Origin of the sequence: Haemophilus haemolyticus, assembly GCF_003490595.1 — a bacterium.
GTDB lineage: Bacteria > Pseudomonadota > Gammaproteobacteria > Enterobacterales > Pasteurellaceae > Haemophilus > Haemophilus haemolyticus_L.
In genome coordinates, this window is sequence record NZ_QQGY01000003.1 from 1 (window position 1) to 57,671 (window position 57,671).

At 38.2% G+C, this 57,671-nt stretch carries 52 protein-coding genes, 4 tRNA genes, 1 pseudogene and 1 other annotated feature (1 of these 58 running past the window's edge); of the genes and pseudogenes, 28 read left to right on the top strand and 29 right to left on the bottom strand.

Translation table 11 applies throughout. The features are described 5' to 3' along the window. The 8 genes from DV415_RS02725 to hflC all read left to right on the top strand — a co-directional run. On the top strand, positions 1-3,082 hold a 3,082-nt coding region (locus DV415_RS02725; protein ID WP_192879077.1), incomplete at its 5' end, for a hemagglutinin repeat-containing protein. Between the two features lie 8 nt (positions 3,083-3,090). Beyond that, complete coding sequence (locus DV415_RS02730; protein WP_118790173.1) at positions 3,091-3,336, top strand: hypothetical protein; 246 nt, start codon at positions 3,091-3,093, stop codon at positions 3,334-3,336. A 301-nt stretch (positions 3,337-3,637) separates the two neighbouring features. Then, a complete protein-coding gene (locus tag DV415_RS02735; protein ID WP_239990903.1) occupies positions 3,638-3,868 on the top strand; it encodes an ErpY protein in 231 nt (76 codons plus the stop codon). Positions 3,869-3,970: 102 nt separating this feature from the next. Then, positions 3,971-4,135 carry a hypothetical protein gene (locus tag DV415_RS10180; RefSeq protein ID WP_192879078.1) on the top strand — a complete coding sequence of 55 codons (165 nt, stop codon included), beginning with the start codon at positions 3,971-3,973 and terminating at the stop codon, positions 4,133-4,135. A 387-nt stretch (positions 4,136-4,522) separates the two neighbouring features. After that, entirely contained in the window at positions 4,523-4,750 is a 228-nt protein-coding gene (locus DV415_RS02740) for a hypothetical protein (RefSeq protein ID WP_080351559.1), read from the top strand. A 1-nt stretch (position 4,751) separates the two neighbouring features. After that, positions 4,752-5,114, top strand: a complete 363-nt coding sequence (locus DV415_RS02745; protein WP_118790175.1) for a hypothetical protein — start codon at positions 4,752-4,754, stop codon at positions 5,112-5,114. Between the two features lie 477 nt (positions 5,115-5,591). Continuing rightward, a complete protein-coding gene (gene hflK / locus DV415_RS02750; protein ID WP_192879079.1) occupies positions 5,592-6,827 on the top strand; it encodes an FtsH protease activity modulator HflK in 1,236 nt (411 codons plus the stop codon). Continuing rightward, positions 6,827-7,714, top strand: coding sequence for a protease modulator HflC (gene hflC, locus DV415_RS02755; RefSeq protein WP_118790177.1), 888 nt, complete (start codon positions 6,827-6,829; stop codon positions 7,712-7,714). The genes hflK and hflC overlap by 1 nt, the downstream gene beginning before the upstream one ends. 41 nt (positions 7,715-7,755) lie before the next feature. Here hflC and DV415_RS02760 read toward each other — a convergent pair whose 3' ends face one another. The 5 genes from DV415_RS02760 to DV415_RS02780 form a co-directional block, all read right to left on the bottom strand. After that, on the bottom strand, positions 7,756-8,190 hold the full coding sequence (locus DV415_RS02760; protein WP_118790178.1) for a methyltransferase family protein: 435 nt from the start codon (positions 8,188-8,190) through the stop codon (positions 7,756-7,758). Between the two features lie 63 nt (positions 8,191-8,253). After that, positions 8,254-9,717: an N-acetylglucosamine-specific PTS transporter subunit IIBC gene (gene nagE / locus DV415_RS02765; RefSeq protein WP_118790179.1), complete on the bottom strand. Its 1,464-nt coding sequence runs from the start codon at positions 9,715-9,717 to the stop codon at positions 8,254-8,256. 89 nt (positions 9,718-9,806) lie between these two features. Beyond that, positions 9,807-10,934, bottom strand: a complete 1,128-nt coding sequence (locus tag DV415_RS02770) for an N-acetylneuraminate epimerase (RefSeq protein ID WP_192879080.1) — start codon at positions 10,932-10,934, stop codon at positions 9,807-9,809. 123 nt (positions 10,935-11,057) lie between these two features. Continuing rightward, a complete protein-coding gene (locus DV415_RS02775; protein WP_118791527.1) occupies positions 11,058-12,908 on the bottom strand; it encodes a TRAP transporter large permease subunit in 1,851 nt (616 codons plus the stop codon). Between the two features lie 70 nt (positions 12,909-12,978). Further along, entirely contained in the window at positions 12,979-13,965 is a 987-nt protein-coding gene (locus DV415_RS02780; RefSeq protein ID WP_118790182.1) for a sialic acid TRAP transporter substrate-binding protein SiaP, read from the bottom strand. Between the two features lie 358 nt (positions 13,966-14,323). Here DV415_RS02780 and DV415_RS02785 point away from each other — a divergent pair, with 358 nt between their 5' ends. The 7 genes from DV415_RS02785 (at position 14,324) to DV415_RS02815 (ending at position 20,778) form a co-directional block, all read left to right on the top strand. Further along, positions 14,324-15,010, top strand: a complete 687-nt coding sequence (locus DV415_RS02785; RefSeq protein WP_005646238.1) for a putative N-acetylmannosamine-6-phosphate 2-epimerase — start codon at positions 14,324-14,326, stop codon at positions 15,008-15,010. Between the two features lie 44 nt (positions 15,011-15,054). Next, positions 15,055-15,957 carry an N-acetylmannosamine kinase gene (locus DV415_RS02790; protein ID WP_118790183.1) on the top strand — a complete coding sequence of 301 codons (903 nt, stop codon included), beginning with the start codon at positions 15,055-15,057 and terminating at the stop codon, positions 15,955-15,957. Beyond that, positions 15,950-16,816 (top strand): MurR/RpiR family transcriptional regulator, encoded by an 867-nt coding sequence (locus DV415_RS02795; RefSeq protein ID WP_005625613.1) that lies wholly within the window; start codon positions 15,950-15,952, stop codon positions 16,814-16,816. Before DV415_RS02790 ends, DV415_RS02795 begins: the two co-directional genes overlap by 8 nt. A 10-nt stretch (positions 16,817-16,826) precedes the next feature. Next, positions 16,827-17,705 (top strand): N-acetylneuraminate lyase, encoded by an 879-nt coding sequence (nanA, locus tag DV415_RS02800; RefSeq protein WP_005631506.1) that lies wholly within the window; start codon positions 16,827-16,829, stop codon positions 17,703-17,705. Between the two features lie 178 nt (positions 17,706-17,883). Further along, the gene (gene nagB / locus DV415_RS02805; protein ID WP_118782203.1) at positions 17,884-18,687 is read left to right on the top strand and encodes a glucosamine-6-phosphate deaminase; all 804 of its coding nucleotides are present in this window, start codon (positions 17,884-17,886) and stop codon (positions 18,685-18,687) included. Between the two features lie 57 nt (positions 18,688-18,744). After that, complete coding sequence (gene nagA, locus DV415_RS02810; protein WP_118782202.1) at positions 18,745-19,890, top strand: N-acetylglucosamine-6-phosphate deacetylase; 1,146 nt, start codon at positions 18,745-18,747, stop codon at positions 19,888-19,890. A gap of 132 nt (positions 19,891-20,022) precedes the next feature. Further along, positions 20,023-20,778, top strand: a complete 756-nt coding sequence (locus DV415_RS02815; protein ID WP_118782201.1) for a class I SAM-dependent methyltransferase — start codon at positions 20,023-20,025, stop codon at positions 20,776-20,778. 76 nt (positions 20,779-20,854) lie between these two features. Here DV415_RS02815 and DV415_RS02820 read toward each other — a convergent pair whose 3' ends face one another. Beyond that, positions 20,855-21,556 carry a YggS family pyridoxal phosphate-dependent enzyme gene (locus DV415_RS02820; RefSeq protein ID WP_118782200.1) on the bottom strand — a complete coding sequence of 234 codons (702 nt, stop codon included), beginning with the start codon at positions 21,554-21,556 and terminating at the stop codon, positions 20,855-20,857. A gap of 170 nt (positions 21,557-21,726) precedes the next feature. Next, positions 21,727-21,845, top strand: a sequence feature (Thr leader region). Between the two features lie 35 nt (positions 21,846-21,880). On the opposite strand from DV415_RS02820, the gene thrA reads away from it, so the two are divergent. From thrA to thrC, 5 genes are read left to right on the top strand one after another with little or no spacing between them, the layout of a single operon-like run. Beyond that, positions 21,881-24,328 (top strand): bifunctional aspartate kinase/homoserine dehydrogenase I, encoded by a 2,448-nt coding sequence (gene thrA, locus DV415_RS02825; RefSeq protein WP_118782199.1) that lies wholly within the window; start codon positions 21,881-21,883, stop codon positions 24,326-24,328. Between the two features lie 12 nt (positions 24,329-24,340). Further along, positions 24,341-25,288, top strand: coding sequence for a homoserine kinase (gene thrB, locus DV415_RS02830; protein ID WP_118790184.1), 948 nt, complete (start codon positions 24,341-24,343; stop codon positions 25,286-25,288). Between the two features lie 19 nt (positions 25,289-25,307). Continuing rightward, the gene (locus DV415_RS02835; RefSeq protein ID WP_118790185.1) at positions 25,308-26,342 is read left to right on the top strand and encodes a DUF262 domain-containing protein; all 1,035 of its coding nucleotides are present in this window, start codon (positions 25,308-25,310) and stop codon (positions 26,340-26,342) included. Between the two features lies 1 nt (position 26,343). After that, a complete protein-coding gene (locus DV415_RS02840) occupies positions 26,344-26,970 on the top strand; it encodes a HEPN domain-containing protein (protein WP_118790186.1) in 627 nt (208 codons plus the stop codon). A gap of 8 nt (positions 26,971-26,978) precedes the next feature. After that, positions 26,979-28,253, top strand: coding sequence for a threonine synthase (gene thrC / locus DV415_RS02845; protein ID WP_118790187.1), 1,275 nt, complete (start codon positions 26,979-26,981; stop codon positions 28,251-28,253). 213 nt (positions 28,254-28,466) lie between these two features. Here the strand turns inward: thrC and DV415_RS02850 are convergent. The 4 genes from DV415_RS02850 to DV415_RS02865 form a co-directional block, all read right to left on the bottom strand. Next, positions 28,467-28,542 (bottom strand) — tRNA-Lys (locus DV415_RS02850). A gap of 50 nt (positions 28,543-28,592) precedes the next feature. Beyond that, positions 28,593-28,679, bottom strand: a tRNA-Leu gene (locus DV415_RS02855). A 27-nt stretch (positions 28,680-28,706) separates the two neighbouring features. Then, positions 28,707-28,780: transfer RNA gene (locus tag DV415_RS02860), tRNA-Cys, on the bottom strand. 6 nt (positions 28,781-28,786) lie between these two features. Next, positions 28,787-28,862 (bottom strand) — tRNA-Gly (locus DV415_RS02865). A 246-nt stretch (positions 28,863-29,108) separates the two neighbouring features. On the opposite strand from DV415_RS02865, the gene DV415_RS02870 reads away from it, so the two are divergent. The 3 genes from DV415_RS02870 (at position 29,109) to trxA (ending at position 31,669) form a co-directional block, all read left to right on the top strand. Beyond that, entirely contained in the window at positions 29,109-30,218 is a 1,110-nt protein-coding gene (locus tag DV415_RS02870) for a methionine biosynthesis PLP-dependent protein (RefSeq protein WP_192879081.1), read from the top strand. A 12-nt stretch (positions 30,219-30,230) separates the two neighbouring features. Next, positions 30,231-31,226, top strand: a complete 996-nt coding sequence (locus DV415_RS02875; RefSeq protein ID WP_118790188.1) for a 2-hydroxyacid dehydrogenase — start codon at positions 30,231-30,233, stop codon at positions 31,224-31,226. Between the two features lie 119 nt (positions 31,227-31,345). Continuing rightward, on the top strand, positions 31,346-31,669 hold the full coding sequence (trxA, locus tag DV415_RS02880) for a thioredoxin (RefSeq protein ID WP_005627940.1): 324 nt from the start codon (positions 31,346-31,348) through the stop codon (positions 31,667-31,669). Between the two features lie 94 nt (positions 31,670-31,763). On the opposite strand, the gene DV415_RS02885 is transcribed toward trxA, so the two are convergent. The 6 genes from DV415_RS02885 to DV415_RS02910 all read right to left on the bottom strand — a co-directional run bounded on the left by DV415_RS02885 (position 31,764) and on the right by DV415_RS02910 (position 36,855). Further along, entirely contained in the window at positions 31,764-32,228 is a 465-nt protein-coding gene (locus tag DV415_RS02885; RefSeq protein WP_118790189.1) for a peroxiredoxin, read from the bottom strand. Then, positions 32,221-33,390, bottom strand: a complete 1,170-nt coding sequence (locus tag DV415_RS02890) for a cobalamin-independent methionine synthase II family protein (protein ID WP_118790190.1) — start codon at positions 33,388-33,390, stop codon at positions 32,221-32,223. Before DV415_RS02890 ends, DV415_RS02885 begins: the two co-directional genes overlap by 8 nt. A 53-nt stretch (positions 33,391-33,443) precedes the next feature. Then, positions 33,444-34,250, bottom strand: coding sequence for a phosphate/phosphite/phosphonate ABC transporter substrate-binding protein (locus DV415_RS02895; protein WP_009766753.1), 807 nt, complete (start codon positions 34,248-34,250; stop codon positions 33,444-33,446). A 13-nt stretch (positions 34,251-34,263) separates the two neighbouring features. Beyond that, positions 34,264-35,391, bottom strand: a complete 1,128-nt coding sequence (locus tag DV415_RS02900; protein ID WP_118790191.1) for an acyl-CoA dehydrogenase family protein — start codon at positions 35,389-35,391, stop codon at positions 34,264-34,266. A gap of 111 nt (positions 35,392-35,502) precedes the next feature. Next, positions 35,503-36,291 (bottom strand): TatD family hydrolase, encoded by a 789-nt coding sequence (locus tag DV415_RS02905; RefSeq protein WP_118790192.1) that lies wholly within the window; start codon positions 36,289-36,291, stop codon positions 35,503-35,505. Between the two features lie 54 nt (positions 36,292-36,345). Next, a complete protein-coding gene (locus DV415_RS02910; protein WP_118790193.1) occupies positions 36,346-36,855 on the bottom strand; it encodes a peptidylprolyl isomerase in 510 nt (169 codons plus the stop codon). A 102-nt stretch (positions 36,856-36,957) separates the two neighbouring features. On the opposite strand from DV415_RS02910, the gene cysS reads away from it, so the two are divergent. Further along, complete coding sequence (gene cysS, locus DV415_RS02915) at positions 36,958-38,337, top strand: cysteine--tRNA ligase (RefSeq protein WP_118790194.1); 1,380 nt, start codon at positions 36,958-36,960, stop codon at positions 38,335-38,337. 74 nt (positions 38,338-38,411) lie between these two features. Here the strand turns inward: cysS and DV415_RS02920 are convergent, their stop codons facing one another. The 3 genes from DV415_RS02920 to nrdD all read right to left on the bottom strand — a co-directional run bounded on the left by DV415_RS02920 (position 38,412) and on the right by nrdD (position 42,391). Next, positions 38,412-39,278, bottom strand: a complete 867-nt coding sequence (locus tag DV415_RS02920) for a ferritin-like domain-containing protein (RefSeq protein ID WP_118790195.1) — start codon at positions 39,276-39,278, stop codon at positions 38,412-38,414. 10 nt (positions 39,279-39,288) lie between these two features. Continuing rightward, entirely contained in the window at positions 39,289-40,149 is an 861-nt protein-coding gene (gene tesB, locus DV415_RS02925; protein ID WP_118790196.1) for an acyl-CoA thioesterase II, read from the bottom strand. Between the two features lie 118 nt (positions 40,150-40,267). Continuing rightward, entirely contained in the window at positions 40,268-42,391 is a 2,124-nt protein-coding gene (nrdD, locus tag DV415_RS02930; RefSeq protein ID WP_118790197.1) for an anaerobic ribonucleoside-triphosphate reductase, read from the bottom strand. Positions 42,392-42,652: 261 nt separating this feature from the next. Here nrdD and DV415_RS02935 point away from each other — a divergent pair, with 261 nt between their 5' ends. Continuing rightward, the gene (locus tag DV415_RS02935) at positions 42,653-43,057 is read left to right on the top strand and encodes a PDDEXK nuclease domain-containing protein (protein ID WP_239989705.1); all 405 of its coding nucleotides are present in this window, start codon (positions 42,653-42,655) and stop codon (positions 43,055-43,057) included. Positions 43,058-43,214: 157 nt separating this feature from the next. Then, positions 43,215-43,361, top strand: a complete 147-nt coding sequence (locus DV415_RS02940; protein WP_420897153.1) for a cupin domain-containing protein — start codon at positions 43,215-43,217, stop codon at positions 43,359-43,361. Positions 43,362-43,494: 133 nt separating this feature from the next. Here the strand turns inward: DV415_RS02940 and DV415_RS02945 are convergent, their stop codons facing one another. The 7 genes and pseudogenes from DV415_RS02945 to grpE all read right to left on the bottom strand — a co-directional run bounded on the left by DV415_RS02945 (position 43,495) and on the right by grpE (position 49,547). Further along, on the bottom strand, positions 43,495-43,755 hold the full coding sequence (locus tag DV415_RS02945) for a hypothetical protein (protein ID WP_118790198.1): 261 nt from the start codon (positions 43,753-43,755) through the stop codon (positions 43,495-43,497). 12 nt (positions 43,756-43,767) lie between these two features. Next, positions 43,768-44,820 carry a WG repeat-containing protein gene (locus DV415_RS02950; protein WP_118790199.1) on the bottom strand — a complete coding sequence of 351 codons (1,053 nt, stop codon included), beginning with the start codon at positions 44,818-44,820 and terminating at the stop codon, positions 43,768-43,770. After that, positions 44,821-46,182 carry a hypothetical protein gene (locus DV415_RS02955; RefSeq protein WP_118790200.1) on the bottom strand — a complete coding sequence of 454 codons (1,362 nt, stop codon included), beginning with the start codon at positions 46,180-46,182 and terminating at the stop codon, positions 44,821-44,823. It lies immediately after the preceding gene. Continuing rightward, positions 46,182-47,327 (bottom strand): TRAFAC clade GTPase domain-containing protein, encoded by a 1,146-nt coding sequence (locus DV415_RS02960; protein WP_118791525.1) that lies wholly within the window; start codon positions 47,325-47,327, stop codon positions 46,182-46,184. The genes DV415_RS02955 and DV415_RS02960 overlap by 1 nt, the downstream gene beginning before the upstream one ends. 8 nt (positions 47,328-47,335) lie before the next feature. Further along, on the bottom strand, positions 47,336-48,382 hold the full coding sequence (locus DV415_RS02965) for a hypothetical protein (RefSeq protein WP_118790201.1): 1,047 nt from the start codon (positions 48,380-48,382) through the stop codon (positions 47,336-47,338). Positions 48,383-48,609: 227 nt separating this feature from the next. Beyond that, positions 48,610-48,759 (bottom strand): annotated as a pseudogene (locus tag DV415_RS02970) (DUF417 family protein); the annotation flags it as partial. A gap of 191 nt (positions 48,760-48,950) precedes the next feature. Further along, complete coding sequence (gene grpE / locus DV415_RS02975) at positions 48,951-49,547, bottom strand: nucleotide exchange factor GrpE (RefSeq protein ID WP_153063407.1); 597 nt, start codon at positions 49,545-49,547, stop codon at positions 48,951-48,953. A 99-nt stretch (positions 49,548-49,646) separates the two neighbouring features. Here grpE and DV415_RS02980 point away from each other — a divergent pair, with 99 nt between their 5' ends. Then, positions 49,647-50,537 carry an NAD(+) kinase gene (locus DV415_RS02980; protein WP_118791524.1) on the top strand — a complete coding sequence of 297 codons (891 nt, stop codon included), beginning with the start codon at positions 49,647-49,649 and terminating at the stop codon, positions 50,535-50,537. A gap of 112 nt (positions 50,538-50,649) precedes the next feature. Next, positions 50,650-52,326, top strand: a complete 1,677-nt coding sequence (gene recN / locus DV415_RS02985) for a DNA repair protein RecN (protein ID WP_118791523.1) — start codon at positions 50,650-50,652, stop codon at positions 52,324-52,326. 20 nt (positions 52,327-52,346) lie between these two features. Here recN and glnE read toward each other — a convergent pair whose 3' ends face one another. The 3 genes in view from glnE to mutL are tightly spaced (at most 7 nt apart) and all read right to left on the bottom strand, a layout consistent with a single transcriptional unit that may run on beyond the window. Continuing rightward, the gene (gene glnE, locus DV415_RS02990) at positions 52,347-55,292 is read right to left on the bottom strand and encodes a bifunctional [glutamate--ammonia ligase]-adenylyl-L-tyrosine phosphorylase/[glutamate--ammonia-ligase] adenylyltransferase (RefSeq protein WP_118791522.1); all 2,946 of its coding nucleotides are present in this window, start codon (positions 55,290-55,292) and stop codon (positions 52,347-52,349) included. A gap of 5 nt (positions 55,293-55,297) precedes the next feature. Continuing rightward, positions 55,298-56,233 carry a tRNA (adenosine(37)-N6)-dimethylallyltransferase MiaA gene (gene miaA / locus DV415_RS02995; protein ID WP_118791521.1) on the bottom strand — a complete coding sequence of 312 codons (936 nt, stop codon included), beginning with the start codon at positions 56,231-56,233 and terminating at the stop codon, positions 55,298-55,300. A gap of 7 nt (positions 56,234-56,240) precedes the next feature. Next, positions 56,241-57,671: the 3' portion of a DNA mismatch repair endonuclease MutL gene (gene mutL / locus DV415_RS03000; RefSeq protein ID WP_118791520.1), read on the bottom strand. The gene runs 459 nt beyond the window's last position; 1,431 of the gene's 1,890 nt are visible here — the last part of the coding sequence; the start codon falls outside the window, past its right edge; it ends in the stop codon at positions 56,241-56,243.

Sequence of the window (57,671 nt, forward strand, 5' to 3'; positions counted from 1 at the left end):
TGGTGTTGTGGGTGATGATAGCTTAACGGTGAAAGGTAAGAACATTAATATTCGCGAAGCTGAGAACCGAGTTTATTCTGATGATTTTTATAGCAAGAAAAAATCAGGCATGTTGGGAGGTGGTATTAGCGTAACCTTTGGTTCTCAAAAACAAACCACGGAAAGTGATCAGACTAAGCTTTATGCACAAGGTAGCCAAGTAGGTAGCTTGAACGGTAATACTACGATGATTGCGGAAAACACTTATACTCAAACCGCTAGTAAGGTGAGTGCAATCAAAGATGGCGATGTGAATATTCTGGCGAAAAAAGTCGATATTAAAGCTGCAGATGACAAATACGAAACCAATACCAAACAAACCTTTGAGCAAAAAGGGGTAACCCTTGCCGTTACTTCTCCGATACTGTCTGCTTTACAATCCGTGCAAGGGACGATGAAATCCGTTGAGCGCGTCGGTCAAAGCAAAAATGACCGAGTCAACGCCATGGCGGCGGCGAACTCGGCGATGGATGCCTATCGAGCCGGACAAGCGGTGGGACAGGCAGGAAAAGCGATGCAAGAGGCGATGGAAAATGGAAATATGGATTCCGTCGTGGGGGTACAAATCACTTACGGCCAACAAAAGAGCGAATCACGTATGCATACTGAAGGAAAAACCGCGGCCAAATCTCAAGTGAATGCCGGAGACAAAGTAAATATTGTTGCTACAGGGGCAGGCAAAGCATCCAACATCACCATTAACGGTTCGGATGTGTCTGGTAAACAAGGAACCTTCTTGGGGGCAGAGAACGACATCAACATCACGGCTGCCGAACAAACGCACAAAGAGCGCAGCACCAATAAATCGAGCGGCTTTAATGCAGGGGTGGCGATAAAAGTGAGTAATGGTGCGGCTGCTGGGGCTACTTTCGGCGGTAATTACGGAAAAGGTTACGGTAATGGTGATGAAACTACTTATGTTGTTAGTCATGTAGGAGATAGCCAAAGTAAAACCGTGATTAATGCAGGTGGTGATGCGAACCTAATCGGTAGCCAAGTGAAAGGCAAACGTGTAGAAATCAATGCCCAAAACCTCAACATCGAAAGCTTGCAAGACACCGCCACATACAAAGGCAACCAAATGAACGTAAGTGGGAGTGTGACTGTGGGTTATGGCGCCTCAGCAGGGGGAAGCTACAACAAGTCCAAAGTCAACGCCGACCATGCCAGCGTCAATGAGCAAGCCGGCATCTATGCAGGGGATGAAGGGTATGACATTGATGTCAACCATACGGATTTAAAAGGCGGTCTTATCACCTCGACACAAAAGGCGGAGGATGAGGGTAAAAATCGGTTTAGCACCGGCAGCCTGACTCATTCAGATATAGAAAACCATTCAAACTATAGCGGAAGTAGTTTTGGTGTGAGCGGCAGTGTGGCAGCGAATTTTGACACACCATTTGGTGAAAATGGTCAAGCACAAAGTGGCGTTCAGGCTAAAAATGCGGAAGGCCAGCCTTTGTATAGAGATGCGAACGGTAAAGAAACTACAGTAAAAACGGATAATCCAATTTTAGCAGCTGGATGGGATTCTGTAGAAACAACACATAGCGTTGGATTTGGTTATGACAAGGATAGCCAATCAAGCACAACAAAAAGTGGTATTAATACTAAGAATATTGAAATTCGTGATACAAGTACACAAGAGTCTCTCACCGGGAAAACGGTTAATGAAACTATTTCTGCTATAAAAACAGATATCACTCTCGATAGTGCTCAAAGTCAAAGTGGCAAATTAGAGAACCGTTTTAATAAAGATGAGGTTCAAAGAGAAATTGATTTACAAAGAAATGTGACTCAAGAATTTGACCGAACCCGCCAAGATATTAAGAAAGAACTGTATAATATCGCAGATAAGAAACGAGCTGAAGCCGTTGAAATCCGTAGAAATACTCGCGGAGAAGACGGTAAAACAGGCTATAACACAGATGAATCTCTGGCATTAGATAATAGTGCAAATAAACTTGAGAAAGTTGCTTTTTATGTAGATTTGGCACTTGGAGGTTTACAAGGTTGGGGCAATGCTGATGCAACAAAATACGTCGGAACAGCCGTTGCGACCGACCCGGTTGTTAGAGCGGCTACCGCGCCTGAACAAATTTGGTTAACAACTTGTAAGCGAGACTCGTTATATTGTTCGAATGTAAATCGAGATGGTTCAAAACGCCCGACAGAAAATGGTAGAGCAGAAATAGGAGATAAACGTCAAATTTTTGATATTTCCGAATTAAAGCCGAGTGATTTGAATAATGTTATTACCATTTCTAATAACGGTATTATGAATCCGTTAGATGACGCATTAAAAAATGCGATAAAACAGAACAAATGGGCAACCAATAAAGAGGGTGTTGCAGTGGTTTATAACCGACCTACAAGTAACCCGCTTTCGGAATTGCTTTATGCTGCTTACGATAAAACTAATGATTTATTGGGAGGCAGATTACCGTTAACGACAGCAGAAAAAGCGAATGTGAAACTTTACCAATATGCTAAAGACAACAAGTATCAAATTGATTTGAGTAATCACAGCCGAGGCGGTCTAACAGCAAGTGTGGCGTTACAATATGCCAATAGAAACGGTTTAACCAATATTACGATTCGGGAATCCCGTTTTTACGGCACGGCGACGAATGTGCAGGATTACGCCAATCAACTTGCACATGTTAACGGAAGCTATCGCTATTTAGATAAAAATAACCAAGAGAAAACAAGTAACGGCACAGTAAAATCTGCAGTGCATTACACCGACTTTGTGGGAAGAACACCATTAATTGGTTTGCGTAGTAAATATATTGTAGGCGGTAATGAACCGACAGGCGGAGTGGAAAATACTTGGTTTACTTATTCGCATAGTAGTTATTTTGCGGAAGTTCCTAATCCACACTTAATAAATGAACAAGGTCAGTATATCAATGATAAGGGAATAGTCGTTTCTGAAGATAATAAAGCTACCAATAAATATAGTGCAGAATTTAATAAGAAATGGGTTCCTATAAACGAAAATGATAATCCATCACTACCCCAAATAGTTAAGCCTAAATAGGAGGATAAATGCATAAAATATTTTATGTTATTTTTATTTTACCTTTAATATTTTATTTATCTGGCTGTGGAGTGTTATTTGATGACCCCATTGAAAGATTTTGGAATAACGGAGTAATGCCATCTCAAAATGAAATGGAGGCATATAGTCTATGTATACGTAAATCTGAAGAAATGTATCCTCAATCAATAGATCCTGATGGCTCGAAAAGAGTTCCATATACAAGAGCCTGCATGGAACAAGAAGGATACTAGTAGTATAGATGATGTTTCAAGAAATATGCTAAAAAATTAAATTCCCCAATGATAGCGCCAGCGTCCACGCTGGTGCTGTTTAATAAAAACATTGCGAATTTTACCCATAAATGTTGGGAGAACCAATGTTCAAAATCCTTTGGATTTTGTGACCGCACTTTTAGTTGATAGGCACAAGCGAGGACGCTTGCGCCATCGTGGGGGAAGAGTTTAAGGAAAAGTGGCAACCAACAAAAAATAATCCAAATCCGTCTTTACCAATTGAAGTTAAGCCTCAAGCAATAAAATAATGAGTAAGAAAATGAAAAAAATATTAATACCTTTATTTATATTACTGACTTCTTGTATTTCAGATGTCAATGATCCCATGGTTAGGTTTTGGAATGATGGTATTCGTCCTTCCGAATCTAAGATGAGTGCAATTAAAAAATGTCTTGATAAGGCTTATGAAATATATCCTAACGAAAAAGAAGAAGGATACTATGATCGTATGGAATATGTAGATAGCTGTATGAAAGAAAAAAGGTATTAATAATGATTTCTTTTATGAAAAAACTTACACTCTCTATTATATATATTCTTACTTTATCCGGTTGCGGCTTAGAGCAAGATTCTTATCTTGTCAGATGGTGGAATGGCAACATTCCAACTAAATTATCTGATGAAGAAAAAAATACGGGATATTTGTTATGAAGAAACAAAATATTTACCGGAAAATACTGAAGAGGAAAGAGAAAAATCGAACCTGGAATTAATCAAATGCTTAAGAAAAAAGGAAAAGGAATTTGGGGTTAGATAGTAAAGTCGAGTGGGAGGAAAAAAACACTTATGTTTTTGTTTGCGAATAGCGTGCAAAACATAAACATTAAGCGTCGTCAAAGTGCGGTAAGATTTTGCAGTGTTTTATCAAATGCGTAAAAATTGAACCGCACTTTTTATTATCCCCTATGATGACGCTCGCCAGCGCGGTGCTTGCCTTACAGGGTTATCAGGCAATTAATGACCTTAGCACCGGCACGATAGCTCGAGTTGAGGTCGGCGGTATTAAACATGCTCACGCAGACTATCCACGGCAGATGTAACAAGAGCGGATGGCTATTTAAGTCAATTGCAAACGGGTAAAGAAAGAACCACTTCAGATGGTTCAATTCGGATTGAGAATCATGCTAGTGACCCAGTAGGTAGTATGCCGATTTTATTGGGAGGAAACCCTGCAACAACATCTGAAAATAATCTGAATAAAAGCTGGTTACAGCGAACAGCAGATATGTTTAGTGATGAACGTTTATCCGTACATAATTGCCATGGCTTAGGGCAACGACAATGTATTACTGACGGATATAGAACTGGAGGAGATCTTAAAATGGGTAATGAAAGAACTATTTTTGAATTAAATAAAGCGAAGGAGAAATAAAATGAAAATAAGATTTTTATTCTTAATACCCTCAATCTTATTGCTTACAAGCTGTAGTGGATGGTTTCAACCACTTCCACCACATGATCATTGGCAGCTACATAATGAGACAGCATTATTTCCGAACTCAGATCCTGATGTTTTAACTAAATATCTTGCTAGAAGAAAAAAAGATATGAAGGATTGCGGTATGGATTTTGTTACCGGTGAAAGTGATGATCCGGAGGTGAATCTTTGTTTAGAGAAAAAAGGCTGGTATTTAAAAGGCGGACCAATCTGTGAAGAAAGAACAATGTGGAATAGGCCAATATGTATCCAATGGCGAAAAAAACATAGCAAACCTGATGCTAAGCCTTGGCAGTAATTAACAAAGGTGCTTAAAAGTGCGGTCAATATTCAGTGAATTTTAAAATCTCTTGAATATTGACCGCACTTTGATCTGCACCCAAAAAATTGACCGCACTTTTTGTATTTTCAATTATGCTTGTGTTAAGTAAACCTTATAACTTTACATCCAATCTAGCGTAAGCACACCCAATTTTCTACGGAAATATCACGAGAGAGCAAGACCTCTAAGCTGCGATGAGAATTAACATTGCTTTTTCTGAAAATATGCGTATTGCTATTAAAGGTAATCTTAATTTAAAAATCTGTTAAGGCTGTAACTGCTACGATAGCAAACAGTAAAAGCTATCTAACGCTAACGGAAAAAATCTCCGCTCCTAAGGGGGATAACTTGAAAGTGCGGCGAAATTAATGGTTATCCTCTCTTGCATTTTCATAGACGCGCCCCATTTATTTAGCTAAACTCTTAACAATTTTTTGACAAATGGAGAATGAAATGTCACAGAACGGTTCAGATCGCGATCCTTGGAGTAAACCAGGGCAAAGCAACGACCAACAGCCGGGAAATTCATCCAATAATAATGGATGGAATAACAATCAAAATCGTGAGAATCAAGAACAATCTCCGCCAGATATTGAGGAGATTTTTAATAACCTTCTCAGAAAATTAGGTGGTGGAAATAAAAAGAGCGGTCAAAATAATGGTAGTACTCAAAATAGTACGCCATTTAATTTTGGAAAAGTGGTGCCGCTTGCTGTTGCCATTGGTGCGATTATTTGGGGGGTAAGTGGTTTCTACACCATTAAAGAGGCTGAGCGTGGTGTGGTGCTTCGTTTTGGTGAGTTGCATTCTATTGTTCAACCAGGTTTGAACTGGAAACCAACATTTGTAGATAAAGTATTGCCGGTGAATGTTGAGCAGGTTAAAGAACTTCGCACGCAAGGTTCAATGCTGACTAAAGATGAAAATATGGTTCGTGTAGAAATGACCGTGCAATATCGCGTACAAGATCCTGCTAAATATCGTTTTAGCGTGACGAATGCTGATGACAGTTTAGGTCAAGCGACTGACAGTGCATTGCGTTATGTGATCGGCCATATGTCAATGAATGATATTTTAACAACAGGCCGTGCGGTTGTTCGTGAAGATACGTGGAAAGCGTTAAATGACATTATTAAATCCTATGATATGGGACTTGAGGTTATTGATGTGAACTTCCAATCTGCGCGCCCACCTGAAGAAGTAAAAGATGCTTTTGATGATGCGATTAAAGCGCAGGAAGATGAACAACGTTTCATTCGTGAAGCGGAGGCCTATGCCCGTGAGAAAGAGCCGATTGCACGTGGTGATGCACAACGTATTATTGAAGAAGCGACAGCTTATAAAGATCGTATTGTGTTAGATGCACGAGGCGAAGTGGAACGTTTGCAGCGTTTGTTGCCTGAATTTAAAGCTGCGCCAGATTTACTGCGTGAGCGTTTATATATTCAAACCATGGAAAAAGTCATGGCAAATACCCCAAAAGTGATACTTGATGGCAATAATGGTAACAATTTAACTGTATTACCGTTAGAACAAATCATGGGTAAAAAAGTATCAGCTAAAGCGCCAGCCGTAACAGAAAGAGCGGTAGAATCTGCGCCTGTTTTATCACAGCCAGAGCGTATTAATCATTCTTCAAGCCAACTACCAAGCACTGTTGAGCCGATTCGCCAAGGGAGATTTAACTAATGCGTAAATTTTTATTACCAGCCATTTTTGTCATTGTGGCAGTGGTGTATTCCAGTGTCGTAGTCGTGACGGAAGGTACTCGCGGTATTATGTTGCGATTCAACAAAGTACAACGTGATGCAGATAACAAAGTGGTTGTCTATGAACCAGGCTTGCATTTTAAAGTGCCTTTGATTGATAGCATTAAAGTTTTAGATGCGCGTATTCGTACTTTAGATGGTTCGGCAACACGTTTTGTTACTGTTGAGAAAAAAGACTTGCTAGTAGATTCTTATGTGAAATGGAAAATCAGTGATTTCGGTCGATTCTATACATCTACTGGTGGTGGCGATTATACCCAAGCTTCAAGCTTGTTAAGTCGTAAAGTAAACGACCGTTTGCGTTCTGAAATTGGTACAAGAACCATTAAAGATATCGTTTCTGGTACACGCGGTGAATTAATGGAAGGGGCAAAAAAAGCTTTAAATTCAGGGCAAGATAGTACGGCAGAATTGGGTATTGAAGTGATTGATGTGCGTGTAAAACAAATTAATTTACCGGACGAAGTATCTTCTTCAATTTACCAACGTATGCGTGCAGAACGTGATGCAGTTGCGCGTGAACACCGTTCTCAAGGTAAAGAAAAAGCTGCATTTATCCAAGCAGATGTAGATCGTAAAGTGACGTTAATTCTTGCTAATGCAAATAAAACTGCACAAGAATTACGAGGTTCAGGCGATGCTGCGGCTGCAAAATTATATTCAGATGCTTTTGCTCAAGAACCACAATTCTTTACTTTTGTGCGTAGCTTAAAAGCCTATGAAGCGAGTTTTGCAAATTCTGATAATATGATGATTTTAAAACCAGATAGTGATTTCTTCCGCTTTATGCAGGCACCGAAGAAATAGATTTTAAGTTGATAAAAACACCTTCCTTGTGAAGGTGTTTTTTATAGCCAGCGTCTTACTTTTTGTTTGTAACGACGATATTCATCGCCAAATTTACTTTCCAAATAGGCTTCTTCTCGGGCTATTTGAAAGCGATTCATCACTAGTATAAAGACAATCACGCCTAACCAAGCCAAACTATTACCTAACCAAAGAGCCCACGCAATTAACATTAACAGCAAACTTAAATACATTGGATTACGGCTAAATCGAAATATGCCTGTAGAAACTAATTGTGTTGTATGTTTAAAGTCATGAGGATTGATGGTCGTTTTGCGGATAAAAAATTGAACCACACTGCCTCCAGCAATCAAAAATGAAAAAGTAATGACAAAGGCAATAACTGCAAAATGGACAGAATAACTCGCTACTTTTGGCAAAAAATACATTGCTGTGCCAATTAATAAACAGAGTAGTGGTGGTGGAATAAATAACATCGCTAAATCTCATTAATAAAAATGCCGCCTAGTGATAGACGGCATGTAAAGCGCGGTCAAAATTTATTTTAATTTTGCTTTAATCGCTTCTGCTACAAGTTCAGCTTCAGGCCCTAAAATGACTTGTAATCCATCATTACCTAATTTTACATTACCTTTTGAACCAAGCGCTTTAAGTTGATCTTCATTAATATTGTGATGGTCAACTAAAGTTAAGCGTAAACGAGTGATACAAGCATCCACAGTTTTGAAGTTTTCTGAACCACCTAAAGCAGCGATAAATTTCACCGCTTTTTCTTCTCGAGATTGGTTGTTTTGTGTTGGGGCTGCAGCTGTTTCTGCTTTATCTTCACGTCCTAGCGTTTTGAGATTAAAGGCATTAATTGCAAAACGGAACACAAAATAATAGATAGCAAAGAATACAATACCTTGTATAAGTAACATATACCAGCTAACGGCAAGTGGGTTGCGGCTAGAAAGTACCATATCCACTAAACCAGCACTAAAGCCGAATCCTGCGATCCAGTGCATTGTGGCTGCAATGAATACAGAAATACCCGTTAATAATGCATGCAATACATAAAGTACAGGCGCAACGAACATAAATGAGAATTCAAGCGGTTCAGTGATCCCTGTAAAGAAAGAGGCTAATGCACCCGCAAGCATAATTGAGGCCACTTGTACTTTTTGATTTGGTTTTGCGCAGTGATAAATTGCAAGAGCCGCACCTGGTAAACCAAACATCATCACTGGGAAGAAACCAGCTTGATACATACCCGTTACACCCACAGTTGCAGTACCTTCGGCAATGGATTTAGCACCGCCCAAGAAGTTTGGAATATCGTTGATACCTGCTACGTCAAACCAGAATACAGAGTTTAAGGCATGGTGTAAGCCAACAGGAATTAATAAACGGTTGAAGAAACCGTAGATCCCCGCACCGACTGCACCTAAATCTTTGATGGATTCACCAAATGAAACGAGCGCATTAAAAATATGAGGCCAAATATAGAGTAAGGCAAATGATACGGCGATCATGACGAAAGAAACCAAAATTGGGACGAGGCGTTTTCCGCTAAAGAACGAAAGTGCCTTTGGTAATTCAACTTGATAGAACCGGTTGTAAAGTTCAGCTGAAATTACACCAATTAAAATCCCGATAAATTGGTTATTGATTTTTTTGAATGCTGCAGGCACTTCACTAATATCAATGTGTTGTAATTGTGCTACACCAGCAGGGGAAAGTAGAGTGGTTACTACATAGAAACCCACAAGACCTGAAAGTGCGGCGGAACCGTGTTTGTCTTTTGCAAGCCCAAAAGCGACACCCACAGCGAAGAGTAAGCCCATGTTGTCAATAATTGCTGCACCAGATTTAATTAATAATGCCGCTAATTGACTGTTTGCCCCCCAACCATCTGGGTCGATCCAATAGCCAATCCCCATTAATAATGCCGCAGCAGGTAAGGCTGCCACAGGCACCATTAAGGCTTGACCGATTTTTTGTGCGTAACTAAGTACACTCATATAATCTCCTTAATTTTTTATATTTTGATGAAATCAAAAGGCTTGAGCCCATTCTTTGCCTCAAGCCTTATACATTATTCTATGCCAAATTATTCAACGGTCAATTTTTTACCATCGTAGCTAATGGCTTTAACGCTGGTTAACGCTTTACCACCGTCAGTTTCACCACCGATGAGCAATACTTTATTGTTGTAAGACACAGAGAAACCATAGCCAATATTCATTGGTAATTCACCAACGATACTCCATTTACCATTATTTAAAGTATAAACTTCGTTATGCCATGTTTTGGTTAAACCTTTATGTGCATGAAGTTTGCCTTCTTTGAATTGTTTAATTGAACCAGGGAAGTTGGCTCCACCCGTGACTAAATAATGGCCATGGCTATAGCCTGCGAGAGCACCGGCTAAACCATCTTGTGATTTACCTTTTGGTGCAGGTAAGTCAGGTAAGTTTTTCCATTGCACACCTTTATCAGTGAATTTACCTTGATGCGTTTCTGCGGTACGAAGGCCTGGTTTCACTTCACCATTGACCACCACTAAGTCATTACCTTGGATGGTGAATGCCGCACCCGCACGACCAGAGAATGGAATACGACCTTCATTGCGCCATTTATTGGTTGATGGTTCATAGCTCAATAATTCTGTTGTGAAGAAATAATCTTCTGGACGTTGATCGAAATAAGCGGCTGCGATTTCATCTTTTTTCGCTTTATCTTCACCTGCTGCCACGGTGTCTTGGAAGAAACCATTAAATATAGAGAGGTTAGAACCACCTAAAATATAAACTTTATCGCCGTGAGATGCGCTACTTGAGCCCACTAAACCACGCGGAGAGCGAGTAGGAAGTTTCACCCAAGTATTATCAGCTGGATTGTAGCTGTAAGCATCATTAACAAGTTGGAGTTCGCCCTTTTCATTTTTTTGCAACCCACCGAATACATAAAGTTTTCCATCTACGGCTGCTGCAACAGGTTGATTACGTTCACCACCAGGGAATGCGGCAATTTCTTTCCATTGTGCAGCAGGATCTTTTAAGTCTAAAGAATAGAATTTATTGCCACCTGAGCCTAAGCCTACATATACGGTATCGCCGATGAGTGCGCCCGTTCCGCTTTTAATTCCTACTGGTAAATCTGGATAGGCTTGTGCGCTAGCTGAAAATGCAACAGTTGCAAAAAGTGCGGCGCATAATGCTGTTTTTGTCAATTTCATAATAAACCTCATTTATTAAGTTATGTTTATGGGTTGCTATTCATAAAACCGCATTGAATAGGATTTATTTCATAAAAAAAGTGCGGTTATAAAAGCCTTGCTTTTTTTAACCGCACTTTAGTGTTAAGACATCAATAGATTTGGTACAAAAGTAATGATTTGTGGGAAAATCGTAATTAATACTAATGTTAAGAATATCGGTATTAAGAACGGCAATACACCTTTAGTCACAGTGGATACTGACATATTACCCACACGCGCCACCACAAAGAGAGCCATACCCATTGGCGGTGTTAAGATACCGATCATCATATTCAAAGTAGTCATTACACCAAAGAATACTAAGTCGATATTAAATTGCATTGCGATTGGAATTAACATTGGTAACACTAAGAATTGCAATGCTAATGCATCAATGAACATACCCAAGAAGAGCAAGAGCGCATTGATCATCACCAATACCATCAATGGAGAATCAGCTACGGTAACGAATACATCTGCAATACGCATTGCAACTTGTTCACGCGCGATCATATCTCCGAAGAAGGTCACAGTCATAATCATTAATGCAACCACACCAGTAATTGCCATTGCTTCAACACAGCTATTAAAGAGCATTTTCATGGTTAATTCTTTATAAACGAATTTACCAATGATGACGGAATAAGTCGCAGCAACAACGGCAGATTCTGTTGGGCTAAATAAGCCAGAGAAGATACCACCGATGATGAGTAATGGGGTTAAAATTGCCCAAAACGCTTTTTTGAATGATGTGCAAAGTTCTTCACGAGTTGCTTTTGGTGTTCTTGGATAACCACGTTTTTTAGAGATATAGTAGTTCATGAACATCAAGGCAATCGTAACGAGTACGCCTGGTACAAAACCTGCAACGAAGAGTTTCGCAATGGATTCGTTGGCGATTACACCGTAAATAATCATGGCGATACTTGGTGGAACTAATGGACCGATGATACAAGATGCTGCAGTGATCCCGCCACAAATATCATCATCATAGCCTGCATCACGCATAGCCTTGATTTCTAATTGACCTAGGCCACCCGCATCAGCAAGTGCAGAACCAGACATACCTGAGAACAATAAACTTGCACCAATATTTACATGACCCATACCACCAGTATAGTGGCCGAGTAAGGCTTTCGCAAAATTAAAGATACGTTCTGTGATACCGCCAGTATTCATTAAAATACCCGTTAGGATATAAAACGGCACAGCAAGTAATGAGAAACTATCTAAACTCATGGTTAGTTTTTCGGCTGCTGCGTTTACCACGTTCCATCTGGTCATTGAGAAATAAAGTAATGTGGTGATAAATAATGACCAACCTACCGGCACACCAAGGAACATAATAACTAGCCAGAATATTAGGGCAACGTATACAGAGTTAGAACCAAATTTCACATATTCTGTAATGCGTAATACTTTGTACCACTCTGGGAAAGTAAACAAAATGCCTAGTAAAATGACCGCACTTACAATAAAGAAGGTTGCAGGTAAATAGCTTTTATCTTCTTTAAAATTGTCCGCTTGTGCTTGGAAGAAGCGCACTAACATTAGGATAGAAATGATCGGTAAAGAAGCGTAAATCCATTTTTCTGAAATTCCACCTAATGCATCAATCGGGAAACTAGAGCCAAGGAAAGTTTTGATACCAAAATGAATAAAGAAAATAATACCAAGGAAAATCACTAACTGTACAAAAGAGTTTGCGACTTTTTTAACTGAAGGTGGCATTAAATTGGTTAAGAAATCAATGTAAACGTGTTCTTGTTTGCGAATTGCCACGCTAATACCGAGCATTCCTACATAAACAAACAATAGTTTAGCGAGTTCTTCACTCCAAATTAACGGCGAGTGGAAAGCTTGACGGAATAGAATTTGGGCTACAAGAATACCGAAGATGACAAGGAACAGTACGCCACCAATCCATTCTTCAAGTTTGTTAAAAAATTTCATACTTCACTCCGAGAGATTGTGGAGAACGAAAATGAGTGCGCCAACCAAATTGCTGGCGCACGTGTAGAGATTATTTAAGAGCTTGGATTTCTTTTAATGCTTTTTCACCTTTCTCACCAGTTTGTTTTACAAACTCAGCATAGAATGGTTTCATCGCATCTTTGAATGGCGTTAAATCTGGGTGAGTCACTTTAACACCTTGTTTTTCAAAGAATGTCACTAAATCTTTTTCGCCATCTACGAATAATTTAGTATGGTATTTTGCTGCATTTTCAGCGGCGTCTTTGACTACTTTTTGAAGATCTTCTGGTAATTCTTTATAAGTTTCGTTACTCACTAAATAAAGTTGGTCATTCAAAATGTGATTAGTCATCGCCAAGAATTTTTGCACTTCATAGAATTTTTGCGCTTGTACTGTTGCTAATGGGTTTTCTTGACCATCTACAGAGTTAGTTTGAAGTGCAAGATATACTTCAGAGAATGCCATAGGTGTTGGAGATGCGCCTACATATTTTGCGTACGCTAAGTTAGTTGCAGCATTTGGTACACGAAGTTTTAAACCTTTCATATCTGCAATGCTGTTGATTGCTCTATTTGAAGTTGTTTGACGTGTACCATTATAAGCTTGAGAAAGTAGAGTAACACCAAGATCTTTATCCATTTTCTTAATTAAATCTTTACCAAATGCGGTGTCAAATAAGGCTTTTTGTGCAACGTTGTAATCGGTGATTACATAGGGTAACGCGAACACTGCGGCTTCAGGATAGAATAATTGGAAACGAGCTGATTCAGCAAAAGTGAAGTCAAGAGAACCGTCTTTTAATTGTTTTAACATGGCTCGGTCATCACCAAGTTGTGAACTTGGATAAAGTGAAACTTCAATTTTACCATGTGATTTTTCTTTTACTTCTTTTGCAAACATTTCTGCTGCTTTGTACTCATTAGATGAAGTACCCGCATTCATACCAAATTTTAAGTCATAATCTGCGGCAAAAACGGCTGAAGAAACGCCTAATGTGATAGCAGTTGCAAGGAAAAGTTTAGTAAATTTCATAATGTTCGCTCCTGTGTGAACCTATGTTGATATAAGCCATTATTGGCTCAGCTTAAAAGTGAATACTTGATGTTTATGACATCAAAAAACGACTCGGACGTTATTCTAAAGTAAAAAAATACTTTTTGAACTAATCTTTGAAGTTTTATTTCAAAATTGAGAGGTTGATCACATTTGCAAAAAAATACTTCAAAAAAACTTTTAAAATGGAGTTATGTTTTTATATAATGCCAAGCACTGACGAAAATGGGGGCTCAGTTATATTTTTGAGGATGATTGAGCCTAAATAATGCTAACGCCTAGATGGCTTGTAATAAAGCATTTGAGCATTATCGGCCTCAATATATTTAGGAGTGATATTATGTCGAAATTATCTCATCAAGATGTGCTTTCTCAAATTCAATATGGTCTCATTGCTTCTTGCCAACCAGTTGATGATGGTCCAATGGATAAACCAGAAATTGTTTCTGCTATGGCACAAGCTTCTGTGGCTGGTGGCGCATCAGGTTTACGTATTGAAGGTGTAGATAACCTTAAAGCGACACGTCCTTTTGTAAACATTCCAATTATCGGTATTGTAAAACGCGACTTACCTGATAGTCCGATTCGTATTACGCCATTTCTGCAAGATATTGAAGATCTTGCCAATGCTGGGGCAGATATCATTGCGGTAGATGGCACTAGCCGTCCTCGCCCAGTTGATATTGAAAGTGCGGTGAAAAAAATCCATGAAATGGGCTGTTTGGCTATGGCAGATTGCTCTAATTTAGAAGAAGGCTTGTATTGTCAAAAACTCGGTTTTGATATTGTGGGGAGCACAATGTCTGGTTATACAGGTGGTCCAGTTCCCGAAGAACCTGATTATCAATTAGTGAAAGATTTAAAAGCAGCGGGTTGTTTTGTGATGGCAGAAGGTCGCTATAACACCCCTGAATTGGCAAAAGTGGCCATTGAAATTGGCGCAGATTGCGTAACCGTTGGTTCAGCTTTAACTCGCCTTGAGCATATCGTGAGTTGGTTCGCTAATTCTGTGAAATCTGCAAGATAGTCGTAAGACGTGTGAGAAAATACTTCATACTATAAGGACAAGTTATGCGTTGTTTAGCTCTAGATATTGGCGGTACAAAAATCGCGGCGGCTATCGTAAAAAATGGCGAAGTTGAACAACGCCAACAAATTCATACGCCGCGTGAAGATGTGGTAGAAGGGATGCATCAAGCATTGGAACAACTTCTTACTCATTATGCGGGGCAATTTGATTATGTGGCGGTGGCGTCAACTGGCATTATAAATGATGGTGTTTTAACCGCACTTAATCCTAAAAATTTGGGTGGTTTGAATCAATTTCCACTAAAAGAAAGTATTGCTAAACACACGGATAAACCAATTGGCTTATTAAATGATGCGCAAGCCGCAACTTATGCGGAATATCAACTTCAAGATCCAGAGAAAGTATCAAACTTTGTTTTTATTACGGTTTCTACTGGCGTCGGTGGTGGTGTCATATTAAACCAACAATTACAAACTGGTCCAAAGGGAATCGCAGGACATATTGGGCATACATTAGCGGATCCTAATGGCTCAATGTGTGGTTGTGGTCGTCGAGGTTGTGTAGAAGCAATTGCTGCAGGGCGTGCAATTGAAGCAGTGTCTTCCCAATGGGATGATCCTTGTGAGCCAAAAGAAGTTTTTGAACGTTTTAGAAAAAATGATGAAAAAGCTACCGCACTTATAGAACGTTCAGCCAAAGCCATTGCCAATTTAGTGGCAGATTTAGTGATTGGATTAGATGTACAAAAAGTTGTTGTAGGTGGTAGTGTCGGGTTGGCTGAAGGTTATTTACCATTAGTCAAACGTTTCTTACAGGCTATGCCTGATGTATATAGCTGTGACATTGAATCTGCTAAATTTGGTCAAGATGCAGGATTAGTCGGCGCAGCTTATTGGGTGAAAGATGTTCTGCTTGATAAACCAAAAGGAACAATTTATGGCTAAATCCGGAAATGTGTTAAACACCATTAGTTCGCTTTACCACAGCCTAACCAAATCAGAGAAAAAAATTGCTGATACGATTTTGCGTTCGCCTGATTTGGTGTCTCAATGCCCCCTTTCTGAAATTGCTAAGCATTTGGAAGTTGGAGAAGCCACACTTGTCCGTTTTTGTCGAACCATTGGTTTTAAAGGTTTCAGCGATTTTAAATTAGAACTCTCCATTGAGCTTGCCACAAAAGATAACAATGATGAAACTGTGCTCGAAACAGAAATTATGCCGAGCGATGATTCTTTAACGATTGCGCAAAAGTTGCAAGCGGCAGTTTCTAATGTAATGGAAGAAACGGTTAATTTATTAGATTTAAAACAGCTTGAACAAGTGGTTAAAGCCATTAAAAAAGCACGTCGTATCTTTTTATTCGGCGTGGGATCATCTGGTGTGACAGCTGAAGATGCGAAAAATAAATTGATGCGCATCGGTTTCCAAGTGGATGCAACAGGCAATAATCATTTTATGTATATGCAGGCAGCATTACTTACGTCTTCTGATGTGGCAATTGGTTTAAGTCATTCCGGCTATTCCGCTGAAACAGCGCACACACTCAAAATTGCTAAACAAAATGGTGCAACGACAGTGGCATTAACTCACAGTTTGCGTTCACCCGTTACAGAATATGCTGATTATGTTTTGGTAAATGGTAATAAACAGGGGAAGCTACAAGGTGACTCCATTGGTACCAAAATTGCACAGCTTTTTGTATTAGATTTAATTTATGCTTTGTTAGTGCAGGGCGAAGAAGAACTTGCAGCTCAAACCAAGCAAAAAACTCTCAATGTGATTCTTGAACAACGTATAAAATAGGAGAAAACTTATGCGTGATTTAAAAGGTATTTTCAGTGCATTATTAGTGTCATTTAATGAAGATGGCACAATTAATGAAAAAGGTTTACGTCAAATTATCCGCCACAATATCGATAAGATGAAAGTTGATGGTTTATATGTGGGTGGTTCAACAGGCGAAAACTTTATGCTTTCAACTGAAGAGAAAAAAGAAATCTTCCGTATTGCAAAAGATGAAGCAAAAGATCAAATCGCATTAATTGCTCAAGTGGGCAGCGTAAACTTAAAAGAAGCAGTTGAATTAGGTAAATATGCAACAGAATTAGGCTACGATAGCTTATCTGCAGTTACTCCGTTCTACTATAAATTTAGTTTTCCTGAAATCAAACATTATTACGACACCATTATTGCAGAAACAGGCAATAATATGATCGTGTATTCTATCCCGTTCTTAACTGGCGTGAATATGGGCATTGAACAATTTGGTGAACTTTACAAAAACCCGAAAGTATTAGGGGTAAAATTCACAGCAGGTGATTTCTACTTATTAGAACGTTTGAAAAAAGCTTATCCAAACCACTTAATTTGGGCTGGTTTCGATGAAATGATGTTACCTGCGGCCGCGCTTGGTGTGGATGGTGCAATCGGTTCAACTTTCAACGTAAACGGCGTTCGTGCTCGTCAAATTTTTGAATTAACCAAAGCGGGTAAATTAGCCGAAGCGTTAGAAATCCAACACGTGACCAATGATTTAATTGAAGGCATTTTAGCGAACGGTTTATATTTAACCATCAAAGAATTGCTTAAATTAGAAGGTGTGGATGCGGGTTATTGCCGTGAGCCAATGACAGCAAAAGCAACAGATGCTCAGCTTGCTAAAGCAAAAGAGTTGAAAGCGAAATTTTTATAATTAATGGAATATTGTGAGAACCTAGGGGATTTATTTCCCTAGGTTACTCATAATTTATCCCTCTTGGGGTAGCAATTCTCGTTTCCTGCTTCTCAGTTTTTCTATTTCGTAGTGGGGAACCATTATGTTTAACCGTCGGTTTGTTTATCCACGGTATTGAAAATAAAGGAAGTATAGTATGCGTCTTATCCCTCTACACAACGAACAACAGGTGAGTCGTTGGGCTGCACGCCATATTGTTGATCGTATCAATCATTTTAATCCTACGGCTGAACGCCCTTTTGTTCTTGGTTTACCAACAGGTGGTACGCCATTAAAAACTTACCAAGAATTAATCGTACTTTGTAAAGCGGGAGAGGTGAGCTTTAAGCATGTGGTAACATTCAATATGGACGAATATGTGGGTTTACCAGAAGAACATCCTGAAAGTTATCATAGTTTTATGTATAACAATTTTTTCAATCATATCGATATTCAGCCAGAAAATATCAATATTCTTAATGGCAACACGGATGATCATGATGTGGAATGTCGCCGTTATGAAGAAAAAATTAAATCTTACGGAAAAATTAATTTATTTATGGGCGGAGTAGGCAATGATGGCCATATTGCCTTTAATGAACCGGCGTCATCATTAAGTTCCCGTACTCGTATTAAAACGTTAACTCAAGACACGCTGATCGCAAATTCACGCTTCTTTGATAATGATGTGAATAAAGTGCCTAAATATGCTTTGACTATTGGTGTAGGCACATTATTAGATGCTGAAGAAGTAATGATCCTTGCGACTGGCCATCATAAGGCACTTGCAGTTCAAGCTGCCGTCGAAGGTGGTGTGAACCATATGTGGACAGTAAGTGCACTTCAGCTACATCGCCATTTTGTGTTAGTTTGTGATGAGCCTGCACAACAAGAATTGAAAGTAAAAACTGTTAAATATTTTACTGAATTAGAACAACGCGCCATTCATAGCGTGTTATAAGCACCTACCGCTCAAAAGAGCGGTAATTTTTCTGATTATTTTATTTAAGGACAAAAAATGAGATATGCATTAACGAATTGTGTGATTTACACAAAATATGATGTTTTACGTGATTTTGCTGTAATTATTAACGGTGAAATTATTGAAGCGGTAGTTCCACAAACTGAATTAGAAACAGGCATCAAAACCATTGATTTGCAAGGTAATAATTTAACGGCTGGTTTTATTGATCTTCAATTAAATGGCTGTGGCGGCGTGATGTTTAACGATCAAACTAGCGTTGAAACCTTGGAAATTATGCAGGAAACTAACTTGAAATCAGGTTGTACAAGTTTCCTTCCAACTTTTATCACGGCACCAGATGAAAATATAAAAAGTGCGGTGAAAATTATGCGTGAATATTTAAACAAGCATAAAAACCAAGCGCTTGGTTTACATATTGAAGGACCGTTTATCAGCGTTGAGAAAAAAGGGGTACACCGTCCTGAATATATTCGTGAAATTACGCCTGAAATGAAAGATTTCCTCTGTGAAAATGGTGATGTCATTACAAAAATTACCATTGCCGCAGAAAACCCAACCATTAACTATACGCCTGATTTTGTGAAAGCGGGCATTATTGTCTCTGTAGGCCATTCTAATGCGACTTATGAAGTCGCTAAAGCCGCATTCCACAAAGGCGCAACTTTTGCGACTCACTTGCATAATGCAATGTCGCCAATTAGTTCTGGTCGTGCTATGGGCGTAGTAGGGGCGGTACTAGATTCTGATGTTTACACTGGTATTATCGTAGATGGTGTGCATATCAATTACGGTAATGTTCGCATTGATAAAAAAATCAAAGGCGACAAACTCTGTATTGTGACTGACTCTCTCGCAGCAGCAGGTGCGCCACCAGAATTGGAAACTTTCACATTCGTAGGAAAAACTATTTATATTCGAGATGGCCGCTGTTTTGATGCAAACGGTACGATTGCTGGCGCATCAATTACCATGATCGAATCTATTAAGAATGCAGTGGAGTTTGTTGAAATTCCACTTGCTGAAGCAATTCGAATGAGTAACCTTTATCCTGCACGAGCAATTGGTGTTGATGATCGTTTAGGTTCGGTAGAAAAAGGAAAAATCGCAAATTTAGCCGTGTTTACGTCAGATTATAAAGTGACAGCAACCGTGCTCAATGGTGAATGGAAACCTAATTGATTTAAAGTGCGGTAAATTTTCCTGATCTTTTATAGCCCAACCAATCGGTTGGGTTATTTTTTGCTTTACCACTTTAATAAGAATAATTTTCATCTATAATATAAAAACCAAGTTAATTACTAGGAGATAGATATGGCAAAAGATGAAGTAGGGCATAATTTTCTTGCACGTTTAGGTAAAACTCGTTTGCGTCCAGGCGGTAAAAAAGCGACAGATTGGTTAATTGCTAATGGCGATTTTAGCCAAGATAAAAAAGTGTTAGAGGTTGCCTGTAATATGGGAACGACAGCCATTGGATTGGCGAAGCAATTTGGTTGCCATATTGAAGGTGTTGATTTAGACGAACATGCGTTAGAAAAAGCACAAGCAAATATCGAAGCAAATGGCTTGCAAGAAAAAATTCATGTGCAGCGTGCGAATGCGATGAAGTTGCCTTTCGATGATGAAAGTTTTGATATTGTCATTAATGAAGCGATGCTGACGATGTTACCCGTGGAAGCTAAGAAAAAAGCCATTGCAGAATATTTTCGAGTGTTAAAACCCAATGGCTTATTGCTTACTCATGATGTTATGCTGGTGGGAAATGATCATCAAACTATTCTTGAAAATATGCGCAAAGCGATTAACGTGACTGTCACGCCATTAACGAAAGACGGATGGAAAGGAATGTTCCAAGAAAGTGGCTTTAGAAATGTCGATACTTTCTCTGGCGAGATGACCTTACTTTCACCAAAAGGAATGATTTATGATGAGGGCATTCTTGGGACGTTAAAAATCATCCGTAATGCTATGAAAGCGGAAAATCGTGAGCAATTTAAAAGAATGTTCAAAACCTTTAATGATCCTGAACATAAATTACATTTTATTGCTGTATGTAGCCAAAAATAATATAAAACAACGAACCGCTCTTTTATGTGCGGTTCGCTTTTTCTTACGATAATTTTTTAAATCGGGTTGTTTAGATTTATTTTGAATAATCCCTTGCACCGAAAATTGCAGTACCAATACGTACCATAGTAGAACCGCATTTTATTGCGCTCGGCATATCATCTGTCATTCCCATAGAAAGAGTATCAATTTGTTGATTGGGTAAGGCTTGTTTAAGTTGTTCAAATAGATCTGACATTTTTCTGAACACGGCTTCTTGTTCAGCGATCTTATCGGTTGGCGCGGGTATTGCCATTAAGCCACGTAGGCATAAGTGCGGTAAATTTTCGATGTGTTTTGCCAGTGTTAGCATTTCCTCAGGTTGAATACCTGATTTACTTTCTTCATCGCTGATATTAATCTGAATCAAGACATTCAACGGTGCTTTGTTAATTGGTCGTTGTTCATTTAAACGATCTGCAATTTTTGATCTATCAAGCGTTTGCATCCAATCAAAATGTTCTGCAACGAGACGTGTTTTATTCGATTGTAATGGACCAATAAAATGCCATTCAAGGTTAATACCTTGCGATTCAAAATATTGGATCTTTTCTACACCTTCTTGCACATAATTTTCCCCAAAGGCTATTTGTCCAGTTTGATAAGCCGAAAGAATAGCGGAAATAGGTTTGGTCTTAGATACGGCAAGTAGTTTTACGGTATTTTGATTGCGATTTTCTTTTTTACAAGCCGTTTCAATTTTTTGCTGAATTAGCTTGAGATTATGCTGAATATCCATAGGTTCTCCTTTATAAAAGTGCGGTTAGTTTACACGAAATTTATTTACTGAGAAAATTTCTGAAAAATTTGTCACTTTCTGTTTGACAAGCTCGGGAAATTTCGGTATTTCTTTACGCATTCATTTTTCAAGATAAAACACAATGAAAAATAACCGCACTTTATCCGTAATCATTAGCACGATTACCACCATTATGATGACCATTACTATGATTAATGGCGCGGGTTAGTGCACCAAAAAACAGGATACAGAAAACCCGCGATTCAACTGAATAGCGGGTTTTTTTATAAATTTAAAAACACAATATCTCTAGGAGAACTAATCATGCGCGTACTTAAATTTGGCGGCACTTCGCTTGCAAATCCGGAACGTTTTTCCCAAGCAGCGAAATTGATCGAGCAAGCTCATTTAGAAGAGCAGGCAGCAGGTGTTTTATCAGCACCAGCCAAAATAACTAATCATCTCGTCGCCCTTTCTGAAAAAGCTGCATTAAATCAACCAACCGATACACATTTCAACGAAGCAATCGAAATTTTCTATAACATCATCAATGGCTTACATGCCGAAAATAATCAATTCGACTTAAATGGCACCAAGGCGCTTATTGATGCTGAATTTGCTCAAATCAAAGGATTATTAGAAGAAATTCGTCAAGCAGGAAAAGTAGAGGATGCAGTTAAAGCGACCATTGATTGTCGTGGTGAAAAACTTTCTATCGCAATGATGAAAGCTTGGTTTGAAGCGCGTGGCTATAGCGTACATATTGTGGATCCGGTCAAGCAATTATTAGCAAAAGGCGGTTATCTTGAATCGTCTGTTGAAATTGAAGAATCAACAAAACGTGTTGATGCAGCAAGTATTGCAAAAGATAAAGTGGTGCTTATGGCAGGCTTTACTGCGGGTAACGAAAAAGGTGAGTTGGTGCTGCTCGGTCGTAATGGCTCAGATTATTCTGCAGCCTGTTTAGCCGCTTGTTTAGGCGCAAGCGTATGCGAAATTTGGACTGATGTGGATGGCGTTTATACTTGCGATCCGCGTTTAGTGCCTGATGCACGTTTATTACCAACGCTTTCTTATCGTGAAGCGATGGAACTTTCTTATTTCGGTGCGAAAGTGATTCATCCTCGTACGATTGGCCCATTGTTGCCACAAAATATTCCTTGTGTCATTAAAAATACAGGAAATCCTTCTGCGCCGGGTTCGATTATTGATGGCAATGTGAAATCAGAAGGTTTACAAGTCAAAGGTATCACTAACTTAGATAACTTGGCGATGTTTAATGTATCAGGCCCTGGTATGCAAGGCATGGTAGGGATGGCATCTCGTGTCTTTTCAGCCATGTCAGGCGCAGGCATTTCAGTCATTTTAATTACTCAGTCTTCGTCTGAATATAGTATTAGTTTCTGTGTGCCTGTGAAATCTGCAGAAGTAGCGAAAACTGTACTAGAAACTGAATTTTCTAATGAATTAAATGAACATCAATTAGAACCAATTGAAGTGATTAAAGATTTATCTATTATTTCTGTTGTGGGCGATGGAATGAAGCAAGCGAAAGGCATTGCTGCTCGTTTCTTCTCTGCGTTAGCACAGGCAAATATTAGCATTGTGGCGATTGCACAAGGTTCTAGTGAACGTTCAATTTCTGCGGTTGTGCCGCAAAATAAAGCGATTGAAGCGGTGAAAGCTACCCATCAGGCTCTTTTCAATAATAAAAAAGTCGTGGATATGTTTTTAGTGGGCGTTGGTGGAGTAGGCGGAGAATTAATTGAGCAGGTAAAGCGTCAAAAGGAGTATCTAGCAAAGAAGAATGTTGAAATTCGAGTTTGTGCTATTGCGAATTCCAACCGCATGTTACTCGATGAAAATGGATTATGTTTAGACGATTGGAAAAACGATTTAGAAAATGCGACTCAGCCATCAGATTTTGATGTATTGCTTTCTTTCATTAAATTACATCATGTGGTGAATCCAGTATTTGTAGATTGTACCTCAGCCGAATCTGTAGCGGGGCTTTATGCTCGTGCGTTAAAAGAAGGTTTCCATGTGGTCACGCCAAATAAAAAAGCGAATACACGAGAATTAGCTTATTACAATGAGTTACGCCAAAACGCTCAAGCAAGCCAACATAAATTCTTATATGAAACGAATGTAGGCGCTGGTTTGCCAGTAATTGAAAATCTTCAAAACTTACTTGCTGCGGGTGATGAACTTGAATATTTTGAAGGCATTTTATCTGGCTCCCTTTCCTTTATTTTTGGTAAATTGGAGGAAGGACTTTCTCTTTCAGAAGTCACCGCACTTGCCCGAGAAAAAGGCTTTACTGAGCCAGATCCCCGTGATGACCTCTCTGGACAAGATGTAGCGCGCAAATTATTAATTCTTGCTCGGGAAGCTGGAATTGAGCTTGAACTTTCAGATGTTGAAGTTGAAGGTGTATTGCCGAAAGGCTTCTCTGAAGGAAAATCTGCAGATGAATTTATGGCAATGTTGCCACAGCTTGATGAAGAGTTTAAAGCTCGTGTTTCCACCGCTAAAGCTGAAGGCAAAGTACTGCGTTATGTTGGCAAAATTTGCGAAGGTAAATGTAAAGTATCTATTGTTGCAGTCGATCAGAATAACCCCCTTTATAAAGTGAAAGACGGTGAAAATGCTTTGGCATTTTATACTCGTTATTACCAACCTATCCCACTTTTATTACGTGGTTATGGTGCAGGCAATGCGGTGACGGCGGCAGGTATCTTTGCAGATATTTTAAGAACATTACAACATTAATAAGGATTTCCAATGTTAAGAATTTATGCCCCTGCATCCAGCGCGAATATTAGCGTAGGTTTCGATACTTTAGGTGCTGCGATTTCTCCTATTGATGGTTCACTGTTAGGCGATGTAGTTCAAATAGAATCTATCTCAAGTGGTTTTGAGTTAGAAAGTGCGGGCTATTTTGTTCGCAAATTACCGAAAGAGCCGCAAAAAAATATTGTTTATCAAGCTTATGTGCTATTCCGCGAGCAATTAAAATTACGTGGAGGAAATGTGAAGCCTTTGCGTTTAACGCTCGAAAAAAATATGCCTATTGGCTCTGGTTTAGGCTCTAGTGCATGTTCTATTGTTGCTGCATTAGTGGCATTAAATCAGTTTCATGATGGCCCTTTTTCGAAAATGGAGTTGCTTGAAATGATGGGAGAATTGGAAGGCCGTATTTCTGGTTCAATCCATTATGATAATGTTGCACCTTGCTATCTTGGCGGTGTGCAATTTATGGTGCAATCGCTCGGCAATATTTGTCAAAAGCTTCCATTTTTTGATAATTGGTATTGGGTGTTAGCATATCCGGGAATTGAAGTTTCTACTGCTGAAGCGCGTGCAATTTTACCGAAAAGCTATACTCGACAAGACGTGATTGCCCATGGTCGTCATTTAGGTGGCTTTGTGCATGCTTGCCATACCCATCAGGAAAACCTTGCAGCGATTATGATGAAAGATGTCATTGCCGAGCCTTATCGTGAATCTCTGCTACCTAATTTTGCTGAAGTAAAACAAGCTACGCGAGACTTAGGTGCACTTGCCACTGGTATTTCAGGCTCAGGGCCAACAATTTTCTCTATTGCCCCTGATTTACAAACTGCAATTAAACTTTCAACTTATTTAGAGAATCATTATTTACAAAACAATGAAGGCTTTGTTCATATTTGTAAGGTCGATAATGAAGGTGCTAGATTGTTAACTCGTTAAATTTATTTGAGATACAATTATGAATAGTTCAAAAGAAAAGCATTTAAATTTATATCCTATTGATTACCCATTTGAAACTTTAAAGTCTAGAATTGAGAGTGGAAAGCTTAAACTAGATCCAGATTTTCAAAGAAAATATAAGTGGGATAAGAAAGGATGGGGAAGAGCATCTAAGTTTATTGAATCTTGCTTAATGAGAATTCCTTTACCTTCATGCTATTTTGCTGAAGATGATAAAGGAAATCATATTGTTATTGATGGAGTTCAAAGATTAACGACGATCCAAAAGTTTTTTAATGATGAATTTGTTCTGGAAGGGATGACAGCATTTTCTGATCTTGAAGGGAAAAGGTTTTCTGAATTAAATGAATCCAAGAGCGACTTAGAAAATACGACTATACGCTGTATAGTCTTACGTAAAGATAATTCTCAGGAATTAATTAGAGAAATTTTTGCAAGATTAAATCAAGGCTCTGTGACTTTAACTGATCAGGAGATTAGGCACGCTTTATACCCTAGCGCCTTTAATAATTTACTAGATGAATTAGCGATTCTTTTGTCAAATTATAAGTTCAATTCTATTAAAGATGATAGTGGTAAGGCTGAGCTGGTTTTAAGGTATTTTGCTCTTTCTAGTGATGATAAGTTAGTAAACTATTCTGATAATTTGAAAGAATATTTAGATTCATATCTTGAGGAGAAAGTTTCAGTTTCAGAGGATGATATAAATACCTATAGGGATAAATTTAAATCAGCATTAGAAAATTGTCGAATAGCCTTTGGTGATGATCTATTCTTAAACTTATCAAGAAAAAGAAATATGACTCTTAAAGCTATTGTTCATTATGATCTTCAAATGTATTCAGTAGGTCAGTTAGATACAGAAACTGTCAGAAGATGTGCTACCAATATCAAATCTAAATATAAAGAGTTATGTGATAGAGAAGACTTTGCGAAAACATTAAAAAGAAGTGTACAAACTAAATCATCGATAACGACTCGTAGGAAGTTATGGAATACCCTTCTTGAGGAAGCATTAACTGAGAATCAATAGTATGGAACAGGATTGTTTATTAATATACGACAAATATATCTCTTTTTTAGATAAGCTTTCTCTTTTGGTAAGTGAAAGTGAAAAAAGGGTTATTAACTCTTCAGATCCGTTGTTTATTGATAATGTAAATTTTTTCTCTCGAAGTTATTTAATTAATCTATGTACTTATTTAGAGGCCTATTTGACAGAGATAGCGACAAAATTATTTGAAAGACATTGTAAATGTGTTAATCAATATTCGGTTCCTGAGATGTTTATTTCTGCGAGTTTATCATCTTGGAGTGTAAAAAATAGAGTAGTTAGAGAATATAGTTTATCTTACAGTAAGGATGATATAGAGAATTTTTTTGATGCAAATAAAATATCAGGAAATATAAAGAAGACATTTAATGTTTTTGAACTATTAGGAATTGAGTTAAAGAACGTAATTAACGATAAATCAATTAAAGATCAGATTACTAGCATTGTTGATAAGCGTAATGATATTATTCATAGAAACGATGATGGAATGGATATATCTTTATTGGATATCATATCTTATATTAACACTGTAAAGTGCTATATGGAACTAATCAAAAAAGCTGTAATAGAATCAGCATATAAAACTTTAAGCGTTACTAAAAATTAGGACACACAATGAATTTGTACAATATCAAACACCCTGAAGAACAAGTGAATTTTGCGCAAGCAGTACGTCAAGGACTTGGCAAAGATCAAGGTTTGTTCTTTCCTGAAACGATCCCTACTTTAACCAATATTGATGAGTTATTAGCTTTACCATTGGTTGAACGTAGCCAAAAAATTCTTGGCGCCTTAATCGGTGAAGAATTACCGAAAGCAACGTTAGACGAGATGGTGAAAAATGCGTTTACTTTCACCGCACCTTTAGAAAAAGTTGAAGATAATATTTATGCACTTGAATTATTTCATGGGCCTACATTAGCATTTAAAGACTTTGGTGGGCGTTTTATGGCTCAGGCACTTGCGGCTGTACGTGGTGATGGCAAAATTACTATTTTAACGGCAACGTCTGGCGATACTGGGGCGGCTGTAGCACATGCGTTTTATGGATTAGAAAATATTAATGTAGTTATCCTTTATCCAAAAGGCAAAATCAGTCCATTGCAAGAAAAGCTATTCTGTACTTTAGGTGGGAATATTCGTACTGTTGCGATTAACGCTGATTTCGATGCGTGCCAGGCTTTAGTTAAGCAAGCCTTTGATGATGCTGAATTGCGCCAAGCTATCGGACTTAACTCTGCAAATTCTATTAATATCAGCCGTTTATTAGCTCAAGTTTGTTATTACTTTGAGGCTGTAGCACAATTGCCAAAAGAAAAACGTGATAATGTTGTGGTTTCTGTGCCAAGTGGTAATTTTGGTAACTTAACTGCAGGGTTAATTGCAAAAACCTTAGGTTTGCCGATAAAACGCTTTGTCGCTTCAACAAACGCAAATGATACTGTGCCACGTTATTTGAAGTCGGGCAATTGGGATCCTAAAACGACAGTTGCAACTCTTTCTAACGCAATGGATGTAAGCCGTCCAAATAACTGGCCAAGAGTGGAAGAACTGTTTAAACGAAATGGTTGGGATTTAACTGATTTAGGTTCAGGGATGCTGAGTGATGCACAAACTGAAGAAACCTTAAAAGCAATGAATGCTGAAGGTTATGTTTGTGAACCTCACGGTGCAATAGCTTACCAAGTGCTGAAAGATCAACTTAAAGCGGGTGAAACAGGAATTTTCCTGTGTACAGCACATCCTGCGAAATTTAAAGAATCCGTAGAACGTATTCTTGGTATTCAGCTTTCATTACCTGAAGCACTGGATAAACATAATCAGCTACCATTGCTTTCTGATGAAATGGATAATGATTTTGCACAACTACGGGCTTACTTATTGAAGTAATAAAGTGCGGTAAATTTTTATTGTATTTTGATGGCGCTTGATCTTCAGGCGCTATTTTATTTTAGAAAATATAACGTAGGTAGCGATAAAATATATTAATTATTTTAGATTGGATAGAGAGAATAGCTATTGTCCAATAAGCCGGTAATTTGAAAAGTAGTACCAAATTTAGGCAATAAAAAAACACCCTTCGGTGCTTACTTTATTTTTAAGTGGTGGGTCGTGAAGGATTCGAACCTTCGACCAACGGATTAAAAGTCCGCTGCTCTACCGACTGAGCTAACGACCCAATTAGATGATTTTAAAGTAAATTTTAAAATCTTTGGATTGGTGTTTAAATGGTGCCCGAAGCCAGACTTGAACTGGCACGCCTCGAAAGGCGAGGGATTTTAAATCCCTTGTGTCTACCGATTCCACCACTCGGGCATATAGACAACTAACATTTGCGTATTATGGAGGCGTGTCCCGGAGTCGAACCGAGCTACATGGATTTGCAATCCAGTGCATAACCGCTTTGCTAACACGCCACGAATTGGAGCGGGAAACGAGGCTCGAACTCGCGACCCCGACCTTGGCAAGGTCGTGCTCTACCAACTGAGCTATTCCCGCATTCGCTGTTAGTGGTGCGCATTTTACGGAAATTCAGATAACTGTCAATTACAGATTTAAAAAAATTATCCAACCGTTTAAAAAAAGTTCATTTTGTTCAAATAAATCACAGAAAATGATGGAAAAATGGAATTTTATGTAATTTTCTAATTTCTACTTTGATCACTTTTTCCTTTGTGCCAAAATGCTAAACGTTTTTTAGCACGTAAAGTGCGGTTGATTTTTTCATTATTTTTAGAGGATGTTATGACACAACAATATGCTATCGATACTTTATTAGCTCAAGCAGGCAATCGCAGTGATGAGCGTACAGGTGCGGTTTCTACACCAATTTTTCTTTCTACGGCTTATGGTCATTATGGTATTGGTGAAAGTACGGGATTTGATTACACGCGTACCAAAAACCCAACTCGTACAGTATTAGAAGAAACGATAGCTAAATTAGAGAATGGAGATCGTGGTTTTGCTTTTTCTTCTGGTATGGCTGCCATTCAAGTTTTGATGACGCTTTTCACTTCCCCAGATGAATGGATCGTTTCTAGCGATGTGTATGGTGGTACTTATCGACTATTAGATTTTTCTTATAAAAATAACAATAGTGTAAAACCTGTTTATGTCAATACGGCATCTGCTTCAGAAATTGAAGCGGCAATTAATCCAAATACGAAAGCGATTTTTATTGAAACCCCATCAAATCCTTTAATGGAAGAATGTGATGTGGTTGAAATTGCAAAACTTGCGAAAAAACATAATTTGATGTTGATCGTGGATAATACGTTTTTAACACCAGTGCTTTCTCGCCCATTAGATTTAGGCGCTGATGTGGTGATTCACAGCGGGACTAAATATATTGCTGGTCATAATGATGCACTTGTTGGGTTGATTGTTGCAAAAGGGCAAGAACTTTGTGATCGCATTGCTTATATTCAAAATGGTGCAGGTGCGGTGCTTTCACCTTTTGATTCTTGGTTGACTATTCGTGGTATGAAAACCCTTTCTTTGCGCATGAAACGTCATCAAGAAAATGCACAAGCTATTGCGGAATTTTTAAAAGCTCAACCACAAGTAGAATCGGTGCTTTATCCGAATAAAGGTGGGATGTTGTCTTTCCGTTTGCAAGATGAAGCTTGGGTTAATACATTCTTAAAATCCATTAAATTGATTACTTTTGCAGAAAGTTTAGGCGGCACAGAAAGTTTTATTACTTATCCTGCCACTCAAACCCATATGGATATTCCAGAATCCGAGCGTGTAGCTCGTGGGATTACTAATACCTTGCTGCGTTTTTCAGTCGGTATTGAAGATGTAGAAGATATTAAAGCAGACTTACTACAGGCTTTTGCAAACTTAAAATAATTGGAGCAAACCATGAAAATTGCAATCTATAGCACTAAAAGCTATGACCGAAAATATATTGAGCTCATTAACGCAAAATATAATTTCGATTTAGAATTTTTTGATTTTATGCTGAACGAGAGCACTGCACGTTTAGCAGAGCATTGCGAAGTAGTATGCATTTTCGTGAATGATAATGGTAGCCGAAAAGTATTAGAAAAATTAGCCGCACTTGGCGTGAAAATCGTGGCTTTGCGCTGTGCGGGTTTCAATAATGTTGATTTAAAAGCCGCTCAAGAATTGGGCATTCAAGTTGTACGTGTTCCCGCTTATTCGCCTGAAGCAGTGGCAGAGCATACCATCGGTTTGATGATGACATTAAATCGTCGAATTCATCGTGCTTATCAGCGTACCCGCGAAGCGAATTTCTCTCTTGAGGGATTAATTGGTTTCAATATGCACGGACGCACGGTCGGCGTAATCGGAACGGGTAAAATTGGGATTGCGGTGATGCGAATTTTGAAAGGTTTTGGCATGAATATTTTGGCGTACGATCCTTTTAAAAATCCACTGGTGGAAGAACTGGGTGGACAATATGTTGAATTAGATGAGCTTTATGCTAAATCTCATGTGATTACGCTTCATTGCCCGGCAACGCCAGAAAACTATCATTTATTAAATCGTGAGGCTTTTGCCAAAATGAAAGATGGCGTGATGATCGTTAATACGAGTCGCGGCTCTTTGATTGATACCCAGGCTGCAATTGATGCGTTAAAACAGCGCAAAATCGGTGCGTTAGGTATGGATGTTTACGAGAATGAACGAGATTTGTTCTTTGAAGATAAGTCTAACGAAGTGATTCAAGATGATATTTTCCGTCGTTTATCTTCTTGCCATAATGTATTACTAACAGGTCACCAAGCGTTTTTAACGGAAGAGGCACTAACCAATATTGCGGATGTGACTTTATCAAATGTTTATAAATTGAAATCGGGTAAAGTGTGTGAAAATATTGTTTTGCCGTCTTAGCTTTTGGCAATTAAAACGATTAGTTTACATTTTTTAAAACGGTGTTATTCTGCACCGCACTTGTAAGTTTAAAAAAAGCCCTTATATAGGGATTCCATTCACAAAATAAGGAAAACAAAATGAGCGAAGTATTACACATTAATGACGCAGATTTTGAAAGTGTTGTAGTTAATTCAGATATCCCCGTTTTATTAGACTTTTGGGCACCATGGTGTGGTCCTTGCAAAATGATTGCACCAGTGTTAGATGAACTTGCGCCTGAATTTGCGGGTAAAGTTAAAATCGTGAAAATGAATGTGGATGATAACCAAGCAACGCCAGCACAATTTGGTGTTCGTAGTATCCCAACATTATTATTGATTAAAAATGGTCAAGTTGTTGCAACTCAAGTTGGTGCATTACCAAAAACTCAATTGGCTAACTTCATTAACCAACATATTTAATCGTTGCTTAAAGCTATAAGTAACTTTAAAGTATTGATTGCCCCTTAATGGGGCAATTTTTTGTCTGAAATTTTGATCAACGATCTGATGAGAATCAAAGCACTTGCTCAAATTCTATATTTAAAGGAAAGGCTTTGATTATCGTGTTGTAAATAAAACAACAGCGTAATGCGTTTTGTGTGAGTTGTGTGAAGATGTCATCGGTTAAATCTGATGAAATAAAAATTTTAATTTTGCCGTCATTAATGATAGGTTGCTCACTATAGCCGCGAACGCCCAGTAAGGTTAAAGGATTGGCGAGGTTGAGCCAAATTTTTCCTTCCATTTCTACAATATCGGCACGTTGTTGAGCAAAATGGGCTTTTACACTGCTCAAAATTCCACCTAAAATAGAAACAGCAAAATAATCCACCGCACTTTTTTGTAATGATTGGTTATCGAAATTGACTTGTGAATAGAGCGAAATACTGTCATTTGGTGTGAATAATTTAATTTCTTCTCCGCGTAATACGGCTCGATATTTCGCTGTAAAACATTCACTTTCAGGTACGTTATACATAACGTTCCCTCAATATTGATTTTGCTTCATTTAATACCTTAAGTTTGGCTTCAATAATGTCAAATCCATTTAAAGGGCGGTTAGAAAAAGTGGCAAATCCACAATCTGGGTTTAGCCAAATTTGCTCTGGTGGAAGGTAATTTAAGGCTTTTTCTGCGCGCTGAACAATCTGCGCTACAGTTTCCACTTCATCAGAACGAGGATTGATGACCCCTAAGCCTAAAATACATTTTTGTCTTAAGATTTCACTTTCTAATAACGAACTTAATTCTCCCGCTCTTGGCGTAGAAAATTCGAGTATTAAAATATCAGGTAATGCCGATTCAAATAAATCCACTAGTGATGTATAAGGCCCGCGCAGTAATACGCTTTCATCTTTGCTCCAGTTGCCTCGGCATACATGTAGTGCGGTTTTGATATTTTTATTTCTTGCATACTCAAAGATTTGAGTAATTAAACTTTTCGCAAACTGTAGTTCCGCTGCAAAATCTTGTTTTTCGCTTAACGCCGCACACATAAATGAACGTGTTTGATGATGGCTAAAAATAACTTCTGTCAAAACAGGCTCATCAAATTGAACAACACTTACGCCTAGTTCACATAAATGATCAATTTCTTGCTTTAAAATAGCAACAACATCTTTTGCCATTTCTTCTTTTGATGAATAATGTTGCCCTGACACAGACGAAAGCCACATGGATCGAGCCATTAAGTAAGGTCCAGGCAAGGTTGCTTTAATTGGTTGCTTAGTTAGATTTTTCAGTAGCAACATTTCATCTGCGACTAAAGATTGTTTGTAGCTGATTTTTCCCACGCAAATAGCATTTTTTATGGAAAGTGCGGGAACATCCAAGGTTTCTAGCATTGACTCAAAAATTTGCTTTTCTTTAATGTGATCGAGCATTTCACTCATGCTCATTAAGGTTGCGCCTTGAATTTTTTGTGCAATAAAAGAAAGGTAATTGTCGCGAAGTAATTCGCCACTCGTGATGATATCAATGCCAGTTCGTTGTTGAAGTTCGACAATTTGTTTTGTTTCTTGAACAACGATTTGCTCAAGCTCTGCCGTGGTTATTTTGCCGAGTGCGTGCTTTTTACGCGCCATCAAAAGTGCTTGGCTGCGAGGCATTGAGCCTAAAAGGGAAGTAGTGAAAGGTTTCATAGAAAATCCACAATGATGGGCGTTTATTACACGCCCATCATGACATATTGATCTTAAAAGAATTTTAAATATTCATTGGCAGCTTGCAATTGAGCAAAACCTTTTGTTCTACCCGCAACCCAACGTTTTAATCCTTCCAAATCCATCATTTCTTTATGTTCTGGATTGTTGTAATCCATTTTGAACAAGGTTTCGGTGAATGCATTGAATTTGGTTTCATCTAATCCCACGCGCCCACTGAAAATACAATGGTCAAATGATGGTGTTTTTGCAAGTACTCGAACTGTTGCTGGATCGAGTGTGCCATCTTTTGTCCAACGTTCAAAGTTGAAATCTAACATCCATGTTGCTGCGACTTGACGATCTTTTAATGCATTAGCTGCATCTAATTCACCGCCTACATGATCGCCGTGCAAACCAACCCCCACATCAAAGCGTTTTTCTACATAATCTTGACCAAACTCTAAGCCATGTTGATGTAAAAACTCGATTGGAATTAACCGCGCTTGTGGAGAATCTATCGCACCAAAAGCAATAGTTTTATTTTTCAAATCTTCAATAGATTGGATATTTGGATCATTAACAACTAAATAACTTTGACGATCTTGGTCGGTATCACGCATGGCACCATTTAAGGTTTTACCTCCACTACGCAAGTAACCGTCTAACCAAGCTAGGGGAGAGTTCCACGCTACATCAATTTCATTATTGAGTAACGCATCAACTTGCCCTTTGTAGTCTTTGAAATAGACTGGCTCAATAGGGAAGCCTTCTTTTTCGAAAAAGTCTGCAATGATGCCCCAAATAACCGTCACTTGTGGGGCGTAGATTACCGCCCCAATTTTTAATTTCTCACTCATTTTTCACCGCACTTTATGGAATTTGTTGACCTGTAATGGCTTTACCTAACCAAATATTTAGCACATCGACACTTGGCGCCATCACTTGACTTGCTAATGCATCGCGTAAATAGCGTTCCATTGGCCCCATTTTGTTATAGGCCTTACCACCGCCAATGCGCATACCAATTTGTGCAAGGGTAATAGCATTTTCGCTCGCAAGAATTCGGGCAGCTAATAATTTAGCTAATGCATCAGCATCACCTTCTGTGGCTGCACGAGCCGCATCTTGCGTAGCGCATACAGCCGCATTCGTATTTGCATAGATTTTAGCTAAGTGAATTTGCACAGTTTCGATTTCAGCTAATGCAGTGCCCGATGTGTATTTACGGTGTGTTGAATGTTTAATTGCCTCAGTGAGCACTGCTTTACAGACGCCGCTATAGACAGCAGCCAAGCCACAAATAAAGGCAGGTGCAATGCCACCAAATACTTGTTCTGCGCCTGCGCCAACTTCGCCAATGCGCCAGCCACGATCTAATGGCATATCGGTCATTCGCATAAAGCAAGAGACATTGCTACGCATACCTAAGCCATTCCAGCTATCGGCTTCAAAAGTTAAGCCTTGAGTACCAAGTGGAAGCACCCAGTTATCAATAGTTTCACCATTTTCGGAAGGCAAAAGCGCTAAATAATAAGAAGCGTAATTGCCAGATGTCACCATGGATTTTAAGCCATTGAATACCGCATGTTCAGCATTAAATTGTGCGGTTGCATCGGTAATATAGAAGTGGGTACCAGTGCCTAATTCACTATAGGCGAGTGCGGCAAAGGTTTGATTTTGAACAATGTCAGAAAAGATTTTTTGTTTGAGTTGATCACTGCCGAATAGATTTAAACAATTCACTGCAACATTGCTCATCATGTAACAGAGACCAGCAGAGGCTGAACTTTCTGCTAACGCCATACAGACTTCAGCATGTTCTTTCAGGGTTAATCCCATTCCGCCGTATTCTTTTGGAATTAAAAGTGAAAACCAGCCAGCTTTACCTAATTCCTTAAATGCCTGAACAGGAAATTCTTTTTTTTGATCGAGTTCGTCGGCGTAAGGCTCAATAAACTGTTCCGCTAACTTTCTCACCTGAGTATAGATTTGCGACATAATATATCCTTATTGTGTGTTGAGAAAAACTTTCTACGAGGCGGATATTATTATGCTCGGTTTCTTTTTTCCAGTATTTAATTCAAAATAATTTCAGTAATGTGACGTGGATCAAGAAAAAATCTGGCAAGCATTTTCCCATGTGACTTTTTTAATCAATTCAGCAGGTTCATTTCTTAAGGCGCAAAGGGCTTTGAAACTTTCCACAATACGCTCTGGTCGATTAGGTTGTCCTTGAAAACCAAATACAGGCATATCAGGACTGTCTGTTTCCAACACTAAGGCGTCAAGTGGTAGTTTTGCAATCGCTTGACGAGTTTTATTGGCGCGTTCATAAGTGATAGTGCCGCCAACCCCGATTTTATAACCTAAATCAACAAAGCGTTTTGCTTGATCGTAGCTTCCTGAAAAACCGTGTACCACGCCAAGTTTAGATAATGGAATACGTTTTAAAAAAGTAAAAATTTGATCATGGGTTTTTCGACTGTGAATATTGACGGGTAAATTAAATTGCTTTGCCAAATAAAGTTGGCTTTCAAAAAAATGGCATTGTTTTGCCCAAAGTTCATCGGTGAGCAAATCAGGAATCGCGCGTTCTAAACCAATTTCTGCCACCGCCGTGCAATTTGCATCACGATTTTTTAAGGCTTGTTCTAACAGAATTAAATCATTTTCGGCGTGTTCTTGAATATAAAGAGGATGGAGCCCAAGCCCATAGCGCAAATTATCAGGAAAAAGTGCGGTCATATTTTGGATTGTTTTAAAATCAGTTTCTTTCACCGCCACAATCAGTATTTTTTGCACATCGGCTTGCTTAGCATTATCAATAAGCTGTGACAACGGTTCCCCTGTAAATTGTTGGAGATAATCGAGATGCGTGTGAGTGTCGAAGAAAGGCATGAGCATTTTCCTTTAGGTCGATAAAAAATGGCGGAATTTATCCGCCATTCACCATTATTCTACTGAAACTGATGTAATAACCACATCTTCAGTTGGAACATCTTGATGAAAGCCTTTGTTGCCTGTCTTCACTTTTTTGATTTTATCAACAACATCCATACCTTCAACTACTTCACCAAATACCGCATAGCCCCATTCTTGAACGACTTCGCGACCAAACATTTCTTTTGAACAATAATTTAAGAAATCATTGTCTGCCACGTTAATGAAGAATTGTGCTGTCGCTGAATGTGGATCTGAAGTGCGTGCCATTGCAATGGTTCCACGTTTGTTACTTAAACGATTGTTCGCTTCATTTTGGATTGGTGCTTTGGTTGCTTTTTCGTGCATACCGCTTTCCATACCACCGCCTTGAATCATAAAGCCATCAATAACACGATGAAAAATTGTGTTATTATAAAAACCGTCTTTGCAGTAATTTAAGAAGTTTTCTGCTGTAACTGGAGCTTTATCAAAATCCAATTTAATTTTAATGTCGCCAAAGTTTGTGTGTAACGTAACCATTTTGTTTTCCTTCTGAAAAATTAAGGGTCGTATTATTCCACAATCGAGGTAAAAGTGCTATAAAAGTGCGGTTTGTTTTTATTTCATTTTACGAGCTTAAAAATGCTAAAAATTTTCAATACCTTAACGAGAGAAAAAGAAATCTTTAAACCTATCCATGAGAATAAAGTGGGAATGTATGTTTGTGGCGTCACTGTTTATGATTTGTGTCATATCGGTCATGGACGCACTTTTGTGTGCTTTGATGTGATTGCTCGTTATTTACGTTCTTTGGGTTACGATTTAACTTATGTGCGTAATATTACGGACGTAGATGACAAAATTATTAAACGTGCGTTAGAAAACAAAGAAACCTGCGATCAACTTGTGGATCGTATGGTGCAAGAAATGTATAAAGATTTTGATGCACTTAATGTATTACGCCCTGATTTCGAGCCTCGTGCGACCCATCATATTCCTGAAATTATTGAAATTGTGGAAAAATTAATTAAACGCGGACATGCTTATGTCGCGGATAATGGCGATGTGATGTTTGATGTAGAAAGCTTCAAAGAATACGGCAAATTATCCCGTCAAGATCTTGAGCAATTACAAGCTGGTGCACGTATTGAAATCAATGAAATCAAGAAAAATCCAATGGATTTCGTGCTTTGGAAAATGTCGAAAGAAAACGAACCAAGTTGGGCTTCCCCTTGGGGGGCAGGTCGTCCAGGTTGGCACATTGAATGTTCGGCAATGAATTGCAAACAGCTTGGCGAGCATTTTGATATTCACGGTGGTGGCTCTGATTTAATGTTCCCTCACCACGAAAATGAAATCGCCCAATCTTGCTGTGCGCATGGTGGTCAATATGTGAATTATTGGATCCATTCCGGCATGATTATGGTGGATAAAGAAAAAATGTCGAAATCCCTCGGCAATTTCTTTACTATTCGCGATGTATTAGGTCACTACAATGCAGAGGCTGTACGTTATTTCTTATTAACGGCACATTATCGTAGCCAGCTCAATTATAGCGAAGAAAACTTGAATTTAGCGCAAGGTGCGTTGGAACGTTTATACACGGCTTTGCGCGGAACAGAGCAAAGTGCGGTTGCTTTTGGCGGGGAAAATTTTGTAGAAACCTTCCGTGAAGCAATGGACGATGATTTTAATACGCCAAATGCACTTTCTGTTTTATTCGAAATGGCGCGTGAAATTAACAAGTTAAAAATAGAAGATGTTGAGAAAGCCAATGGACTTGCCGCGCGTTTGCGTGAATTGGGTGCGATTTTAGGATTACTTCAACAAGAACCAGAGAAATTCTTACAAGCAGGTTCCGACGATGATGAAGTGGCAAAAATTGAAGCACTGATTAAACAACGCAATGAAGCTCGCGCTGCTAAAGATTGGTCTGCCGCAGATGCAGCGCGTAATGAGCTCACCGCTATGGGCATCGTATTAGAAGATGGTCCGAATGGAACAACTTGGCGTAAGCAATAAATTCAAATGTTAAATTAATTTCATTAAAAAGACTAAGTTCAGAATGTAATAGAACTTAGTCTTTTGTTTTTTCATCATTTCTTAATATAGGATTTCAAGGTTTGTTCCACTTCATAAATCCAATCCAACTCATGCTGCGTGAAACCCGCTTGAATACGAGCATCGGTATTAATGACACCTTTAAAAATTACAATACGATATTTGTGTAACAGCTCAGTAAAGCATTTCATCGCATCTAAACCTCGTTTTTTAGAAAGTGCGTGATACCAATGATTGCCGATATACACATGGCCAATTTCATCACGCAAAATAATATCCAAAATGTTCACAGCGGCAAAATCTTTACGTTGTGCGATTTTCTCTTGCAGAACAGGTGTTGCATCGAGGCCTCTTGCTTCTAATACACGAGGAACTAACGCCATTCGTTCCCAAATATCGTGAGCGGTGGCTTGCGCCATTTCCCATAATCCAGCATGAGCTTCAAAATCACCGTATTGATAACCCAATGTTTTCAAATGTTCATTGACTAAGGAAAAGTGCGTGCTTTCTTCACGAGCGACACGCAGCCAATCTTTTACAAAAGCCAAACCTTCACTAAGTTCTTCTTGTGCATTACGCCCGAATCGCCAAGCTGCATCTAGGCCTAAATTAATCGCGTTAAACTCAATATGTGCGATAGCGTGGAATGTTGCTGCATAGCCTTCTTCTGTGGCAAAAGAACGTTTTGGCACATCTTTAGGTGCAACTAAGAGCGGTTTTTCAGGAAAAGCGGCAATATTATCTTGCGGCACGACTTCGGGAAAATCTTCTAATTTTATCAACTGTATTTGTGGCAGAAGATTATCGTAGAGAGCATTAACTAAACTGCATTTTTCTTGTGGATTTGCTGTTTTCAGCGCTGTTTCAACTTGTTGCCAAAATTGTGTAATAAGTGCGGTCATTTTTTCTCTCTTATTCGTTAAAACGGATCAAGCCTTCTTGTTGCGTTGTCGCGATTAATTGACCATCTTGCGAGAAAATCTGCCCGCGTGCCAAGCCGCGCCCACCAAAGGCATTATTGCTTTCAATTGCGTGCAAATGCCAGTGATTTAAATCAAACGGGCGATGGAACCAAATACTATGATCAATGGTTGCGACTTTCATTCCTTTTTGTAAAAAGCCTTTTTCGTGCGGATGAAGTGCGGTCAAAATACAGTGAAAATCGGAAAAATAAGCCAATAAACATTGCTGAATTTTTATATCAAGCGGCGTTTCACCATTGGTTTTAAACCAAGAATATTGCTCGGCTGGCAATTTTGTCCCATTAAATGGGTTATTCAAATATTTAGTGCGTACCTCAAATGGACGCTCTGCGGCAAATTTTTCATTGAGTGGTTCTGGCAAGGTTTGAGCCACTTTTTGTAGCATCACATTTTCATCTGTAAAGTCTTCAGGTGTACCAACATTTGGCATCGTATTTTGATGTTCAAAACCTTTTTCAGGCACTTGGAAAGAAGCGGTTACATGACAAATGGTATTTTTATGTTGAATGGCTTTTACGCGTAATGCAGAAAAGTTACGCCCTTCACGCAAGGTTTCCACATCGTAAATAATCGGATATTGGCTGTCTCCAGGAGCAAGAAAATAGGCATGACAAGAATGTAAAATGCGATCTTCTGGCGCCACCTGCATTGCTGCAGATAATGCTTGAGCCACAACTTGCCCACCAAATACTTGACGAAAACCTAAATCTTGGCTTTCACCACGAAAGATTAAATCATCAATTTTTTCAAGTTTAAGAAGATGAATGAGGTTATTGAGAATATTTGACATATTGCTTTCCTTGAGGATAAGAAAAAGTGCGGTTATTTTAGCGGAGATTTTGGGGAATGCCAAAGTTGGAAACAAAAAGCACGCATTAAAAAATACGTGCTATTGCTAGAGAATTAAATCAAAGATGTTTAACTCTTCTCTTCACTTCTTCCTGTTTTCCCGCATTAAATGGGCGGGCATCAGGGCTGCCCAGATAGCCACATACGCGGCGAGTGACAGACACTTTTGTGCTATCATGATTGCCACATTTCGGGCAAACAAAACCTTTACTGGTACATTCAAACTCGCCAGTGAAACCACATTCATAACATTCGTCAATCGGTGTGTTTGTGCCGTAGTAAGGCACGCGATCGTAGCTATAATCCCACACATCTTCCAATGCTTTTAAGTTGTGTTGAATATTGGGATATTCTCCGTAGCAAATAAAACCGCCGCTGGCGAGTGGGGGATATGCCATTTCGAAATCCAGTTTGTCGTAAGGATTCACTTTCTTTTCTACATCTAAGTGGTAACTATTTGTGTAGTAGCCTTTATCCGTGACGCCTTCAATCACGCCAAATTTTTTGGTGTCTAAACGGCAGAAGCGGTCGCATAAGTTTTCGCTTGGCGTGGAGTAAAGGCTGAAGGCATAGCCAGTTTCTTTTTGCCAGCGTTTCACTGCCTCGCTAAGGTGGCGAACAATCGCAATGCCTTTTTCGCGTAATTGTTCATCATCAAAAATATGTCCTTTGTTATATAGCGCATTAATGGTTTCGTGAATACCGATATAGCCAAGTGAAATAGAGGCGCGCCCATTTTTGAAAATTTGTGCCACATTTTCATCCGCTTTTAACCGCACTCCGCATGCGCCTTCCATATAAAGAATGGGGGCAACGCGAGCTTTGGTATTTTCAAGGCGGGCAATACGCGTCATTAATGCTTTCTTCGCAATAGCCAAACGCTCATCTAAAGTGCGGTAGAAATCTTCTTCGTTTTTAGACTCCAACGCAATACGCGGTAAATTCAAACTTACTACACCAAGATTATTACGCCCATCGTGAATTTCGTGGCCGTTTTCTTCGTATGCTCCTAAAAAGCTACGGCATCCCATTGGAGCTTTAAAAGAGCCCGTGACTTTGACAACTTGATCGTAATTGAGAATATCTGGATACATACGTTTTGATGCACATTCCAATGCGAGTTGTTTGATATCGTAATTCGGATCGCCTTGAGTTTGGTTCAAGCCTTTTTTAATGGTGAAAACAAGTTTTGGAAATACTGGCGTTTTATGATTTTTTCCAAGTCCACGAATACGATTTTTCAAAATAGCTTGCTGAATTAAGCGAGATTGCCAGCTTGTACCTAAACCAAAACCAAAGGTAACAAATGGCGTTTGCCCATTCGACGTATGCAGTGTATTAACTTCATATTCTAAAGATTGGAAGGCATCGAAACATTCTTTTTCAATCAATGCTTTTGCATAACCTTCAACATCAGGTACATTCCATTCTTGGGCATGTTTGAGGTGTTTTTCGTAACTGATTTGTACATAAGGAGAAAGTACTTCATCAATGCGATTAATGGTTGTACCGCCGTAAATATGGCTGGCAACTTGAGCGATAATTTGTGCTGTCACTGCAGTTGCGGTGCCGATAGATTTTGGGGGTTCGATTTCCGCATTGCCCATTTTGAAACCACGAGAAAGCATCCCTTCTAAATCCACTAACATACAGTTAAACATTGGGAAGAACGGTGCGTAGTCTAAATCGTGATAATGAATTTCACCTTTTTCGTGAGCCTCTACTACATCGCGTGGAAGAATATGGTGTTTGGCATAATGTTTTGCCACAATACCAGCTAGCAAATCACGTTGCGTTGGAATCACTTTCGCGTCTTTATTGGCGTTTTCGTTAAGTAATTCTACGTTGCTTTGTTCAATCAAACCTTCAATTTCTTTTGTTAGCTGGCTACGTTTTTCTCGCGCTAAATCACGATCATGACGATATTCGATATACGCACGAGCAATCTCGGGATAACGACTTGCCATCAATTTATCTTCAACGATTTTTTGAATCTGATTAATATCAATCTCGCCTTGATGATGGGTGAAAATTTCATTTCCTACTTCTTGCACAATTTGGTGGCAATAAAATTCATCGGAAATATTGACCGCACTTGCGGCTTTTTTAATGGCATTGATGATACGTTGAATCTCAAATTCCGCACGAGAACCATCGCGCTTGATGACCCCAAAGTTACTCATGATATAGCTCCAATATATAGTGTTTTTGAAATGCGGACTGCACTATATATAGATCTAAAAGGATAATCAACACACAATATGTAGTGTTTTTAGGCGTTTTATTGCAAGAGAATTTTGTTAAAGATTGATTTTATTAGAAAAATATTAAATTAAGTTGTTGAGAACTTTTCTCAAATATTTTTTAATTTTGTGAGCGAGATCAAAGTTTTGATTTTTTAAATGGAGGGAGAGTGTGAACAATAAAATTAATCATATAATTTTATGCTTGAGCTTGGTAAAGGTTTTGCCCTAGAGTCTCGTCAAGGACATATTCGCACGGAAACTTGTGATTTCTTTATCGATCTGGTTTTCTATAACTATATTCTGAAATGCTTTGTAACTGTTGAACTGAAAACAGAAAAACTGACTCATCAAGATATTGGGCAGCTGGATATGTATGTGCGAATGTATGATGCTTTGAAAAAGCTTCCAAATGATAACCAAACCATTAGTTTGTTGCTTTGCGCAGAAACCGACGCTGTCGTGGCAAAATATTCTGTTCTGCACGATAATCCACAACTTTTCGCGAGCAAATATGTGCATTATTTGCCAACCGAAGAAGAGCTAGTCCACGAAATTGAGCAACAAAAGCTTTATTTAGAAGAACTTAATTGGTTTTATCCATAACCTTACTTTCATTACAGGAAGTAAGGTTTATTTATTTTTGCTAGATAATCTCTTCACAAAATCCTTCTTTATCCTATTTTTAACCGCATTTAAATGCATTCCATCAAAACCAAACGCATTTAATATACAAATTATTAAATCAAATTAGGAATAAAATATGTTAAAAATTAGACGTGCAAATGAACGAGGTCACGCCAATCACGGTTGGTTGAATGCTTATCACAGCTTCTCTTTTGCGGATTATTTCGATCGTAACCGTATGCATTTTTCAGATTTGCAGGTAATTAACGAGGATTTTGTGTAGCCGACCATGGGCTTTGGAATGCATCCGCATAAAGATATGGAATTTTTGTTGTTTGATTTGAGATAGTAAGATTTTTTCTAAAAAACACCGCTTGTATTATGCTTACAAGCGGTGGGATTTTAAGAGAAATCAGCTATCTGAATATACGTTTTACATCGCAAGTTTCGTCATTTTGGAAGATAAGTTTGTTATCGTAAGAATATTGCTCGTAAGATAAAACAGCCTCATCTCCTTGAGCATATTCATGACAGAACTCAGTTTCAATATAAATTCCATCAGAAGTACGATATAAATTTGTATCTAATCTCGTTACTTCGACTTTATAAAATTCAGCTATGGCAATGGCAGGAATTGCTAATAAACCTAAACATAATAATTTGTTTTTGTAGAACATTTTAATTCTCCATTATTCTTGATAATTAATCCATTGTGCCTGCTTATTGATGTAGCCAGTATGCCCATTGTAAGTAATTTTTGTTACGCCATTTTTAAAAGCGCCCCATATAACATTATCTAATGTTGGTGAAATCACCCAAACTCCATTTTTATCAATAAAACCCCATTTACCACCTTGACAGTTGTTACCGTACCCTGTTTCAGAGACAGCAGCTAAGCCTTCGCTGAAATACCATACGCAGGAAAATTTAGGATAAATTTGATACTGGCCATTTGTATTAATATAGCCCCATTTCCCATCCGTTGTTTTCACTGCGGCCAAACCATCATAGAAATCAGCGGTATAAGCCCATTGTGGTTTTATTATGAATTGTCCATCTTGATTGATATGTCCCCACAATGCGCCATCTTGATATTTCGCTAAGCCATAACGGAATTTTTTGCCTTTTGCCCTTGCTTTGATCGCATCGACTTCGGCTTTACGCTGTTTGGCTTCTTCGCTTAAACGTGCTTGTTCTTGTGCTTTTGCTTCAGCATCTAATTTGGCTTTTTCTTGGGCAAGCGTTCTCGCTTTTGCTTCCTCTAAAGCGATTTGCTTTGCTTGAACTTTTGCTTGTGCTTCTAATTTCGCTTTTTCTAATGCGACTTTGTCAGCTTTATCTTTCTCATTTTGTTGTTTCATCAACGCACGAGAACGTTCACATGCCTTTAACTCGTTTTGTTTGCACCCCTCTTCATAATAGAACGTTGCTTTTTCTAAATTAGACTGACTTTCATAAATTTCCCCTAACTTATAAGCAGCCAGCCCATTTTTCTGATTAGCAGATTTTTCTAAAAAAGCGATCGCTCTTTCTTTATTTCCTTCCGCAAGTAATAAAGTAGCAAAGTTGAATTGTGATTCTGCATCGCCATCATTTGCTGCCTTTTCACAGAAAGAAATTGAAAGAGCATGCATTGCTTCGTCATTGATTAAGGTTTTACATTGTTCTGCATTTTCATCAGAACATGCGGTTAATAATAGTGGAGAAAGCAAAAGAAATGCTTTTAATTTATTTCGTTTCACTTATTTTCCTCGCTTATTCTTATCTACTTCTAAAGGTAATCTATCAGAAGAGTTTGTTTGAGAACGTAATTCGTTGAGTTTTCCTTCTAATTTAGAATTATCATCTTTTAGTTCAGAAATATAATTTTGTTGATTGGTTATCGTATTGGTTTTCTCTGTTATTTTTTTCTCAGGATCTGAAGATTGACTTCTCATATAAATAAGCAATATTGATAAAACAATCACAATAAATCCCAAAATACCCGATAAAATAATCCAACCTGGTTTGGATACTTTCTGGGGTGGAAACATCACATTATCCGTTGCAGATTTAATTGCAGATGATATTTTAAAACTGAATTCGGTTAGTTTTTTATCTAAACGCTGATCTATTGCAGGAGAAACTTCCGAAATAATACCATTTGCAAATTTTGAAAGCTCAGTTCGACTAAAACCAGTTAACTCACGCATTTGATCGGCTTCATAAAGTAGTTTATTTTTTTCTTCCTCAATTTTATTAACTTGTTGTTGGAAGAGAGTTTCTTGCTCTTGAACCTTCTTATTGATAATCTGCTCTTGCTCTTCATTTAAGCGTTTAATTTCATTTATTGCATCCTGATATTTCTTGCTTAACTCTTGAATATAAGAGTGTAAATAATGAATTTCAGACTTATAAGGTGAAACAAAGACATCTAAACTAAATAATTGTGAAGATGAGATTTGCAAACGCTTCATTTGACGTACTTGTGCAGAAATATGTTCATTTTCTGTAAAGAAGATATCTTTATATTGATAATGTAATCCGCTTGTTACCAAGTACTCTGCGACTTTTAACGCTTCACCCTCTTGGCAATGGATAAATAAAAAGTCAGAAGAGGCGGTTTTCGTAATGCTATTTTTAACAGGTGCAACTAATTGAATTTTTTCTAATGCTTTTGGCGATTCAAATGTTTTACCTGTAATACTGGTATGGTAAGCCTTTTTCTCGTTGTCAATAAAGTGAGTCATTTGATAAATACTTAATTGACGAAGTCCTGAAAAAATATCTATCACGCTACTTGGTGCAAAAGAACTATTGGCCGTTTCAATAAAGCTACCAAAATAAGTGCCTGCTCGACTCTGCCCTTGCTCATAAATAGAGAAGTATTCTGCGAAACCTAAAAGCGAAACATTTTGTTCCGTACGGCTGATTAAGGCATATAAAGGAGCGTCATCACCTAATTTTGGTGAAGGCAAACAACCACCTAAATCTTGCCCTAATTCAAAAGCGGTTTTGCCTAAATTAAATTGTTTGTCAATACCATTATTGGTATATTGACGACCTGCTGGAGTACCGACCAATCCCCAGCCTAAATATTGTTTAAAATTTTGTTCTTGTGCCATTATGCTTTCCCACTAAACCAACGCTTAAATTTGTCCCAACAATTCAGTTCTTTTACGGCTGAAACACCCATACCTTCTTTATATAACCAATTAAAGAATTTTTCTGGACATTCTTTATCAAATTCCGTTAATAAATCTGAATTGACTGAAAATTTACCCATTCGATAAAAAATCGTTTTATTATTTGGCGATTCATTAAAGAAACTATTTGCAAAAGCTGGAATTTTTTCTAATGCATAAAGCATAGGATCGTAACCATTATGTTCAACCGCCGCCATATCGCCAGCAAAGATTTTATCCGCTTTAGAAAGCAGTAAAGCTTTTGGAAATTGCTTATCTTGACTGCTTTGAATATATTGAATTTTGGTAAAGACTTCGCTCAATACATTCATTTGTGGAATTTTGCCGTTATCTGATAAGGATTGATCGTAAACAAAGGCAATTTTGGTTTTTACATTTGACTCTAAAATAGCGGTTAAATAATTTGGCAACATACCCGATTTATTTTTATCTCGACTATGGAATGCTTCTTCTGAATGTTCGCCTGAAGCATCTACAAACACGATCTCAATCGGTGGCTTAGATTTATCCGTTGGCGTAAAAGAAATATGCATTTCAAAGTATTGTTTGGTATCAGTACTGGTTAATTTTTTCGTACCAACAATACCATTAAACCTGTCTTGTAATTGGTAGAATAATTCTTCTTCACTTTCAGTGGTTTTGTCGGTTTGTAGATAAACCACACCACCAATATAATTTTTCATATAGTGAAGCACGCTACCAATAATCCACGTTTTACCTGATGCAGGGCTACCAAAGAATAAAACATAGTGTTTATTCTCAGCGTTTTCATTTAATTCTTTTACACGTTCGTGGTATTCTTCATCAGATAATTCTTTCACTTCACGCTTATCTAATTTTGCCTGCTTAGTGATTGGCGTATGCGTGTAGTTCGAATTGAATTCTGGTAATGGCTCAAAAGAGGAAAATTCATTTTTTTCGATGATAGGTTCTTCCGTTACGAAATCAAGCGGTGGATTTTCTTCCTTACTTTGCTCTGTTTTTTCTAAATCCACAGCAAAAGTGGTTTCTTTTGTTGAAGGTTTTGTTGTTTGCTCTTCGGTTTCAAATGGATTCTTTAACATACCGCCTCCTACATTGAACGACCAGAATGAATTACTTGTGCAGGTTCTTTTTCGTTACGACCGAAGAACACGAGTAAACTTAATACTACCGCCCAGTCGATAAAGAAACACACAATTACAAATAGGAATGCAATAAATGGTTCATTGGTAAATGCAGACTTAAATGAAAATGCAATTTTTCCTACTTCTTGGTTTTCAGAAACCACGTTTTCAAAATTAAATTTAGTTTTATCCTCGTCTTTGAGAGCTTCTTTTGTATTTGTAATAATAGTATTAATTGTACTTACGGTATCTAAATTCATTTGTTTAGCCTGTTTATTAAAGTTATCAGATGCACCAACTGAGATGAATTTTTCTAACAAACGATTAATACTTTCCATTGTTTTTCGCGCTTTTTCGTTATTTTCTTTACGAATATCAAATGTTGCTCGATGATTCTCTGTAACAAATTTCTTATATGCAGATTGCTCAATAATAGCTTTATATCGTTTTGCTAATTGTTCTGGCGTTTGTCCATTTGTACCAAAGTTGGTAATTTTGCCATCTAATATACTTTCAATTTCAGCAATTAATTCTAAAGCACGTTTACCTAAACCAGGACGAGCAGGATCGGTAATTTGGCTGACTAATTGTTGAGTTAAATCATCAATTTTATTCCGTTTTTGACTGACTTCTGGATCGTAATTATCAAGTGCTTTATTCGAAGCGCTTAGCACTTTGTTCAACTCTTCTCTATGTTGATTTAATTCATTTACATAAAGTTGGCTTTCTTGGTAGTTGGTGTAGATTGCATTAAAATTTCCTGTAAAAGAAAATAGTGAAAAGCAAAAGTAGGCAATCAAAAAGCCTAAAACAGGCAGATTATTTAGACGACGGTTACCGATTAAGATGGTAAAACCATATAATAGCATTGTGATTGCGGCAGAAAATCCCCAAGCAATTTCTGCACCAAATAAATCTTTAAATCCGTTACCCGTTTCCCAGAAACTAATCGACATAAAAACAAATAAAGGAATATGTACCCAGCCAGGCAGTTTTTTTGTTGTTGGTTTCATTATGTAAGACCTCAAAAATATCGATGTAAAATTGAGTATAAATCATACCAATAATGAGCAAAAAAAAAACAATCCAATCTCAGATTGTAAATTTTACATATAAAAAAACCGCTTGTAGGAAAATACTACAAGCGGTGAAATTTTGAGATTATTTTGCAAGATTTAAGTCTTGATGCTTTTTATGCTTTCGCTTTTTTTGCCAAAATGCGGTTTTCACATTCTGCGGCTGCAGTTGCGTTCCAAATCCCCGCTAAAGTAAGGATGCCCACAGTCACTATAATCACACCGATGATATAAGAAGATGTGTAAGTACCGTTTTCTTTATGCCATTCAATGTTTTTCGCCACCATTTTGCCTTCAGGGCTTTTGTGAAGGGTTATGCACGCTTAAAGTCGTGTTCTTCTTCGATAAAGGCTGGGCAATGATTTTAGCAACAAATTCAACAAACGCATTAAATGCACTCATAGAGAGCTCATTGAGAGTAGTAAAAAGGAATGAAATTATTGCATATTTATTGATGGATATAAAAAACGGCCGAAAAATCGACCGCTCTTTTTTATCTTATGGCTTAAGCGGCTACCATTACCATCGCTGGGCGAATGACTCGACCATTTAAGGTGTAGCCTTTTTGCAATACGACGCTAATTTGATTGCTTTCAAAGCCTTCAGCAGGTTGCATTGAAATGGCTTGATGTAAGTCAGGATTAAATGCTTCTCCGACAACACCTACAGCTTCCACACCAAAACGACCAACGGTTGAAACTAATTCTTTTAAAGTGAGTTCAACACCGTCAAATAAGGCTTTTACGCTTTCATCTTCTTTATTTGCTGGAGTGGCAAGCGCACGCTCTAGATTATCGATAGTATTTAAAATGTCTTTTGAGAATTTTTCCAATGCGAATTTATGTGCTTTTTCTACGTCTTGTTCAGTACGACGACGAAGGTTTTCAATTTCAGCACGAGAGCGAAGTAAAATATCCTGTTCTTTGTTTGCTGCTTCTTCTATTTGAGTTTTTAGCTGCTCTTCAAGCTCTTGCACGCGGGCAATTGCTTCTTCTAAAGGATCTAGTTCTTGAGAAGGCTCTGCTTGTTGTGCTTCTTCCACAACGACTTCTTCTTGTTTTTCTACTTCTGGGGTTTCAACTTTTTGTTCTTGTTCTGACATTTTTTTCTCCGTAAAACAAAATTGATTAATCGTAATTGGGCATAGTGTAGCAAAAAACGATATAATGACGAAAATGTTAAATTCAAGTGCGGTCATTTTATGAATCATTTATATCGTTCCTTTAAAACTATTGCTCTTGTAGGTAAGCCTCGCAATGACATTAACTTACAAATGCACAAAAACTTATTTCATTGGTTAATGGAACGTGGTTATCAAGTGTTGGTGGAAAAAGAAGTCGCCGTAACACTTGAGTTACCTTTTGAAAATCTTGCTACGTTAGAAGAAATAGGTCGCCGAGCCCAGTTAGCCATTGTGATTGGTGGAGACGGCAATATGCTAGGGCGCGCCCGTGTGTTAGCGAAATATGATATTCCATTGATTGGTATTAATCGTGGTAATTTGGGATTTTTAACGGATATTGACCCGAAAAATGCCTATTCCCAGCTTGAAGCTTGTTTAGAACGTGGCGAATTTTTTGTGGAAGAACGTTTTTTATTGGAAGCAAAAATCGAACGAGCAAGTGAAATTGTATCAACGAGCAATGCGGTAAATGAAGCGGTTATTCATCCCGCCAAAATTGCACATATGATTGATTTTCACGTGTATATCAATGACAAATTTGCTTTTTCTCAACGTTCTGACGGATTAATTGTTTCTACGCCAACAGGCTCAACGGCTTACTCCCTTTCCTCTGGAGGACCTATCTTAACCCCAAATCTCAATGCAATTGCCTTGGTGCCAATGTTTCCTCATACATTAACTTCTCGCCCTCTTGTTGTTGATGGCGATAGTAAAATATCGATTCGTTTTGCTGAACATAATACCTCTCAATTGGAAGTAGGATGCGATAGTCAAATTACCTTACTTTTTACCCCAGATGATGTGGTGCATATTCAAAAAAGCGAGCATAAACTCCGTTTACTTCATCTGAAAAATTATAATTATTACAATGTGCTAAGCACCAAATTAGGTTGGTTAAAATCATTTTGATTATGGTAAAAATTTTCGATTGAAAGAGATTTGACAAAATACTGTAAAAAAATCCTTTACTGTAAATTAAATCAGTTATATTATATTAAATATACAGCTAAAGGATTTTGTTATGCTTACTCAACTTACTATCAATAATTTTGCGATTGTTCGTCAGCTTGATATCGAACTGGCGAAAGGAATGTCTGTCATTACAGGGGAAACTGGTGCTGGAAAATCTATCGCCATTGATGCTTTAGGTTTATGTTTCGGACAGAGAGTGGAAACCTCAATGGTGCGTGAAGGACAAGAACGTGCAGAAATTTGTGCAACTTTCCAACTAGAATCGCAGAATCCTGCTTATCAATGGTTGAATGATCAAGAATTACAAGATCCAGATAATCCAACTGAATGTATTTTACGTCGCATAATTAATGCAGACGGACGTTCTAAAGCTTTTATTAATAGTACTCCTGTATCCGCTTCTCAATTAAAAGAAATTGCTCAATATCTTGTTCATATTAATGGGCAACACGCTTCTCAATTATTGCTAAAAAATGACTATCAGCTTCAGTTAGTTGATAATTTTGCCGCTCATCCTGAATTACTTGTGAAAATGCGTGAAGATTATCAGGCATGGAAAAATCTTCAAAATCAAGTAAAAACCTTTCAACAAAAAGTGGCAGAAAATGAAGCGCGTAAACAACTTTTACAGTATCAAGTGGATGAATTAGATGAATTTAATCTTCGACCAAATGAATATTTGGAATTAGAAGATGAACAACGTCGTTTATCTAGCAGTGAACAGCTAACCCAACTTTCTCAATCAGCCCTGCAAATTTTAAGTGAAAATGATACGGTAAATATCGATAGTTTGCTTTATCGTGCGACACAATATATTGATGAATTAGCTGAACTTGATCCGCAATATGCTGAAGTGCAAAGTATGTTGAATGATGCGTTGATTCAAGTGCAAGAAGCAACCAGTGAAGTGCAAAATTTATCAAGTAATATCGAGCAAGATCCTCAACTTTTACAGGAAATCGAACAGCGAATTAGTCAGGCTTTACAACTTGCTCGTAAACATCAAGTTAAACCTGAAGATCTTGTGGAACATCACAAAAAATTAAAAGCAGAATTAACCGCACTTTTAGATTTTTCTGACAGTGAAGAGATGTTGATTGAGCAAGAAAAACTTGCATTTGAACAAATGCAAGCAACGGCTACAGCATTAACAGCAAGTCGTCAGAAATCAGCAAATCGCTTAGCGCAAAATGTAACACAGTCGATAAAACAACTTGCAATGGAAAACGCTGAATTTTATGTAGAGTTGAATACGGATTTAGATAAAGTGAGTGCAAATGGTGCGGATAATGTGATTTTCACTTTGCGTAGTAATTTAGGACAACAACCGCAGCAATTAGCTAAAATTGCTTCTGGTGGCGAACTTTCTCGTATTTCTTTAGCTATTCAAGTTTTAACTTCTGATCAATCAGCTATTCCAACCTTAATTTTTGATGAAGTGGACGTGGGTATTAGTGGAAAAACAGCAAGTGTTGTTGGAAAACTGTTACGTCAATTAAGTGAACGTTGCCAAGTGTTATGCGTAACTCACTTGCCACAGGTTGCGTGTCATGGCCATCATCAGTTCAATGTAGAAAAATTTACTGTGGATAATAAAACTGAAACACAAATGACCGCACTTTCACAAGCTGAACGTGTACCAGCCTTGGCAAGACTCTTGGGAGGAAGTGAAATTACCGAATTAGCCTTAGCCAATGCACAGGAAATGCTAGATTTAGTTCATTAAAATGGGATTTAATTGCTATTTTATGAACTAAATAGCTTATCCCAAAATGATTGAATAAATGACCGCTCTTTGACAAATTCAGTTTCATCTACGACAGGGGATTTACCTATCAAATTCAAATGATGAATGGTATTGCGTAAATCGACATAACATTGTTTTAGTATGTTGCATTCTGCGTGGCTAATAATTTGAGCCTCAGCCATATCATCAAAAATGCGAACATTGTCTGACCATTTTGTCAGTTGTGGGTTTTGTGGGGCATTAGCAAGCATTAAATATTGAGCGATAAATTCAATATCAGTGATACCACCGCGATCTGTTTTAAGATTAAATTCACCATCTTTTGAATGGGACAAATGCGTGAACATTTTTTCTCGCATCTCAACAACATCTTGTTTTAATTGCTCAATATCTCGTGGTGTGGAAAGTACTTGTTGGCGGATATGCTCAAATTTAGCTTTAAGAGATGATTCACCAAATACTGGACGAGCGCGCACAAGTGCTTGTTTTTCCCATGTCCAAGCTTCATTTAATTGATAATGGGTAAATGCAGAAAGAGAGCATCCAATTAAGCCTGCATCGCCAGAAGGGCGTAAGCGCATATCTGCCTCATAAAGTATGCCAGCAGAAGTATTTATGCTGAAAATACTCACAATCTTTTGTGCCAAGCGTAGGTAAAATTGATTGCTATCAATCACTTTTTTGCCCCCTATTGTTTGACTTTCTACGGCATCGTATAAAAATACGAGGTCTAAATCGGATTTATAACCGAGTTCAATACCACCCAGTTTTCCATAACCAATAACTAAAAATCCTTTTTCATCATTTTGTAAATGTTCAGGCACGCCAAATCTAGACGAAACTTGTTTCCAAGCTAGATTCACAACGACTTCAATAATCGCTTCGGCAAGATAGGTTAAATGATCGCTCACTTTCATCACCGGTAATGCCCCCAAAATATCTGCCGCGGCCACTTTTAATAGGGTTGCTTGTTTAAATTGACGTAAAGCATCAATAAGCTGTTCTTCATCATCAGGTGGTAAACGAAGTAAATATTGGTGTAACTCTGCAGGATATAGGGTAAATGGTAACGGATGGCGTAGTGCCTCTGTATTAAGCAATTCATCTAATAAGATAGGGTGGCGAGCCAGTTGTTCTGAAATAAGTTGAGACTGCGCACAAAGTTCAATAACTTGCTGAAGGGCGCGAGGATTTTCCAATAATAATTCTAAATAAGTCGTGCGACTCGAAATTTTTTCAATAATGTTCAGAATCCGTGGAAGCAAAGTGCGGTAATTTTCTTGCTGAAAAATGAGTGCAAGTACTGTTGGCATTAAATGACTCAAAACATCACGCCCACGCGAACCAATCACTCTGTGATTTAGGCTGTCTTTGAATTGAGAAAGCTTTTCTAAAACTTCATCAATATTATTTTCTGATATGCCGCTCTCTAATAATGTCTGTTCAATATCCTCAAAATCAGTCTCTAAAAAATCTTGCCATTGGCTATCAGTTTGTGATGGCTCATCTTGTTCATCACCGATTAATTGAGTAAATACAGCCCGCACTTTTTCTTGTTTTTGTTGTAAAGTGCGGTAAAAATCGTCCCAATTTTCTATTGGATAATGTTTTTCAATGGTTTGATTATTGTCATTTAAACAGGTGAATGTTTTACATGCCTCGACTAAACGAATTTGATCTATTTCATCGGTTGGTAGTGTTTGAGTTTGTTGATCGTTTATAGCTTGTAGAATATTTTCTACGCGGCGTAAAAAAATATAACTTTCACGTAAATCGTGGAATTGTTGCTCGGTAATTAATCCTAGCTTGGTAATTTCAGGCAAGATCTTCAAGAGTGAATGCTGTTGTAGATTGATTTCTCGCCCGCCTCGAATGAGTTGAAAAACTTGCACGATAAATTCGATTTCACGAATCCCCCCAGCACCCAATTTAATATTATCTTTCAAACCACGACGGCGTACTTCTCGCTCAATTTTGCCTTTCATTTCACGTAAAGATTGAATCACACTAAAGTCAATGTAACGGCGATAGACAAAAGGGCGTAACATTTTTTGCAATTTTGAAACGTTGGGATCCTTTGTTTGTGCGCCCAATACTCGCCCTTTAATCATCGCATAGCGTTCCCAATCTCTACCTTGATCTTGATAATATTGTTCCATTGCCGCAAAGCTGAGAACAAGCGCGCCGCTGTCACCAAATGGGCGCAAGCGCATATCGGTTCGATACACAAAACCATCAGAGGTAAATTCATCTAAGGCAGAAATAAGGCGTTGTCCTAAACGCGTAAAAAATTTTCCATTATCCACAGGACGTCGAACATTGGTATTCTCAATGGACGTTTCCCCTTGTGATGGATAAGTGAAAATTAAATCAATATCTGAGGAAAAATTGAGTTCAAAACCGCCTAATTTACCCATTCCTAGAATATAAAGTTGTTGCGGATTGCCTTGTTCATCCATTGGCGTACCCATTTCCGCACAGGCTTGATGATAAAGCCAATCGCGGGCAGCGATAATTAAACTTTCTGCAAGTTGTGAAAGCTGAACAAAAATTTCTTCTACAGTGGCAAGATTCAAACTTTGACAAAAACTTAGTTTTGCCATTTCAATGTTACGGAATTGACGTAATATTTGATAGAGTGCGGTTTCGTCATGTACATTGGCTAACTCTCTATTCAAACGTTCAATATAGGCAGAGCAATCTGCAAAACAGGGCGATTTTTCCCACCATTGTTTCACTAAGTGCGGGTATTTTTGCAAGACTTTTTCCAAAAAGCCAGACATTGCCATAGCATAGCCTAATTGATAAACAGGCAGTTCAGGATGATTTGAATTTTGTTGAATGGCGTCGTGAATTTTTTCTGGGGAAAGTTCTGGAAAAGATTGGCACAGAATTGTGCCAAGAGATTGTAATTTTTGTTCAATGAGGGCAGAAAGTGCGGTCATTTTTTCTAACCTTTTTGATAGGAATCTAAGTGACGTAATACGGTTTCTTTCGCTTGTTGAGGTTGCAAACTATCCAGCCATTTTATTGGAGTTTTCCAACCTCGTAGCCAAGTGAGCTGACGTTTTGCAAGTTGGCGCGTTGCGCAAATACCATGGAAAATCATTTCCTCGTGATCGTAATTGCCTTGTAAATATTCCCACATTTGACGATAGCCCACGCAGCGAATTGACGGTAGATTAATATTTAAATCGCCACGCGCATAAAGTTTTTCAACCTCTTCTTGAAAGCCTAATTCAATCATTTTATGAAAGCGTTGTTCAATGCGGTTATGCAAAATATGACGATCTTGCGGCGCAATCGCAAATTGCACAAAATCATAAGGCAAGGCTTCGCCTTTTTCTTCTGTAAGCTCTGTGAGTGATTTTCCCGTGATATAAAAAACCTCTAAAGCACGATTGATTCGTTGAGAATCGCTAGGATTAATTCTGGATGCAGAAATAGGATCGATTTTGGCGAGTTCTGAATGTAATGCAGTCCAACCTTGTTGAGCCGCTTTTTGTTCAAGCTCGGCGCGAATATTTTCATCAGCAGAAGGCAAGGGAGAAAGCCCTTCGATTAAGGCTTTGTAATACAACATCGTGCCGCCCACTAATAACGGAATTTTGCCTTGTGCGGTAATTTCTGCCATTTCGCGTAGCGCATCAGCACGAAAATTCATTGCGGAGTAGCTTTCTGACGGATCTAAAATATCGATCAATCGGTGAGGTGCAAGGTCAAGTTCTTCTTTTGATGGTTTCGCTGTGCCAATATCCATTCCTTTATAAATGAGTGCGGAATCCACACTAATCACTTCGACTGGAAGCGAGCTTCGTAGTTGAATGGCTAAATCTGTTTTGCCTGAGGCTGTTGGGCCCATTAAAAAAATTGCGTTTGGTTTCATGAAGAATCTAAATTTCGTTTAATAAAGGCTGCCAGTTAACAGGTTTTAGCAACTGGGTAAATGCCGTGCGATTTGTTTGCGTCAGTAAACGTTCCGTCTCGCTCAATAAATTGAGTGCGTCCGCTAAAGCGTCAAAGGTTTTACATTCTAATTGTGCACAAAGCGCGGTTAAAAATGGTGATGAATTTTCATCTCTAGTCAGCATTGCCATCACGCATTTTTGTAGATTTTGAGTGCGTAATATACTTGGTACGCGATTTAAAGTTAAACGTAATTGCGCTTGATTTTCGATAAATTCAAAGCCAATTTTTTTGAAGTCATCTGAATATTGTTGCCATGTTTGAAATTGTGATTCGGTTAAGCGAAACACGATTGGAATCAATAAAGGCTGTTGTTCAATATGTATTTGTTGTAAAGCCAATTGCCATTGCAAGCGTTGTAATTTTTCCAATGAAAGCAAAAAGAAATCTTGATTTTGTTGTAATAACAGCGCGCGATTTTCAATAAGTGAAAGGGCGCGTAGATGTGATGAGCACTCAATTATTTCAGTTGAGATGATTTTAGCTGTATCTGAAATATTTTGTTGTGCTGTATTCGATATATCCTTTTGCTCTGTAGGCGGTAATGTACGTAACAATTCACCATATAAACGTTGCTCAGTTTTACTCGGTGCATCAGAACGGTAATCTCGATAACCAGTACTTACATGATTTGGCAATACTGGTGTGTTAGAAAAGTGCGCTTGATTTTGCTGTGGTTTTTCATGATATTGTGGCGCAAAGATATTTTGCCCCGCAGCTGTACGATTAGGTCGAATGCTGTAATTTGGTTGGGGTTCACGCACCGTATTTTCTTCGTGATTTTCTACCGCACTTTGGTCTGTGTGCCAATTAAGTTGTTCTTGATTGTTTAGCGCATGGCTGATGCCTTCGTAAATAAAATCATGAATGAGGCGTTGTTGGTGAAAGCGTACTTCATGTTTGGTTGGATGAACATTTACATCCACATCATGCGGGTTTAAGTCAATAAACAACACAAATGCAGGATAAGCATCGCTTGGCAAATATTGAGCATAGGCTTGTCGAATCGCATGGTTGATTACTTTATCTCTCACCATTCTGCCATTAATGTAGCAATAACTTAAATCATTTTGAGTTCGGCTAAAATTTGGTGTGGCTACCCAGCCAGATAAGTGTAAATCGTCGTGTTTCCAATCAATTCGTAAGGCATTTTTGACAAAATCATCCCCACAAATAGCGGCGACACGTTTTAGTTGCTGATTGAGCGCTTCAGCAGGACGATATTGACGGATGATTTTCCCATTATGTGTTAATGTAAATGCCGTGTTGAATTTTGTTAAAGCAATACGGCGAATGACTTCATCAATATGAGCAAATTCTGTTTTGTCTGTGCGCAAAAATTTTCGGCGGGCTGGCGT

Excerpts from the sequence above, each read along its gene's own strand:
- DV415_RS02730 (WP_118790173.1), top strand. The coding sequence starts at position 3,091 with ATGCATAAAATATTTTATGTTATTTTTATTTTACCTTTAATATTTTAT.
- DV415_RS02735 (WP_239990903.1), top strand. The coding sequence starts at position 3,638 with ATGAAAAAAATATTAATACCTTTATTTATATTACTGACTTCTTGTATT.
- DV415_RS10180 (WP_192879078.1), top strand. The coding sequence starts at position 3,971 with ATGGCAACATTCCAACTAAATTATCTGATGAAGAAAAAAATACGGGAT.
- DV415_RS02740 (WP_080351559.1), top strand. The coding sequence starts at position 4,523 with ATGCCGATTTTATTGGGAGGAAACCCTGCAACAACATCTGAAAATAAT.
- DV415_RS02745 (WP_118790175.1), top strand. The coding sequence starts at position 4,752 with ATGAAAATAAGATTTTTATTCTTAATACCCTCAATCTTATTGCTTACA.
- hflK (WP_192879079.1), top strand. The coding sequence starts at position 5,592 with ATGTCACAGAACGGTTCAGATCGCGATCCTTGGAGTAAACCAGGGCAA.
- hflC (WP_118790177.1), top strand. The coding sequence starts at position 6,827 with ATGCGTAAATTTTTATTACCAGCCATTTTTGTCATTGTGGCAGTGGTG.
- DV415_RS02760 (WP_118790178.1), bottom strand. The coding sequence starts at position 8,190 with ATGTTATTTATTCCACCACCACTACTCTGTTTATTAATTGGCACAGCA.
- nagE (WP_118790179.1), bottom strand. The coding sequence starts at position 9,717 with ATGAGTGTACTTAGTTACGCACAAAAAATCGGTCAAGCCTTAATGGTG.
- DV415_RS02770 (WP_192879080.1), bottom strand. The coding sequence starts at position 10,934 with ATGAAATTGACAAAAACAGCATTATGCGCCGCACTTTTTGCAACTGTT.
- DV415_RS02775 (WP_118791527.1), bottom strand. The coding sequence starts at position 12,908 with ATGAAATTTTTTAACAAACTTGAAGAATGGATTGGTGGCGTACTGTTC.
- DV415_RS02785 (WP_005646238.1), top strand. The coding sequence starts at position 14,324 with ATGTCGAAATTATCTCATCAAGATGTGCTTTCTCAAATTCAATATGGT.
- DV415_RS02790 (WP_118790183.1), top strand. The coding sequence starts at position 15,055 with ATGCGTTGTTTAGCTCTAGATATTGGCGGTACAAAAATCGCGGCGGCT.
- DV415_RS02795 (WP_005625613.1), top strand. The coding sequence starts at position 15,950 with ATGGCTAAATCCGGAAATGTGTTAAACACCATTAGTTCGCTTTACCAC.
- nanA (WP_005631506.1), top strand. The coding sequence starts at position 16,827 with ATGCGTGATTTAAAAGGTATTTTCAGTGCATTATTAGTGTCATTTAAT.
- nagB (WP_118782203.1), top strand. The coding sequence starts at position 17,884 with ATGCGTCTTATCCCTCTACACAACGAACAACAGGTGAGTCGTTGGGCT.
- nagA (WP_118782202.1), top strand. The coding sequence starts at position 18,745 with ATGAGATATGCATTAACGAATTGTGTGATTTACACAAAATATGATGTT.
- DV415_RS02815 (WP_118782201.1), top strand. The coding sequence starts at position 20,023 with ATGGCAAAAGATGAAGTAGGGCATAATTTTCTTGCACGTTTAGGTAAA.
- DV415_RS02820 (WP_118782200.1), bottom strand. The coding sequence starts at position 21,556 with ATGGATATTCAGCATAATCTCAAGCTAATTCAGCAAAAAATTGAAACG.
- thrA (WP_118782199.1), top strand. The coding sequence starts at position 21,881 with ATGCGCGTACTTAAATTTGGCGGCACTTCGCTTGCAAATCCGGAACGT.
- thrB (WP_118790184.1), top strand. The coding sequence starts at position 24,341 with ATGTTAAGAATTTATGCCCCTGCATCCAGCGCGAATATTAGCGTAGGT.
- DV415_RS02835 (WP_118790185.1), top strand. The coding sequence starts at position 25,308 with ATGAATAGTTCAAAAGAAAAGCATTTAAATTTATATCCTATTGATTAC.
- DV415_RS02840 (WP_118790186.1), top strand. The coding sequence starts at position 26,344 with ATGGAACAGGATTGTTTATTAATATACGACAAATATATCTCTTTTTTA.
- thrC (WP_118790187.1), top strand. The coding sequence starts at position 26,979 with ATGAATTTGTACAATATCAAACACCCTGAAGAACAAGTGAATTTTGCG.
- DV415_RS02870 (WP_192879081.1), top strand. The coding sequence starts at position 29,109 with ATGACACAACAATATGCTATCGATACTTTATTAGCTCAAGCAGGCAAT.
- DV415_RS02875 (WP_118790188.1), top strand. The coding sequence starts at position 30,231 with ATGAAAATTGCAATCTATAGCACTAAAAGCTATGACCGAAAATATATT.
- trxA (WP_005627940.1), top strand. The coding sequence starts at position 31,346 with ATGAGCGAAGTATTACACATTAATGACGCAGATTTTGAAAGTGTTGTA.
- DV415_RS02885 (WP_118790189.1), bottom strand. The coding sequence starts at position 32,228 with ATGTATAACGTACCTGAAAGTGAATGTTTTACAGCGAAATATCGAGCC.
- DV415_RS02890 (WP_118790190.1), bottom strand. The coding sequence starts at position 33,390 with ATGAAACCTTTCACTACTTCCCTTTTAGGCTCAATGCCTCGCAGCCAA.
- DV415_RS02895 (WP_009766753.1), bottom strand. The coding sequence starts at position 34,250 with ATGAGTGAGAAATTAAAAATTGGGGCGGTAATCTACGCCCCACAAGTG.
- DV415_RS02900 (WP_118790191.1), bottom strand. The coding sequence starts at position 35,391 with ATGTCGCAAATCTATACTCAGGTGAGAAAGTTAGCGGAACAGTTTATT.
- DV415_RS02905 (WP_118790192.1), bottom strand. The coding sequence starts at position 36,291 with ATGCCTTTCTTCGACACTCACACGCATCTCGATTATCTCCAACAATTT.
- DV415_RS02910 (WP_118790193.1), bottom strand. The coding sequence starts at position 36,855 with ATGGTTACGTTACACACAAACTTTGGCGACATTAAAATTAAATTGGAT.
- cysS (WP_118790194.1), top strand. The coding sequence starts at position 36,958 with ATGCTAAAAATTTTCAATACCTTAACGAGAGAAAAAGAAATCTTTAAA.
- DV415_RS02920 (WP_118790195.1), bottom strand. The coding sequence starts at position 39,278 with ATGACCGCACTTATTACACAATTTTGGCAACAAGTTGAAACAGCGCTG.
- tesB (WP_118790196.1), bottom strand. The coding sequence starts at position 40,149 with ATGTCAAATATTCTCAATAACCTCATTCATCTTCTTAAACTTGAAAAA.
- nrdD (WP_118790197.1), bottom strand. The coding sequence starts at position 42,391 with ATGAGTAACTTTGGGGTCATCAAGCGCGATGGTTCTCGTGCGGAATTT.
- DV415_RS02935 (WP_239989705.1), top strand. The coding sequence starts at position 42,653 with ATGCTTGAGCTTGGTAAAGGTTTTGCCCTAGAGTCTCGTCAAGGACAT.
- DV415_RS02940 (WP_420897153.1), top strand. The coding sequence starts at position 43,215 with ATGTTAAAAATTAGACGTGCAAATGAACGAGGTCACGCCAATCACGGT.
- DV415_RS02945 (WP_118790198.1), bottom strand. The coding sequence starts at position 43,755 with ATGTTCTACAAAAACAAATTATTATGTTTAGGTTTATTAGCAATTCCT.
- DV415_RS02955 (WP_118790200.1), bottom strand. The coding sequence starts at position 46,182 with ATGGCACAAGAACAAAATTTTAAACAATATTTAGGCTGGGGATTGGTC.
- DV415_RS02960 (WP_118791525.1), bottom strand. The coding sequence starts at position 47,327 with ATGTTAAAGAATCCATTTGAAACCGAAGAGCAAACAACAAAACCTTCA.
- DV415_RS02965 (WP_118790201.1), bottom strand. The coding sequence starts at position 48,382 with ATGAAACCAACAACAAAAAAACTGCCTGGCTGGGTACATATTCCTTTA.
- grpE (WP_153063407.1), bottom strand. The coding sequence starts at position 49,547 with ATGTCAGAACAAGAACAAAAAGTTGAAACCCCAGAAGTAGAAAAACAA.
- DV415_RS02980 (WP_118791524.1), top strand. The coding sequence starts at position 49,647 with ATGAATCATTTATATCGTTCCTTTAAAACTATTGCTCTTGTAGGTAAG.
- recN (WP_118791523.1), top strand. The coding sequence starts at position 50,650 with ATGCTTACTCAACTTACTATCAATAATTTTGCGATTGTTCGTCAGCTT.
- glnE (WP_118791522.1), bottom strand. The coding sequence starts at position 55,292 with ATGACCGCACTTTCTGCCCTCATTGAACAAAAATTACAATCTCTTGGC.
- miaA (WP_118791521.1), bottom strand. The coding sequence starts at position 56,233 with ATGAAACCAAACGCAATTTTTTTAATGGGCCCAACAGCCTCAGGCAAA.